The sequence below is a fragment of the Methyloversatilis sp. genome, assembly GCF_030696805.1.
Lineage (GTDB): Bacteria > Pseudomonadota > Gammaproteobacteria > Burkholderiales > Rhodocyclaceae > Methyloversatilis.
Window position 1 is genome coordinate 1 of record NZ_JAUYRO010000112.1, and the last position, 57,671, is coordinate 57,671.

49 protein-coding genes are annotated in these 57,671 nt (G+C 65.9%); 27 read left to right on the plus strand and 22 right to left on the minus strand.

Translation table 11 applies throughout. The annotated features are described in order from the left end of the window. On the minus strand, window positions 1-403 hold a 403-nt coding region (locus tag Q8R75_RS17795; protein WP_305663816.1), incomplete at its 3' end, for an alanine--tRNA ligase-related protein. Window positions 404-525: 122 nt separating this feature from the next. Between Q8R75_RS17795 and glpK the strand changes: the two genes are divergently transcribed. Further along, complete coding sequence (gene glpK, locus Q8R75_RS17800) at window positions 526-2,001, plus strand: glycerol kinase GlpK (protein ID WP_305627015.1); 1,476 nt, start codon at window positions 526-528, stop codon at window positions 1,999-2,001. A 169-nt stretch (window positions 2,002-2,170) separates the two neighbouring features. Then, window positions 2,171-2,731 (plus strand): hypothetical protein, encoded by a 561-nt coding sequence (locus Q8R75_RS17805; protein ID WP_305627017.1) that lies wholly within the window; start codon window positions 2,171-2,173, stop codon window positions 2,729-2,731. A 21-nt stretch (window positions 2,732-2,752) separates the two neighbouring features. On the opposite strand, the gene Q8R75_RS17810 is transcribed toward Q8R75_RS17805, so the two are convergent. Then, entirely contained in the window at window positions 2,753-3,400 is a 648-nt protein-coding gene (locus tag Q8R75_RS17810; protein WP_305627019.1) for a response regulator transcription factor, read from the minus strand. Then, entirely contained in the window at window positions 3,397-4,806 is a 1,410-nt protein-coding gene (locus Q8R75_RS17815) for a histidine kinase (RefSeq protein ID WP_305611303.1), read from the minus strand. The genes Q8R75_RS17810 and Q8R75_RS17815 overlap by 4 nt, the downstream gene beginning before the upstream one ends. Before the next feature lie 170 nt (window positions 4,807-4,976). Here Q8R75_RS17815 and Q8R75_RS17820 point away from each other — a divergent pair, with 170 nt between their 5' ends. Next, window positions 4,977-5,825: a transporter substrate-binding domain-containing protein gene (locus Q8R75_RS17820; protein ID WP_305611305.1), complete on the plus strand. Its 849-nt coding sequence runs from the start codon at window positions 4,977-4,979 to the stop codon at window positions 5,823-5,825. Between the two features lie 213 nt (window positions 5,826-6,038). Here the strand turns inward: Q8R75_RS17820 and ugpQ are convergent, their stop codons facing one another. The 4 genes from ugpQ to Q8R75_RS17840 are packed head-to-tail and all read right to left on the minus strand — an operon-like array spanning window position 6,039 to window position 9,505. After that, entirely contained in the window at window positions 6,039-6,785 is a 747-nt protein-coding gene (gene ugpQ, locus Q8R75_RS17825) for a glycerophosphodiester phosphodiesterase (RefSeq protein ID WP_305611306.1), read from the minus strand. A 10-nt stretch (window positions 6,786-6,795) separates the two neighbouring features. After that, window positions 6,796-7,032: a hypothetical protein gene (locus Q8R75_RS17830; RefSeq protein WP_305611308.1), complete on the minus strand. Its 237-nt coding sequence runs from the start codon at window positions 7,030-7,032 to the stop codon at window positions 6,796-6,798. Continuing rightward, a complete protein-coding gene (locus Q8R75_RS17835) occupies window positions 7,002-8,384 on the minus strand; it encodes an extracellular solute-binding protein (protein WP_305611310.1) in 1,383 nt (460 codons plus the stop codon). The genes Q8R75_RS17830 and Q8R75_RS17835 overlap by 31 nt, the downstream gene beginning before the upstream one ends. A 38-nt stretch (window positions 8,385-8,422) precedes the next feature. Beyond that, window positions 8,423-9,505 (minus strand): aldo/keto reductase, encoded by a 1,083-nt coding sequence (locus tag Q8R75_RS17840; RefSeq protein WP_305611312.1) that lies wholly within the window; start codon window positions 9,503-9,505, stop codon window positions 8,423-8,425. Between the two features lie 86 nt (window positions 9,506-9,591). On the opposite strand from Q8R75_RS17840, the gene rlmM reads away from it, so the two are divergent. The 4 genes from rlmM (at window position 9,592) to Q8R75_RS17860 (ending at window position 15,914) form a co-directional block, all read left to right on the plus strand. Further along, entirely contained in the window at window positions 9,592-10,692 is a 1,101-nt protein-coding gene (gene rlmM / locus Q8R75_RS17845) for a 23S rRNA (cytidine(2498)-2'-O)-methyltransferase RlmM (RefSeq protein WP_305611314.1), read from the plus strand. Between the two features lie 291 nt (window positions 10,693-10,983). Beyond that, window positions 10,984-12,468, plus strand: a complete 1,485-nt coding sequence (locus Q8R75_RS17850; protein ID WP_305611315.1) for a DEAD/DEAH box helicase — start codon at window positions 10,984-10,986, stop codon at window positions 12,466-12,468. A gap of 594 nt (window positions 12,469-13,062) precedes the next feature. Continuing rightward, window positions 13,063-14,820 carry a PQQ-dependent methanol/ethanol family dehydrogenase gene (locus tag Q8R75_RS17855; protein ID WP_305611316.1) on the plus strand — a complete coding sequence of 586 codons (1,758 nt, stop codon included), beginning with the start codon at window positions 13,063-13,065 and terminating at the stop codon, window positions 14,818-14,820. A 257-nt stretch (window positions 14,821-15,077) separates the two neighbouring features. Further along, window positions 15,078-15,914, plus strand: coding sequence for a transporter substrate-binding domain-containing protein (locus Q8R75_RS17860; RefSeq protein WP_305611318.1), 837 nt, complete (start codon window positions 15,078-15,080; stop codon window positions 15,912-15,914). 147 nt (window positions 15,915-16,061) lie between these two features. On the opposite strand, the gene Q8R75_RS17865 is transcribed toward Q8R75_RS17860, so the two are convergent. The 4 genes from Q8R75_RS17865 to Q8R75_RS17880 all read right to left on the minus strand — a co-directional run bounded on the left by Q8R75_RS17865 (window position 16,062) and on the right by Q8R75_RS17880 (window position 20,066). After that, window positions 16,062-16,337: a cupin domain-containing protein gene (locus Q8R75_RS17865; RefSeq protein ID WP_305611320.1), complete on the minus strand. Its 276-nt coding sequence runs from the start codon at window positions 16,335-16,337 to the stop codon at window positions 16,062-16,064. Between the two features lie 449 nt (window positions 16,338-16,786). Next, window positions 16,787-19,153 carry a penicillin-binding protein 1C gene (pbpC, locus tag Q8R75_RS17870; protein WP_305611322.1) on the minus strand — a complete coding sequence of 789 codons (2,367 nt, stop codon included), beginning with the start codon at window positions 19,151-19,153 and terminating at the stop codon, window positions 16,787-16,789. Window positions 19,154-19,159: 6 nt separating this feature from the next. Continuing rightward, entirely contained in the window at window positions 19,160-19,729 is a 570-nt protein-coding gene (locus Q8R75_RS17875; RefSeq protein ID WP_305611323.1) for a DUF2007 domain-containing protein, read from the minus strand. A 127-nt stretch (window positions 19,730-19,856) separates the two neighbouring features. Beyond that, the gene (locus tag Q8R75_RS17880; protein ID WP_305611325.1) at window positions 19,857-20,066 is read right to left on the minus strand and encodes a hypothetical protein; all 210 of its coding nucleotides are present in this window, start codon (window positions 20,064-20,066) and stop codon (window positions 19,857-19,859) included. A gap of 107 nt (window positions 20,067-20,173) precedes the next feature. Between Q8R75_RS17880 and Q8R75_RS17885 the strand changes: the two genes are divergently transcribed. Next, entirely contained in the window at window positions 20,174-20,776 is a 603-nt protein-coding gene (locus Q8R75_RS17885) for a hypothetical protein (protein ID WP_305611327.1), read from the plus strand. Between the two features lie 9 nt (window positions 20,777-20,785). Here Q8R75_RS17885 and cfa read toward each other — a convergent pair whose 3' ends face one another. Together cfa and Q8R75_RS17895 are read right to left on the minus strand one after the other, a co-directional pair. Further along, entirely contained in the window at window positions 20,786-21,943 is a 1,158-nt protein-coding gene (gene cfa / locus Q8R75_RS17890) for a cyclopropane fatty acyl phospholipid synthase (RefSeq protein ID WP_305611329.1), read from the minus strand. A 115-nt stretch (window positions 21,944-22,058) separates the two neighbouring features. Beyond that, entirely contained in the window at window positions 22,059-23,990 is a 1,932-nt protein-coding gene (locus Q8R75_RS17895) for an ATP-dependent DNA helicase (RefSeq protein ID WP_305611330.1), read from the minus strand. A gap of 210 nt (window positions 23,991-24,200) precedes the next feature. Here Q8R75_RS17895 and Q8R75_RS17900 point away from each other — a divergent pair, with 210 nt between their 5' ends. Next, window positions 24,201-24,473: a BrnT family toxin gene (locus Q8R75_RS17900; RefSeq protein ID WP_305611332.1), complete on the plus strand. Its 273-nt coding sequence runs from the start codon at window positions 24,201-24,203 to the stop codon at window positions 24,471-24,473. 6 nt (window positions 24,474-24,479) lie between these two features. Beyond that, entirely contained in the window at window positions 24,480-24,695 is a 216-nt protein-coding gene (locus Q8R75_RS17905) for a BrnA antitoxin family protein (RefSeq protein ID WP_305611333.1), read from the plus strand. 319 nt (window positions 24,696-25,014) lie between these two features. Here the strand turns inward: Q8R75_RS17905 and Q8R75_RS17910 are convergent, their stop codons facing one another. Next, entirely contained in the window at window positions 25,015-25,545 is a 531-nt protein-coding gene (locus Q8R75_RS17910; RefSeq protein WP_305611334.1) for a hypothetical protein, read from the minus strand. Between the two features lie 493 nt (window positions 25,546-26,038). Continuing rightward, window positions 26,039-28,216 (minus strand): EAL domain-containing protein, encoded by a 2,178-nt coding sequence (locus Q8R75_RS17915; RefSeq protein WP_305611336.1) that lies wholly within the window; start codon window positions 28,214-28,216, stop codon window positions 26,039-26,041. 562 nt (window positions 28,217-28,778) lie between these two features. Between Q8R75_RS17915 and Q8R75_RS17920 the strand changes: the two genes are divergently transcribed. From Q8R75_RS17920 to nth, 12 genes are all read left to right on the plus strand, one after another. Then, complete coding sequence (locus tag Q8R75_RS17920; RefSeq protein ID WP_305611337.1) at window positions 28,779-30,905, plus strand: transporter substrate-binding domain-containing protein; 2,127 nt, start codon at window positions 28,779-28,781, stop codon at window positions 30,903-30,905. A gap of 85 nt (window positions 30,906-30,990) precedes the next feature. Beyond that, window positions 30,991-31,830: an enoyl-CoA hydratase-related protein gene (locus Q8R75_RS17925; protein WP_305611339.1), complete on the plus strand. Its 840-nt coding sequence runs from the start codon at window positions 30,991-30,993 to the stop codon at window positions 31,828-31,830. A 7-nt stretch (window positions 31,831-31,837) separates the two neighbouring features. Then, the gene (locus tag Q8R75_RS17930; protein WP_305611340.1) at window positions 31,838-32,224 is read left to right on the plus strand and encodes a DUF488 family protein; all 387 of its coding nucleotides are present in this window, start codon (window positions 31,838-31,840) and stop codon (window positions 32,222-32,224) included. A 96-nt stretch (window positions 32,225-32,320) separates the two neighbouring features. Beyond that, a complete protein-coding gene (locus Q8R75_RS17935) occupies window positions 32,321-32,734 on the plus strand; it encodes a YidB family protein (protein ID WP_305611342.1) in 414 nt (137 codons plus the stop codon). Between the two features lie 14 nt (window positions 32,735-32,748). Further along, window positions 32,749-32,931, plus strand: coding sequence for a hypothetical protein (locus Q8R75_RS17940; protein ID WP_305611344.1), 183 nt, complete (start codon window positions 32,749-32,751; stop codon window positions 32,929-32,931). A gap of 150 nt (window positions 32,932-33,081) precedes the next feature. Further along, entirely contained in the window at window positions 33,082-33,660 is a 579-nt protein-coding gene (gene rsxA / locus Q8R75_RS17945; protein WP_069040029.1) for an electron transport complex subunit RsxA, read from the plus strand. Next, window positions 33,657-34,235, plus strand: a complete 579-nt coding sequence (rsxB, locus tag Q8R75_RS17950) for an electron transport complex subunit RsxB (protein ID WP_305611347.1) — start codon at window positions 33,657-33,659, stop codon at window positions 34,233-34,235. Before rsxA ends, rsxB begins: the two co-directional genes overlap by 4 nt. Window position 34,236: 1 nt before the next feature. After that, window positions 34,237-35,910 carry an electron transport complex subunit RsxC gene (gene rsxC, locus Q8R75_RS17955; protein ID WP_305611349.1) on the plus strand — a complete coding sequence of 558 codons (1,674 nt, stop codon included), beginning with the start codon at window positions 34,237-34,239 and terminating at the stop codon, window positions 35,908-35,910. A gap of 97 nt (window positions 35,911-36,007) precedes the next feature. Continuing rightward, complete coding sequence (locus tag Q8R75_RS17960; protein ID WP_305611350.1) at window positions 36,008-37,024, plus strand: RnfABCDGE type electron transport complex subunit D; 1,017 nt, start codon at window positions 36,008-36,010, stop codon at window positions 37,022-37,024. Continuing rightward, window positions 37,021-37,767 (plus strand): electron transport complex subunit RsxG, encoded by a 747-nt coding sequence (rsxG, locus tag Q8R75_RS17965; RefSeq protein ID WP_305611351.1) that lies wholly within the window; start codon window positions 37,021-37,023, stop codon window positions 37,765-37,767. Before Q8R75_RS17960 ends, rsxG begins: the two co-directional genes overlap by 4 nt. Before the next feature lie 261 nt (window positions 37,768-38,028). After that, window positions 38,029-38,721 carry an electron transport complex subunit E gene (locus tag Q8R75_RS17970; protein ID WP_305611352.1) on the plus strand — a complete coding sequence of 231 codons (693 nt, stop codon included), beginning with the start codon at window positions 38,029-38,031 and terminating at the stop codon, window positions 38,719-38,721. After that, entirely contained in the window at window positions 38,721-39,380 is a 660-nt protein-coding gene (nth, locus tag Q8R75_RS17975; RefSeq protein ID WP_305627029.1) for an endonuclease III, read from the plus strand. The genes Q8R75_RS17970 and nth overlap by 1 nt, the downstream gene beginning before the upstream one ends. 89 nt (window positions 39,381-39,469) lie before the next feature. On the opposite strand, the gene Q8R75_RS17980 is transcribed toward nth, so the two are convergent. The 6 genes from Q8R75_RS17980 to Q8R75_RS18005 form a co-directional block, all read right to left on the minus strand. Then, window positions 39,470-42,817, minus strand: a complete 3,348-nt coding sequence (locus Q8R75_RS17980; protein ID WP_305627031.1) for an EAL domain-containing protein — start codon at window positions 42,815-42,817, stop codon at window positions 39,470-39,472. After that, entirely contained in the window at window positions 42,817-43,260 is a 444-nt protein-coding gene (locus tag Q8R75_RS17985) for a response regulator (protein WP_305614138.1), read from the minus strand. The genes Q8R75_RS17980 and Q8R75_RS17985 overlap by 1 nt, the downstream gene beginning before the upstream one ends. After that, window positions 43,257-46,277, minus strand: coding sequence for a PAS domain S-box protein (locus tag Q8R75_RS17990; RefSeq protein WP_305614139.1), 3,021 nt, complete (start codon window positions 46,275-46,277; stop codon window positions 43,257-43,259). The genes Q8R75_RS17985 and Q8R75_RS17990 overlap by 4 nt, the downstream gene beginning before the upstream one ends. Next, window positions 46,274-47,209 carry an ABC transporter substrate-binding protein gene (locus Q8R75_RS17995; protein ID WP_305614140.1) on the minus strand — a complete coding sequence of 312 codons (936 nt, stop codon included), beginning with the start codon at window positions 47,207-47,209 and terminating at the stop codon, window positions 46,274-46,276. The genes Q8R75_RS17990 and Q8R75_RS17995 overlap by 4 nt, the downstream gene beginning before the upstream one ends. Window positions 47,210-47,357: 148 nt before the next feature. Further along, window positions 47,358-50,645: a PAS domain S-box protein gene (locus Q8R75_RS18000; protein WP_305663817.1), complete on the minus strand. Its 3,288-nt coding sequence runs from the start codon at window positions 50,643-50,645 to the stop codon at window positions 47,358-47,360. Beyond that, the gene (locus Q8R75_RS18005) at window positions 50,629-51,750 is read right to left on the minus strand and encodes a two-component system response regulator (RefSeq protein ID WP_305614142.1); all 1,122 of its coding nucleotides are present in this window, start codon (window positions 51,748-51,750) and stop codon (window positions 50,629-50,631) included. The genes Q8R75_RS18000 and Q8R75_RS18005 overlap by 17 nt, the downstream gene beginning before the upstream one ends. A gap of 361 nt (window positions 51,751-52,111) precedes the next feature. On the opposite strand from Q8R75_RS18005, the gene Q8R75_RS18010 reads away from it, so the two are divergent. Next, the gene (locus tag Q8R75_RS18010) at window positions 52,112-53,113 is read left to right on the plus strand and encodes a PEP-CTERM sorting domain-containing protein (protein WP_305614143.1); all 1,002 of its coding nucleotides are present in this window, start codon (window positions 52,112-52,114) and stop codon (window positions 53,111-53,113) included. 170 nt (window positions 53,114-53,283) lie between these two features. On the opposite strand, the gene Q8R75_RS18015 is transcribed toward Q8R75_RS18010, so the two are convergent. Then, window positions 53,284-54,066, minus strand: coding sequence for a 3-hydroxybutyrate dehydrogenase (locus tag Q8R75_RS18015; protein WP_305614144.1), 783 nt, complete (start codon window positions 54,064-54,066; stop codon window positions 53,284-53,286). Window positions 54,067-54,704: 638 nt separating this feature from the next. Here Q8R75_RS18015 and Q8R75_RS18020 point away from each other — a divergent pair. The 4 genes from Q8R75_RS18020 to Q8R75_RS18035 all read left to right on the plus strand — a co-directional run bounded on the left by Q8R75_RS18020 (window position 54,705) and on the right by Q8R75_RS18035 (window position 57,241). After that, window positions 54,705-55,118 (plus strand): hypothetical protein, encoded by a 414-nt coding sequence (locus tag Q8R75_RS18020; protein WP_305614145.1) that lies wholly within the window; start codon window positions 54,705-54,707, stop codon window positions 55,116-55,118. 223 nt (window positions 55,119-55,341) lie between these two features. After that, on the plus strand, window positions 55,342-56,421 hold the full coding sequence (locus tag Q8R75_RS18025; RefSeq protein ID WP_305663821.1) for a calcium/sodium antiporter: 1,080 nt from the start codon (window positions 55,342-55,344) through the stop codon (window positions 56,419-56,421). Between the two features lie 8 nt (window positions 56,422-56,429). Then, window positions 56,430-56,639, plus strand: coding sequence for a hypothetical protein (locus Q8R75_RS18030; RefSeq protein WP_305614147.1), 210 nt, complete (start codon window positions 56,430-56,432; stop codon window positions 56,637-56,639). Further along, complete coding sequence (locus Q8R75_RS18035) at window positions 56,636-57,241, plus strand: exopolysaccharide biosynthesis protein (protein WP_305614148.1); 606 nt, start codon at window positions 56,636-56,638, stop codon at window positions 57,239-57,241. The genes Q8R75_RS18030 and Q8R75_RS18035 overlap by 4 nt, the downstream gene beginning before the upstream one ends. The last annotated feature ends 430 nt before the right edge of the window (window positions 57,242-57,671 follow it).

The window sequence follows — 57,671 nt, forward strand, 5'->3', positions numbered from 1 at the left end:
CCTCGTCGTCTTCGGCGTAAACGGTAACGTAAAGCTTGTCCTTGGGCAGCTTGAACACCTCGGTGAGCAGTTCCCAGGCGTACTGGATGGCCTCGCGCTTGAAATAGTCGCCGAAACTGAAGTTGCCCAGCATCTCGAAGAAGGTGTGGTGGCGCGCGGTGTAGCCGACGTTTTCCAGATCGTTGTGCTTGCCGCCGGCACGCACGCACTTCTGCGACGTCGTCGCGCGGTTGTAGCTGCGCCTGTCGAAGCCGAGGAACACGTCCTTGAACTGGTTCATGCCGGCGTTGGTAAACAACAATGTCGGGTCTTCGTGCGGCACGAGCGAACTGGACGCCACGATCTGGTGGCCCTTGGACGCGAAAAAATTCAGGAAGGCGGAGCGGATGTCGGCGCTGGTCATGGTCGGCAATGGGGGATCAGGAGGGCGCTAAACTGCGCGAAACAGCCGCAGATTCTAGCATTCCGCCCGCAGCGCCCGATGACTGCGCTGCCGTGGAGACGACAGGCGGACAAGGAGAAGACATGCGCCACATCCTCGCACTCGACCAGGGCACAACCAGTTCGCGCGCGCTGCTGTTCGATACCGCGGGCCGCGTGGTCGCGATGGCACAGCGCGAGCTGCCGCAGCACTACCCGCAGCCGGGGTGGGTGGAGCACGACGCGCATCGCATCTGGACCGATACCGTCGACTGTGTGAAGGAGGCGCTGATGCGCGCCGCGCTTGCGCCGACCGACATCGCCGCGGTCGGCATCACCAATCAGCGGGAAACCGTCGTGCTGTGGGAACGCGCGACCGGCACGCCGCTGGCCCCGGCCATCGTCTGGCAGGACCGGCGCACCGCCGACTTCTGCGCCCGGCTCAAGGCCGACGGCCACGAGGACGCGGTGCGCGCGAAGACCGGCCTGGTGCTCGATCCCTACTTCTCGGCCAGCAAGATCGCCTGGCTGCTCGAACACGTGCCCGGCGCCCGCGAACGCGCGCTGCGCGGCGAACTCGCCTGCGGCACGATCGACAGCTGGCTGGTGTGGCAGCTCACCGGCGGGCGCGAGCACCTGACCGACCTGAGCAACGCCAGCCGCACCCAGTTGCTGGACATCCACACCGGGCAATGGGACGACGGCCTGCTCGAACTGTTTGACATTCCGCGCGCACTGCTGCCGCGCGTGGTGCCGTCCAGCGGTGTTCTCGCTGAAACTCGCAGCGCGCTGTTCGGCCGTGCGCTGCCGATCGCCGGTATCGCCGGCGACCAGCAGGCGGCGCTGTACGGCCAGGGTTGCACGGCGCCGGGGCTGGCCAAGAACACCTATGGCACCGGCTGTTTCATGCTGATGCATACCGGCGAACAGGCCATCGTGTCGCGCCACGGCCTGCTCACCACCTGTGCCGCGCAGGCTTCTGCGCGCATCGAGTACGCGCTGGAAGGCAGCGTGTTCGTGACCGGCGCGCTGGTGCAGTGGCTGCGCGACGGGCTGGGGCTGATCGCCCGCTCGGGCGACATCGAGGCGCTGGCGGCCAGCGTGCCGGACAGCGCCGGCGTCACCATTGTGCCGGCCTTCACCGGGCTGGGTGCGCCGCACTGGTCGGCCGAAGCGCGCGGCGCGATCTACGGCCTGACCCGCGGCACCACGCGTGCCCACATCGCCCGCGCCGCGCTCGAATCCATCGCGCTGCAGACGCTGGACGTGATGCGGGCGATGGAAGCCGACGCCGGCGTGCGCCTGCGCGAACTGCGCGTCGACGGCGGCGGTACCGCCAATGCGCTGCTGATGCAGATGCAGGCCGACCTGCTGGGCAGCACGGTGCGCGTGGCGCCCACCGCCGAAACCACCGCGCTCGGCGCCGCCCTGCTCGCCGCCCGCGGCGCCGGCGTCGCCATGCAGCCGGCGGACGAAGGCGCGCAGCGGCACGAACCGCGCCGCGATGCAGCGCCCGACGCGCTGATCCGCCAGTGGCAGGCGGCGCTGCGCTCGACCTTGCTGCACGCCGCATCGGCCTGAGGGGATGCGGCAAGGCCGCAATCGAAGCGCCGCGGCGGGCACTCGGGCGGGCACTCGGGCAGGCATTTTCCCCGACCGCACGCCGGGCACTGCCCGCGCCCGCTTCGCCGCGTGCCGGCCACGGTGGCTGCGCCTAGCATGCGTTCGTCCCTACAGTACGGAGCATTCCATGCGCATCCACACCTGCGGCGCCGGCAGCGCCCTGCGCGCCGCCACCCACACCGTACGCACCCTGGCCGGCGCGCTGTGCGCCGCCGCCCTGTTCGCTCTTCCGGCCCCGACCTCGGCGGAAGGATCGGGCAACGAACTGAGTTACGAGGCATGGATCGACAGCCCGCGGCGCTTCAAATGCCTGTACGGCTACGCCGCCGACAAGACCGGCGACCACGCCGCGGCGATCCGCATCTTCCAGGACTGCGTCGACCGCTGGAACGACGGTTTCTCGATCATCTGGCTGTCGCAGATACTCGAAACGGGCGTCGGCGTGCCGCAGGATCTGCCGCGCGCCACGGCGCTGCTGCGGCGCGGCGCCGAAAGCGACGATGGCGACGGCTACCACAGCCTGACGCGCTACCACTATGGCGTCGCGCTGTTCGAAGGGCGCGGCACCGCGACCGATCCGGCGGCCGGCGAATACTGGCTGCGCCGGGCGGCGAGCGAAGGCGTGCGCGAAGCCGACGACTACCTGTCGCGCGTCCGCGCCGGCGAAGTGACCGCCGCAAGGCGATGAAGCCCGGCCGCACGCCGCCGCTCAAGCTTCGGCGTTGTCGTCGCGCACCAGTTTCCACTTGATCGCCATGCGCATCAGGTCGATGTCGCTCTTCACGCCGAGCTTGGCCTTGATCTGGTAGTGCGTGTTCTGCGCGGTCTTCGGGCTGATGTGCAGCGACAGGCCGATCTCTTCGGCCGAACGGCCATCGAGCAACAGGCGCAGCACCTCGAATTCACGCGGCGACAGCGCCTCGAGCGGGTTGTCGATGTCGCGCAGCAGCGCCAGCGCGATGTCGGGCGCAATATCGGGGCTGAGCACGCGCTGGCGGGCGGCGACCTGGTACACCGCCTTGATCAGCACTTCGGGGGCGCAGCTCTTGGTCACGTAACCCAGGGCGCCGGCGCGCAATGCCTGGGTCGCGAACAGCGGGTCGCGATGCATGCTGAACACCAGGATGCGGGCGCGCGGCTCGCGCTGCAGCAGCCGGCGGATCAGTTCGACTCCGCCCATGTCGGGCAGCGAAAGATCGAGTACGACGACGTCCGGTCCGACATTGCGGAAAGCCACCAGCGCCTCGGCCGCGGTCGCCGCTTCGGCGTCGATGCGCAGGTCGCCGCGCTGCTCGAGCAGGCGGCGGTACCCTTCGCGCACCACTGCGTGGTCATCGACCAGCAGCAGGCGGATCATGCCGGCGCTCCACTGGCGGCCAACGGGAATGCCGGCCGCATCGATGGCCGGCGTACCGCCGCCCGCCCGTCCGGCACGCGCAGCCTGACTTCGACGCGCAGGCCGCGGCCATCGAGCGGCGCCAGTACCAGCGTGCCGCCGAGCGCGAGCACGCGCTCGCTCATGCCGAGCATGCCCAGCCCGCCGCTGAAGCCCGTGCCGGGGTCGGACAGACCGTCGTCATCGATGCGCAACAGCAGTTCCGGGCCGTCGCGGCGCAGCGATACCTCGACGTGGCGCGCGTCGCCGTGCCTGACCGCGTTGGTCAGGCTTTCCTGGACGATGCGGTACAGGCTCACGTTCAGGTTGTCGGCCAGCGAGTCGACCTCGCCGTCGATCACGAGCGCATGCAGGCAGCGGCCGTGGCTGCTGCGGTTGCGGCTGGCGACGAGTTGTTCGAGGCTGGCGGCGAGACCGAATTCCTCCAGCCCGACCGGGCGCAGTTCGCGCAGGATCAGCTGCAGCACTTCCATCATGTGCGCGGTGATGCGCGAAATCGCGTCGGCGCTGGGCAGCAGCACAGGCAGCCGGTCGCCTGCCACCTCATGCACATAGGCTGCCTCGGCCTGGATGGACGTCAGGCACTGCCCCAGTTCATCGTGCAGTTCGCGCGCCAGATGACGGCGTTCTTCCTCGCGGATGTCGAGCAATCGCAGGGCCAGTTGCCGTTGCTCGGCGACAGTCTGTTCCAGCCGCTCGGCCAGGTGATTGAACACCTCGCTGATGCGCTGCAGCTCGACCAGTTCGAAGGACGGCAAACGCACCGCCAGGTCGCCTCTTTCCATGCGCGCGAGCCGGTTCAGGATGTCGGCGGTAGGCAGCAGCGCGCGGCGCACCGGCAGATAGACCAGCACGTTGAGCAGCAGTACGCCACCGGTGATGAACAGCAGGTTGCGCACGTCGCGCCACACGGCGGCCCCTTCGCTGGCGAAATGGGGCGTGATCGTCAGTTCGCCCACCTTGATGCCAGGGAACTTGCCGACGTGGCCGATGAACACCGCGTTGTCGCCGACCAACCGTTGCATCAGCGAGGCCGGCAGCAACAGCGGTTCGGAAGCGTCGCCAAAACAGCGCCGCACAACCGTTCGTGAATACAGGTCGTCGACCCGCACGCAGAAATGAATGAGGCGGCCCAGGCCCGCGAGAGCGGACAGGTCAAGGCCGCGCAGATCGCGGTCAAAGGCCGGGGTGGCATTCGTCGCTTCATTCTGGATCAGTTGCTGGATGGTGCCGCCGGTGCGCTGCAGGTCTGCGCGGATACGGCTGCGCGCCTCGTGCAGCGTGGCGGCGATCGCGCTGAGCAGCAGCACGAATGCGAAAAGGGTTATGCGCAACAGCAGGCTGCGCTTGAGATCGACACGTTTCATGAGGGCGTATCCGGGCATTGCTGCCGGACAGTGTCGGCGTGGGCCGCCATGATAGGACGGACGCCACGGACGGGCGGCAGGCAAATTGACCGCCTGAAGATCGGCATATTGCCGGCGCCCGGCGTGGTTGCGGTCCGTAAGCTGCACCGGCGTATCCAAAGGAGAACTTCATGCGTCCGGTCTCGTTCACCTGCTTCGTCACGGCCGCGATCGCCGCCGTGTGCACCATTGCCTACAGCGGCGCCCAGGCGCGCGAACTGGCGCAGATCCGCAGCAGCGGTACGCTGCGCGTCGGCGTCTACAAGGACTTCCCGCCCTATTCCGATCAGGGCACGGGCATCGACGTCGAGCTCGGGCACGCGCTGGCCGAAAGGCTCGGCGTCGCGGTCGACGTACGCGCATACGACGCCGGCGAAAACATGGACGACGACCTGCGCAACATCGTGTGGAAAGGCAATTTCCTCGGTCTCGGGCCGGGCCCGTCCGACGTGATGGTGCATGTGCCGGTCGACCCGGGCATGAGCTTCCGCAACCCGCAGGTGAAGATTTTCGCGCCCTACCACCGCGAAACCATGGCGGTGATCCGCACCACGGAACTGCTGCCGAAGCTCGATGCCATCACCGACGTGACCGACCAGTCACTGGGGGTCGAAACGGAATCCATCATGTCGTTCGCGCTGCTGTCGTCGGACGCGGGCCGCCTGCGCGAGCAGATCCATCACTTCCATTCGCCGTACGAGGCGCAACGCGCGCTGGAAGAAGGCCGTATTGCCGGATTCTTCGGACTGCGCAGTCAGGTCGAGCCGATCAAGGCCGCGACCGGCGCAAAATTCGTCATCAGCACGCCACCGCCGCTGCCCGGCCTGCCGCAGGCCGGCTGGGCGCTCGGCCTCGCGGTCGAGGCGGATAACGCGGAACTGGCGCAGGCGCTGCAGGACGCCATCGCGGAGATGGCGCGCGACGGCACGCTGGACCGCATCTTCGGCAAATACGCGGTGACACGGATGGCGCCCCTGTAGCGCCCCGGCACTTCGCCCGCCTGCCCCGCGCGACAGCGAAATGGAGTGCGAATCCGCTGCCGCAGATGGGGCGGCGGGCGTACATGGGGTTGCGGCTGTCGTTGGGCATCGCTGCGCTCACCCCAACCTACTCCGGCAAGCCGCCGCCAAATCGCGTTCCGTAGGTTGGGGTGAGCGCAGCGATGCCCAACATCGTCCACATGCCGGTGCTGCTCAGCCCGGCCGGGCGAACGCCATGCAGTCGGTGAACAGCCCGCGCACACCGGCCGCGATCAGCGCGCGCGCGCGCGCCATGTCGTTGACCGTGTAGCAGAGCACTGGCACGCCCGCGTCGCACACCTGGCGCAAGACGTCATCGTCGAGGGCTGCCTCGTTGCAATGGATGGACACCGCAGCGTGCTCGCGCAAGCGGGCTGGCCAGTCATCGGGAATGTCTTCGAACAGCAGGCCGCGCGGCAGGTCGGGCGCCGCCTCGCGCGCCGCCTCAAGGGCGTCCATCGAGAACGAGGACAGCAGCGGCGGCGGCCGGTCGGCCGGCCAGCGCGCGGCGACCGCGAGCGCAACGACCTCGCCGGTGCGTCGCTCGAAGCCCGTGGCCGGCTTGATTTCGATATTGGCGGTGATGCCCAGCGCGAGCAGGCAGTCGAGCGCCTGATCCAGCGTCGGAATGCGCTCGCCGGCAAAAGCCGGGCCGTGCCAGCGCCCGGCGTCCAGACGCAGCAGCGCCCCGGCGTCGAGCGCGCTGACCGCGCCCGCGCCATCGGTCGTGCGTTCGACGGTTTCGTCGTGGATCAGCAGCGGCACGCCATCGCGGCTCAGCATGACGTCGAATTCGACCATGCCGAAGCCGGCTGCCGCGCCGTTGCGAATCGCGACGAGCGTGTTCTCCGGCGCCGCCGAGCCGCCACCGCGATGGGCAATCCACAGCGGATAGGGCCAGGGCGACCGCCTGGACGTCATCGGGTCGGCTTCAGGCCGGATCGAGCAACTCGCGCGCCTGACGCGCGACGTCGTCGTCGGTCAGCCACGCGATCGCGCTCAGCATTCCCACCGATGTGCCGGCGGCGACGCCTTCGCGCACCCACTTCTCGATCGCCTTGACGCGCGCCGCGTCGTCGAGCGCAAGCAGCCGGCGCAGCGGTTCGCCGACCGCGGCGTCCTCGCGCGCCGAGCGGATCAGCAGGACGAGTTGATCGACGTCAGACATGGGCCTGCCCTCAGGACTGCCGTGTCGAGCACGGCCTTGGCCGGTTTGCGGTCGGCCCACAATTCTTCCAGTTCTTCGTCGAGCACCGCACGCACACGCGGGTCGCTGGCCGCGTGGCTGGTCTGTTCGTCCTTCGCACCCGCGCGACCGGCCAGCTGGCGCAGTGCGACCCGGGCGACGCTGTCGGCGGTCGGTGCATCGACCGGGCTGATCGCCACCATGCCGGCGCGGTTCAGCGGAATGAAGCCGGTGGCCAGCGACCACTGGGCCTGGCGGTCCGGATCGAGCAGGAAGGTGACAAAGCGCGCGATGGTGCGCGTTTCCTCGGCGCCACGACCGGCGCTCACCCACAGGCTGGCGCCGTCGGCCAGCGTGTGGCGCGGCGCATTGCGGATGTCTTCATGGAAGGGCAGCGCTGCAACGCCGACATCGAACCTGGCATCGCGCTTGATCTGCGGCCAGGCGGACGAACGTGCCGTCAGCACCTGACACTGGCCACCGGCGAACATCGGCACCGCCTCGTCAGCGCGACCGAAAATGTGCAGGTAGCGGCTCTTGTACCAGGAGGACATCATCGCCAGATGCTTCACCTGCACCAGGCCGTTGATGGCGAGCGCTTCGCCGGTCTTGCCCTGCTTGCGCGCGAATGGCTCGTTGTGCCAGGCGCTGATGTTGTCCACGTGGATCTGCGTCGGACGCGCGCTGGTGTAAGGGCAGGCGTAGCCGCCGTCGCGCAGCGTGCCGAGCGCTTCCTGCAGCGAAAACCAGTGAGTGGGCGGCACGTTCGGGTCAAGCCCTACACGGGCGAAGGCGTCGCGGTTATAGAACATGACCGGTGTGGTCAGGCCGATCGGCAGCGCATTCAGACGGCCTTTCGCACCATTCAGGTAAGGGGGCATCGGCGCGGGAATCGCTGCCTGGGCGAACTTTTCCTTCGCGGTCGTCATCACCTGGTGCAGCGGAGTGAAGCGCGGCTTGCCATCGAGAAAGCGCTGACGCGCGCCGTCGTCGAGCACCAGCATGGCCGGGAGTGTGGGCACCGCAGCGTCCGCGTCTTCCCAGTTGCGCGCGCTGAGCACGATCTTCTGTCTGGCTTTGCCGCCGGCGTTGAAGTCGTCCACCAGCGCCTGCAGGGCCACTGCTGCTGCGTCGTCCAGACCGTGCGCCAGTTCGAGTTCGGCGGCTTCCTTCGGCGCGGCGGCCTTGGTGCCGGCTTTCGCGCTGGACTTTACGGCGGGTTTGCTTGCCTTGGCGCTGGCTGCTGGCTTGGCGGCTGCTGTATTGGCACCCGCCGACATCGGCGCGAGCATGACGCTGGCCGCGATCAACGCGGCTAACGGCTTGATGAACATCCGGAAATCTCCTCTGTACGACATGGCAGGGCGCCCGGTCACGGCGCCGGGTTGGTGTAGCGCAGGTGCAGCGCGTCGATGGCTTCGTTCAGCGCGTTCGACAGCGTTGCGGCCCAGGCGTCTATGTTTTCCCGCAACTGGGTGCGCGTGGTCACACCGATCAGGGTACTCGCCACGGCATGGCGCCGATAGCAGAATGCGAGCGCCAGCTGGGTCGGGGTGAGTCCGTGTTCGAGCGCCAGCTGAGCGTAGGCGCGCGAAGCCGGTGCCACGTTCTCCTTGAAGTAACGCTGCCCGAACTGCGGAAATTCTGTGATGCGACCGGCGGCATCAGCGCGTTCGGCGTACTTGCCGGTCAGGTGGCCGAAGCCCAGCGGCGAGTACGCCAGCAGCGACACCTGCTCGCGTGTGCACACTTCCGACAGGCCGACGTCGAATGTGCGGTTCATCAGGTGGTAGGCGTTCTGGATGCTCACCACGCGCGGCAGACCTTCATCGGCCAGCCGCAGGCAGGTCATCAGGCCCCACGGCGTTTCGTTCGACACACCGATGTGGCGGATCTTGCCCGCATCGATCAGCCCGCTCAGCGCTTCGAGCTGGCTGCGCAGCGACTCCGCCTCGCGCTCGCCCCCCGGGTCGTATTCGTACTGGCCGAACATCGGTACGTTGCGCGCCGGCCAGTGGATCTGGTACAGGTCGATGTAGTCGGTGCGCAGCCGCGCGAGCGATCCTTCGACTGCCTGCCGGATATTGCTTTCATCCAGCGCCAGCGGCCCGCCGCGTATCCATTCGATGCCGCGCGCCGGTCCGGCCACCTTGGTCGCCACGATGACCGATTCGCGCGGGCGACGCGCAAGCCAGCTGCCGACGATGCGTTCGGTGTCGCCGAAGGTTTCCGCGCGCGCCGGGACCGGGTACATTTCGGCGGCGTCGAGAAAGTCGATACCGGCCTCGAGGGCCTCGTCCATGATGGCGTGGGCCGTGCGCTCGTCGACCTGTTGACCGAAGGTCATCGTGCCCAGCCCGATGGCCGGGACCTCAAGCGTCGAGCGTCCGAGACGACGGCGCGCGATATCCTTCGTGCCGACAGCCTTCATTCCGGTAACTTTCGTAAGATTCATGCGGCAAACCGGATTGCGTTCCCAAGGACGCGACATGTATCACAGACCGGTCCGCCCGGCACGGATTCACCCTGAACGGATACACCTTGAAAACAAATCCCCTCGGCCTGCTGCTGTATTGCCGTGCCGGCTTCGAGCGCGAATGCGCGCAGGAGATCATGGACCGCTGCGGCGACGCCGGCCAGATGATCGAACCGCAGGCGCAAGCCGGCAGCGGCTACGTCGAAGCGTTTGCCGATGCACGCGCGTTGAGCGCACTGATGCGCAAGCTGAGCTGGCAGGACCTCACCTTCGCGCGCCAGCTGGTGTGGGCAGGCCGTACCGTTGAAGGCATGACGCCACGCGACCGCGTCACACCGGTGGTCGAAGCCGCACTTGAACTGGCGCCGGGCTTCAGCGATTTCCTGATCGAAACGCCGGACACCGACAAGGTGAAGGCGCTGTCCGGCCTTAGCCGCAAGCTGGAAAGTTTCGTCAGTCAGGCGCTCGAAGCGGCCAACGCCTTCAGCGACGACCGCGATGCACCGCGCCTGCACATCTTCTTCACCGCGGCCGACCGCGCCACGGTGGCGCTCTCCTGGCCGGGCCGTCGCAGCGAGTGGCCGGGCGGCATCCCGCGCCTGCGCATGCCGCGCGAAGCGCCGTCACGCTCGACGCTCAAGCTGGCCGAGGCCTTTCACAGCCTGTTGACCGAAGACGAACAGGAACGGCTGATCAAGCCCGGCATGAGTGCGGTCGACCTTGGCGCCGCACCGGGTGGCTGGACCTGGCACCTCGTGTCGCGCCATTTCGAAGTGACTGCGGTCGACAACGGGCCGATGAAGCCCGAATTGCTCGAAACCGGTCAGGTGCGCCACAAGAAGGAAGACGGCTTCCGCTTCGTGCCGCGCAAGCCGGTCGACTGGCTGGTGTGCGACATGGTCGAACAGCCGCGCCGCGTCGCCGCTCTGGTGGCGCGCTGGGTGGCGCAGGGCCTGTGCCAGCACGCCATCTTCAACCTGAAGCTGCCGATGAAGCGGCGCTATGAAGAACTGCAGCTGTGTTCCGACCTGATTGCCGAGGCGCTGGAGTCGGTCGACAAGAAGCACGAACTCCGCTTTCGCCAGCTCTACCACGACCGCGAAGAAGTCACCGGCTACCTGGGCGTACCCGGCAAGTCCGCATCCGCCCGCCGCCGACACGGCTGAGGGGAGCGCCGGTTCCTGTATTGCGAATCCGCGCCAAGCGGGGCGAAACCCCGCTCTGTGCGATAATGCGCGTGCAGTCGCCTCGCCGGTCATGGCGCGGCCCGGAGTTTCCGATCCGGCCGGATTGCCCGGCCCGATCCTCCACTTCCCCGCCCAGGCGCCTGCGCCCCGGGCTCGATACCCGCGCCAAGCTCACTTTGGCGCGCACTCGCGCCGGGTTTTCCGGAACCGATTTCCCCAGCCTGAACCGGCATGCCAGGCGGAAGTCCTTACACAAAGAGCTTCGCATACATGTCGTTTGAAGAACTCGGGCTCATCCCCGAATTGCTGCGCGCTGTCGCAGACACCGGCTATACCGTGCCGACCCCCATTCAGGCCCAGGCCATTCCCATCGTGCTGGCGGGCCGCGACGTCATGGGCGGTGCGCAGACCGGCACCGGCAAGACCGCCAGTTTCACGCTGCCACTGCTGCAGCGCCTCGCGCCGCACGCCAGCAGTTCGCCATCGCCGGCCCGCCATCCGGTACGCGCACTGATCGTCTGCCCGACGCGCGAACTGGCGATGCAGGTGCACGAAAGCGTGCGCACCTACTCCAAGCACCTGCCGCTGCGTTCGGTCTGCATCTACGGCGGCGTGGACATGAAGGCGCAGGTGAAGGAATTGCGCGAAGGCCGCGAAATCGTCGTCGCCACGCCAGGTCGCCTGCTCGATCACGTCGAAGGCAAGAGCATTGCGCTTGGCCAGGTGCAGATGCTGGTGCTGGACGAAGCCGACCGCATGCTGGACATGGGTTTCATCCCGGACATCAAGCGCATCCTCGCGCTGCTGCCGGCCCAGCGGCAGAGCCTGCTGTTTTCGGCCACCTTCTCGGAAGAAATCAAGAAGCTGGCGCAGGCCATGCTGCGCGACCCGCAGTTGATCGAGGTCGCCCGCCGCAACGCCACGGCCGAAACCGTGACGCACCGCGTGCACGCCTGCGCGACCGACGACAAGCGCGCCCTGCTGACGCACCTGCTGACGCAGCCCGACTACGTGTCGCGTCAGGCGCTGGTGTTCGTCAATACCAAATTCGGCGCCAGCCGGCTGGCCGTACACCTGATCCGTCAGGGCGTGGCGGCCGATGCCATCCACGGCGACAAGAGCCAGCAGCAGCGCACCGAGGCACTGGAAGCGTTCAAGAGCGGCGCCGTCCGCGTACTGGTCGCGACCGATGTCGCGGCGCGTGGCCTCGACATCGAAGACCTGCCCTTCGTCATCAATTTCGAGTTGCCGCACAACGCGGAAGATTATGTACACCGGATCGGCCGCACCGGCCGCGCCGGGCGCAGCGGTGAGGCAATTTCGCTGATGGCGCCGGAAGAGCGCGGCCGCGTGGCCGACATCGAAAAGCTGATCCGCAAGGAAATAGAGCCGGCAACGCCGGAAGGCTTCGACCCGGGCCGCGCCCGGCAGCGAGAAGCGCGCGAATCGAGTCCGCGCGAAGGGCGTGGTGGCGAGCGCCCGCGGGAACGCGCCGCCAGCAGCGGTGAGCGGGCGGAACGGCCCGAAAGCGCAGCCCGTCGAGGACGGTCGTCGCCGGGCGACGCAGTACGTCCGCCGCGCAGTCCGCGTTCATCGGCGAGCCAGGTTGCAGCGGACGGCTTCGACTTCAGCAAGCCGTACGAATCACTGCCCTCCGGCGATGACCCGGCCGTCGCGGCCGACGGCACCGCAGGCGGCACCCGGCGCGGCAAGCGACAGGTCGCCGCATTGCTGGGCGGCAACGGCAAGCGCTGATCCACGGGGCACCCTCGCCCCGCAGACGAACAAACACGCGAACCCGAAAACGCCCGACAACAGCACTCGACCACAATTCGACCACAATTCGACGGATACTCTGTCGGGATAATGTTCGCGCCGCGCATGGCCCGAACATGCTGACGCGCCAGTGGCGGCCGTGAAGGAATCCCCGATAGATCGGGGCGTCACCCCGCCCACTCCGGGACATACCCTCTGGCGAACGTTCGATATTTGTACGAACGATTTGTAAAAATCGGTTGAAATCCGGACGCATCAGCCGCTCGTGCAACGGCTCCCCCAAAGTCGTCCGGCGCGAACGTGACCGGCCGCCTCGCTGCGTTACCCACGCCGCATCTGCGCCCCGATAGAACACCTACCCGCCGCAGGGCCTTTATCCGCGCGGCTCAGGGAAGGTATCCCCGCGCCGGAGCCTTGCCACGCTTGCCGGCGCAGCCGCCCACCAGGTAAGGCCGAGCCGGATTTTTGGCGCAAATCCTGTAAATGGCATGCGTTTTGCAACACTCGGGCGTCGCTCGTTGCGACGAAAAATCCGACAGTCAGACGACTGATCCAAATTCGAGGAGACCATCCATGAAAAGAACTGCTATTGCCGCGCTCGTCCTCACCGCCTTCGCGCACAGCACCCTCGCGCATGCCGGTGTGACGGACGCCGACATCGTGAATGACGCCAAAACCACGGGTAACGTTCTTTCGTGGGGCATGGGAACCGAAGGCCAGCGTTTCAGCCCGCTCAAGCAGATCACCACCAAGAACATCAAGCGTCTGGTGCCGGCATGGTCTTATTCCTACGGTGGCGAAAAGCAGCGCGGCCAGGAAGCTCAGCCGCTGATCGTGAACGGCAAGATGTTCGTCACCGCCTCGTACTCGCGCCTGTTCGCACTCGATGCCAAGACCGGCAAGCGCCTGTGGATATACGAACACCGCCTGCCCGAGGGCATCATGCCCTGCTGCGACGTGATCAACCGCGGTGCAGCCGTATTCGACAATCTGGTCATTTTTGCCTCGCTTGATGCGCAGCTGATCGCGCTCGACCAGAACACCGGCAAGGTGGTGTGGAAGGAAAAGATCGACGACTACCAGGCCGGCTATTCGTCGTCCGCAGCCCCGATCATCGCGGGTGGTCTGCTGCTGACCGGCGTGTCCGGCGGTGAATTCGGCGTCATCGGCCGCGTCGAAGCGCGCGACCCGAAGACCGGCAAGATGGTGTGGGTGCGTCCGACGATCGAAGGACACATGGGCTATACGTTCGATGCCGACGGCAACAAGACCGAAAACGGCATCAGCGGCACGACCAACGCAACGTGGCCGGGCGACCTGTGGAAGGTGGGCGGCGCGGCCACCTGGCTGGGCGGCACGTATGACTCGAAGACGGGTCTGGCCTACTTCGGTACCGGTAACCCGGCACCGTGGAACAGCCACCTGCGTCCGGGCGACAATCTGTTCTCGTGCTCGACGGTCGCGATCGACATCAAGACCGGTCAGATCAAGTGGCACTTCCAGGGCACGCCGAACGACGGCTGGGATTACGACGGCACGAACGAATTCGTCACCTTCGACATGAACGGCAAGCGCATGGGCGGCAAGGCTGACCGCAACGGCTTCTTCTACGTGCTCGACGCCAACACAGGCAAGTTCGAGCGCGGCTTCCCGTTCGTGAAGGCACTGAACTGGGCCAAGGGACTCGACGAAAACGGCCGTCCGATATTCGACGAGGCAAATCGTCCGGGCGACCCGGCAAAGAGCGCCGATGGCAAGAAGGGGGAATCGGTATTCACCACGCCGTCCTTCCTGGGCGGCAAGAACCAGATGCCGATGGCCTACAGTCCGGACACCGGCCTGTTCTACGTGCCGTCCAACGAATGGGGCATGGAAATCTGGAACGAACCGATCTCCTACAAGAAGGGTGCTGCCTATCTGGGTGCCGGCTTCACGATCAAGACACTGGACGAGAAGGCCATCGGGGGCGACTACATCGGCGCGCTGCGTGCCGTCGATCCAAAGACCGGCAAGATCGTGTGGGAAGTGCGCAACAACGCCCCGTTGTGGGGTGGCGCGATGGTTACCCGCGGTGGCCTGGTGTTCTGGGGCACGCCGGAGGGCTACCTGAAGGCGGCTGACGCCAAGACCGGCAAGGAAGTGTGGTCCTTCCAGGTCGGCACCGGCATCGTGGCCCCCCCGATCACCTGGGACCAGGACGGCGAGCAGTACATCGCCGTGACGGCCGGCTGGGGCGGCGCAGTCCCGCTGTGGGGTGGTGACGTGGCCAAGAAGGTCGCCTACCTGAACCAGGGCGGCTCGATGTGGGTGTTCAAACTGCTGAAAGATTGATCCGGAAGATCTGAAGACTCCTCCTTGCGCCCCGCTGTTGGGGCGACCGTAACCGGCGCCTCCTGGCGCCGGTTTTTTTCTTCACGGTCCGGCTTGCCGGCGCGCGTGCCGAGCGATCCGCCAGCCAGAACACCTTGCAAGCCGCGCTGATGCTGCGGAGCGGATGCCGGTTATTGCAACCGATTCCCGTCTGCCGTGCAAAAATGCGGCCTCGCGGGAAACCATCCCCGCACACACAATACCTCTGGAGACCAGGAATGAAGAACAGATTCACCGCGCTCATGCTGTGTGCCGTCATGTGGCTAGGCGCCTTCGCCGGCAGCGCATGGGCGCAGGGCCGCGACCTCGACGAAGTGATCAAGAGCGGCCAGATCAAGGTCGCGCTGTACAAGGAATTCGCCCCGTTCTCCGACGTCGCCACGAGCGGCATCGACGTTGACCTCGCCAGACTGCTGGCCGAACGGCTCGGAGTAAAGCTCGAAATCCTGTGGTTCTCGGCTGACGAGAACATGGACGATGACCTGCGCAACATGGTGTGGCGCGGAACGGTACTCGGCTACGGCCCGGCCGATGTCATGCTGCACGTACCCATCGACGCGACCTACACGGCACGTAACGACAAGGCCATGTTCTTCGCACCGTATTACCGCGAGAAGTTCGCCATCGCCCGCAACGTCGAGAAGATCGACAAGCTCGAGTCGCTCGATGCCTTCCGCACCCAGCGCATCGGCGTCGAAGTGGAAACCTACCCCGCCACGGTGCTGCTGTCCGCAGATGGCGGCGCCTACCGCAACAACGTCGGCCATTACAAATCGGCCGCCGAGGCGCTGACCGCAATGAAGAACGGCGAAGTCAGTGCCGTCATGGCCATGCAGAGCGAGCTGGAAGCCGGTCTGGCAGGGTCCAGAGGCTACGTCATTTCCGACGTGCCGCTGCCGCTGGTCAATCGCCGCCAGTGGGTGATCGGCCTCGCGGTGAAGTCAGGCAACGAAAAACTCGCCCATTCGCTGCAGGCCGCGATGAACAGCATTGCGGAAAAGGGCGAGCTGAAGGACGTCTTCAAGCGCCACGGGGTCGAGTATCGCGCCCCCTGACGCACGGGAGAACGGCATTTTGGTGCGGTCAGCGTGCGCGGCCTGTGCGTTTGCCGGCTGAGGCGACCATGCGTCGAAGCAAAAACAAAAGCCCCGGATCGCCGGGGCTTTTGTTTTTTCAACCCGCTATCGGGTCATCCGTGTGGTTCAGCTGTGCTTGTAGTGCTTGCGCAAGGGCTTCACCACTTCCCACATCGACTTCATGCCCTTCGGGAACACCACGAAGTCGCCGGCCTTGATCACCACCTTGTCGCCGCCTTGCGGCGTGACATGGATCTCGCCCTCCAGCAGATAGGCGCTTTCTGTCATGCCGAAATCGAGCGGAAACTTCGACACTTCCTTCTCCCAGATTTCCCAGCTCGACACGCCCAGTTGCTTGAGCTTGTCTTCCGACGGATTGTGTTCAACGATGATTTGAGACATGGTCATTCCCGGGTTGGTGACTGAAATTGCTGAAAAAAACTGCCTGAGCAAAATTCAGGCAGCTTGAATATTCCGGACGATCGCGGCCTTCAATCAAGGATGCGACCGGATCTTGCGTCATCGGCACGCGCGACGCATCGTCACCATCGCTGCCGTACGTGTCAAGGCGGCCCCACGCCTGATCGCAGAAACGAACCACATCGCTCCGGCGCGGGCCAGCTTCCCGTGGGCGAATTCCCGCGAACGGAACAGGTCGGGACTTCATTCCGCCGATAGCGCAGCGCAACGACAATCGGCCTGGAGCTGTCCCCGTGGGAGCGGCGGGGACGCCGCTCCACAGCCGCTCCCACAACCTTTCCCAGAGCGCTTCCACCGCCCGTTCCACACGCAGCATCCACAGACTGCTCCAATAGCGCCCGCCGCCAGAACCGCTTGCAGCAGTCGGGGGCTTATCGCAGGACCCGGGTATCCGGTGCCGGATCGAGCACGAACCTAATGCTGTGGTGGCGCCCCTCCCCGTCCAGCGCGGTCAGCCGGTGTTCGCCGGGGTCGTCGAGCAGCAGTTTGCCGCCGGCATCCGGCGTCACCCGTCGGCCATCGAGCAGCCAGTACACCGTGCCCTGCGCGCCACGCGCCGCGAGCTGCAGCGACACATGGCGCTGATGCGGCGCGGGGCGCAGGCGCAGGCCGTCGGTGAGGCCGACGATGCGCAGCGTCGCGGCCGGGGCGGTATCAATCGGCGCGCAGCCGGGTTTCCAGTCGGGCATGCGCTGGTCAGACGGCAGCCAGCCGGCAAGCCAGGGATGCAACAACACCGGCCAACGCGCGAAATCCTGTGCTTGCCCATTACCGCAGCCGGACACGGTGCGCAGGCCGCTCGCCGCATCGATCCACACGGTCTGCCGCAGGCTGCTGCCGTCGATGCGGTCCGGACGGGTCGGCGGCACGGCGCCGGCGAGCGACCAGGCGCTGCGGCGGCGATGACACAGTGGTGCAGGTGTATCGGCCGTGGTCGTGCCAAGCGGCCAGCAGATGTCGACCGCCTGCACCGACCCCGGCCGGTCACGCGATGCACGCGCTGTCCGCGGTAGCGCCGCGGCGATGTCTTTCAACAGCGGCGCTGCCGCGTTGGCGCCGAAGAAGCCGGGATTGGGCGTACCGTCAGGCCGTCCTATCCAGACACCCAGCGCATGGCGGCCGGCCACACCGACCGCCCAGGCATCGCGAAAGCCGAAGCTGGTGCCGGTCTTCCAGGCCAGCGGCGCGCTGCCACCGCCTTCGATGAAGGGACGGTCCGGATGACCGCCGCCTTCCAGAATGTCGCGCACGATCCACGCCGCACCTTCGCTCATCAGCCGTGATTCCGCGCGCGGCGCGTCCGGCGCTAGGCGCGGCGTTCCAGCCAGGCCGCCGGCTGCCAGTGCGCGGTAGGCGCCGACCAGTTCTTCCAGCGTGACGCCGGCGCCGCCCAGGATGAGGCTGAGGTTGGGCTGTTCGCCGGTCGCAATGCGCAGTTTGAGCCCACCCTGAGCAAGCCGGGCGGCGAAGCGCGGCGGCGTGATCTGGTCGAGCAGATCGACGGCCGGCACGTTGAGCGAGCGCTGCAGCGCTTCGGCCGCGCTGACCGGCCCCGAAAAATCGGCCTGGAAATTACCCGGCTGGTAGCCGCCGAAGGCCTGCGGCGCGTCGATCAGCAGGCTTTCGGAATGGATGAGGCCGTCGTCGAGCGCCATCGCATACAGGAAGGGTTTCAGTGTGGAGCCGGGCGAGCGAACGCCGCGCACCATGTCGACGTGGGCGCTGCGTCCGGCGTCGGTGAAGTCAGCCGAACCGGCATAGGCGCGCACCTCCAGCGTGTCAACATCCATCACCAGCGCGGCGATCGAGACTTTCGGCGGCAGCACCGAGGCGCGGTCGGCCAGCAGGCGCTCGACCGTGCTCTGCAGTTCGCGGTCCAGCGTGCTGGCGACGCGAGTGAGGCCGCGGCGGTCCGATCGGCGCACCTGGCCGCGCAGACGTTCGGCCGCCAGCGGCGCCAGCCAGCCAGCCTGCAGGCGCTGTGCGATGACCGGTTCGATACGCGCGTCGGCCACCTCTTCGGGCGACCAGATGCCGAAGGTGGCCATACGTGTCAGCACGCGGTCGCGCGCGACCTGAGCGGCCTGGGGCGCGCGGTCCGGACGCAGGCGGCTGGGCGCGCGCGGCAAGGTCGCGAGCAGCGCCGCTTCGGCTTGACTCAGGTCGCGCGACGGCTTGCCCAGGTAGGCGCGACTGGCCATTTCGACGCCTTCAACGATGCCGCCCATCGGCGCGTGGTTCAGATACAGCGTGAGGATGTCGTCCTTCGACAGCCTCCATTCGAGCTGCAGCGCACGCGCCATCTGGCGCAGCTTGCCGCGCGGCGTGCGCGGCACCGGTTCGAGAATGCGTGCGACCTGCATGGTGAGCGTGGAGCCGCCGGACACGATGCGCCCGCTGCCCGCCCACTGCCATGCGGCGCGCGCCAAGGCGGCCGGATTGACGCCCGGATGCCAGCGGAACCAGCGATCCTCATAGCCCAGCAGTGCTTCGACATAGCGCGGCGACACATCGGCCAGCGTGACCGGATAGCGCCACGCGCCATCCGCACCCGGCCATGCGCGCAGCGGGCTGCCGTCTCGCGCCAGCACGATGAAACCATCGTCAGGGCCGGGCAAAGGCGGCGGAAACAGGCGATCGAGCAGCCACAAAGCGCCAACAAAAAGTAGTGAAGCGAGGAGGATGCGGCTGCCCAGGCGCCCGGCGCGCGGTGCCGCCGGACCGATTGCAGCCGGCACGGACACTCAGCGCAAGCGCTGTGCGGCGCCGTACCCGGGCGAGGACGGCGCCACCGGAAGCACGTCGGCGTTCGTCGCACGGCCGTCAATGCGACCGCCGACATCGGTGACTTCGACCACCTCGACGGCCTCGACCGCGCGCGCGTACAGCCAGCATGCCGTCGCGACCACGGCCACGGCAATCCACATGCCGAAGGGGTTGCGGCCATTGCGCCGGCGCTGCGGGGGCTGATGGGGCTGCCGCTGCACAGACTGCTCGCCAGCAGGAGCGGTGACATTGTCGGGCGACGCGTCGTCATGCACCGACTGCTGCGAAGCGTCAGCGATGTCGCAGACCGCGCTGGCTTCCCAGCGTTCGATGACCGCACGCCCCGCGCCATAGTGGTGATCATCCACCATCAGCCGGACCAGGCCGGCAGCCGGCAGTTCGCCCATGCCACCCTGCAGGAACTCACCGTGGATCACCGCCGGCACGCCTTCCTGTGCCAGCAGATCCTTCAGCAGATGGGCTTCGACGAGGCTGGCCGCTTCGTAGAGGGTTTTCATCGTGATCGGTGCACAGAGGATGAATGACATGAAGGGTACATCACCGCCGCGGGCAGATCATGTTGCAGCGCTCACACAGCAACCGCATCACGGTCCTTCAGGGGCGCGCTGGGGGCAACAGGCGAACGTGGCGACGCGGCGGTGAATGCGACGGCTTTCAGCGGACGCGGCGCACGTTCAACCCCGGCGAAGCGAGGTCCTGGAAGCACTTGGTCAGCGCCTCGGCCAGCCGGTCTTCAGCCAGCCCGCTCGGGAACGACACCTCATAGTCGCGATGACGCATGCCGGGGCCCAGCCGGTAGGCGACCCACGCCCCCGACTCCTCGCAAACTTCGATTTCGAACCGGCCGTAGACTTCGAAAACCATGGTGCGTAACCGGTAGATTGAGACCACAAAATCCGGATATCCCGCCTGAGGCGTACCGGATGCATGTCTGAAGACCAAAAACGGTTCTCGTGGCGCCATCATTCACGATGAACCGGGCCGCTACCGTGATGCCGCGCGGGCGGAGCGCCTCGCGCAAACAAATACTCGTTTCGCCGGACCAACCTGCTCAACCGCTGCTCAAGCCGGATCGAAGTGCAACCGTAAAATCGAACTGGAAGACGTTGGCTGAAAGCCCGCGTCACCGGCTGATTGCGACTGCGCACAAGGATAACGCCAACATGATGAGCGAAAAGGCCTCCGAACAAACCTATGTTGCGCTTCTGCAAAACTGGATCGCAAGTCTGCGCAAGCGCTTCAAACTCAGCCCGTCGTGGATGGCCGCAATCGACAAGCTGGAGCGCCGTCTGGCCGAGCGCCCGCAATCGGTCACGGCACTCGATGTGGGCCGCCTGTTCCAGCCGCTCGAAAAGCATCGCGCTGTGACCGAGCACACCCCCGGAGCGGACCGCGCGCTGCAATATCTGATCGAGTCGGGCCGCCTGGGCGAGATCGAGAATGCATCGGACGAGCTCTATGCATGGTTCCGCAAGCACTACCTGTGGGCCACCGGCAGCCTGTCGATCAATGTCAGCGAGCTGAACACCCACACCTCCGACGAGGCGATCCGCCAGTACTTCAATGTCGGTTGATGCGCCGCGTCAATTGATGCGCCGATAGCCGCCGGGCACACCGGCCGGCGACAACACCCACTGCCAGAGCTGGATGTCGCGCGCGCGGAAGGCGCCGGCACACGACAGCAGGTAATAACGCCACATGCGGCGAAAGCGCTCGCCAAGCCGGTCGGCAAACTGCGGCCAGGCAGCTTCGAAATTGCCATGCCAGGCCATCAGCGTGCGGTCGTAGTCGGCGCCGAAGTTGTGCAGGTCTTCGACCACGAACAGATCCTCAAGCGAGTGGCCGATCTGGTCGACCGCCGGCAGATCGCCGTTGGGGAAAATGTAGCGGTCTATCCAGGGGTCGGTCGCGCCGCGCCGCGTGTTCTTTCCTATCGTGTGCAGCAGCAGCAGGCCGTCCGGATGCAGGCAGCGCCGCGCCACCTGCATGAAGGTGCGGAAGTTCTTGCGTCCGACATGCTCGAACATGCCGATGCTGGCCACCCGGTCGAAGGCCTCGTCGACCTCGCGATAGTCCTGCAGCCGGAACGCCACCGGTAGCCCTGCGTAGCGCGCGCACGCCCACTCGACCTGCTCGCGCGACACAGTCACGCCGACGCATTCCACACCATAGTGTTCCGCCGCGTAGCCGATCAGGCTGCCCCAGCCGCAGCCGATGTCGAGCAGACGCATGCCAGGTTCGAGCTTGAGCTTGCGGCACACCAGATCGAGCTTGGCTTCCTGCGCGCATGCAAGGTCGCCGGCGTCCTTCCAGTAGGCGCAGGTATAGGTCATGCGCGGATCGAGCATGGCAGCGTAGAAATCGTTGCCCAGATCGTAGTGGCGCTCGCCGACCTGCCAGGCGCGGCGGCGTGTCTGGCGGTTGAAAATGTGCGCGCTGAGCGCATGCAGGACGATGCGCGCCGGCTGCACGCGCTCTCCCAGACGCGCACGCAACAGCCGGGCGAAGAATTCGTCGAGATGGTCGGCGTCCCATTCGCCATCCATATAGCTTCCGCCCAGACCGAGGCTGCCCTGCGCGAGCAGACGTGCCGGCAGATCGGATGAATGGATGCGCATGTCCCACGGCTCGGTTCCGTCCGTTTCAATGCCGGCCTGCGCAAGCAGCCCGGACAGCACGCGCAATTTCGACGAACGGGCGACGTCGTGCGCCGGCCCCCTGAAAAGTGCTTCGCGCAACATGGCGACACCTCCCGGACTTCGGATCAACGATTCCAGACTACGGCCAGAGTACCGCGCGGGTGCCGGCGCAGATCGGAAATTCGCGCAATCTCCGATCGGGAAAATCGCGAAGCGATCAGCCGCCCAGGCTTTCCAGAAACTGCACCGCCACGTCTTCGCTGCGCGTGCGGCGCATCGGCGGCAGGCTGCGCCAGATCGTCTTGCCGTAGTGCTTGTCGATCAGGCGCGGGTCGCACACCACAAGCACGCCGTGGTCGCGCTCGTCGCGGATCAGCCGGCCGGCGCCCTGCTTCATGCTGATCACCGCGTGCGGCAGCTGGTAATCCATGAAGGCGTTGCGGCCTTCGCGCTTCATGTGTTCGATGCGCGCCGACAGCACCGGGTCATCCGGCGGGGCAAACGGCAGCTTGTCGATGATGACCAGCTGCAGCGCGTCGCCCCGCACGTCCACCCCTTCCCAGAAGCTCTGGCTGGCGACCAGCACCGCGTTGCCGGCAGCGCGGTGGCGCTCGAGCAGTTCGCTGCGCGTGGCCTGGCCCTGCATCAGCAACGGGCGATCAGGGTCGTAAGCCGACAGCTTGTCTTCGATCAGCTCATGGATGCGCTTCATCGCGCGCAGCGAAGTGCACAGCACGAACACGCCGCCGCGGCAGGCCTTGATCAGCGGCCAGGCGGTGCGCGCCACCGCTTCGGCGTATGTGGGCGCCGACGGCTCGGGCATGTTTTCAGGCGCGTACAGCAGCGCCTGCTCGCCGTAGTTGAACGGACTGCCCCATTGCGCGGTCTGGGCACCGGCCAGGCCCAGCTCGCCGCAGTAATGGCCAAAATCGCCGCCGACCGCCAGCGTGGCTGACGTGAAGATCCATGCACGCGGGTTGTCTTCCATCTGGCGCCGGAAAATGTCGGCCACCGAAAGCGGCGTGGCATTCAGCGCCAGCGCTTGCGTGTAGACCTCGGCCCAGCGCACACGGTCGGGCTGGTCGGGCTTCTGCCAGCGTTCGATGCGCGCCACCAGATCGAGCGAGCGCTGCCAGCACTTTTCCAGCCCCTCGCTGCGTCCGGCCTGGGTTTCGAGCACGCCGGCCAGCTCACGCAGCGCGTCGAGCACGGTGGCCAGCGCCGGCGCGAAGGCGGCGCGCTCGTCGATCTGCACCGCCGACAGCCGCACGTTCTCTTCGCGGAACACCAGCCGAAGGTCGCGCGCCGTCTTGGCCATGCGCTCGGCGGCTTCGGGCAACTGCTTGAAATCCTTGGCGTTGATGACCGCCTCGGCGCGCGTGTCGCGCGCCAGTTCCAGCATCTGCGAGGTCGATACCGACTCGCCGAAAAACAGGCTGGCGGTCTCGGCAAGCTGATGCGCTTCGTCGAACACCACCGCATTGCAGGCCGGCAGCAGTTCGGCCACGCCCTCGTCACGCAGCATCAGGTCGGCAAAAAACAGGTGGTGATTCACCACCACCACGTCCGCTTCCATCGCCTCGCGCCGCGCCGCGGTCACAAAGCATTCCTTCGCGTTCGGGCAGTCCTGGCCCAGACAGTTGTCGCGCGTCGAGGTGGCGGACTGCCACGCGCCCGACTCTTCCGGCACCTCGGTGCACTGCGCCTTGTCGCCGCTGCTCGTCACCTTGGCCCAGCGCGCGATGGCCTGCAGATGACCGGCCTCTTCGCGCGACCCGAGCCGGCCGTCGTGCAAGGAACGTTCGAGATGGTAGTGGCACAGGTAATTGGCGCGCCCCTTCAAGAGCGCAATCGTCACCGGCACGCCGAGCGCGCCGCGCACTGTCGGCAGGTCGCGCTGGAACAACTGGTCCTGCAGCGTCTTGGTGCCGGTTGACACGATCACCTTGGTGCCGGACAGCAGCGCCGGCACGAGGTAGGCGTAGGTTTTGCCCGTCCCGGTGCCCGCCTCGACCACGAGCACCCCGCGCTGTTCGATCGCCGCCGCCACCCGCTCGGCCATTTCCGTCTGCTGCGCACGCGGCGTGAATCCTTCGATCGCCCGCGCAAGCGGTCCGTCGACGGCAAAGGTGGTGGGGATGTCTGGCACGAAGAGGCGATCGGAAGAAGGTTGGCGGAAGTGTACAGCACGCCTCGCCGCTGACCTGCACCGCGCCGCGGATTTCTTGCCCGAAGAATCCTTTTGGTATATTCGACCACACCCCTGTGCAACTGATCCGACGGTGACCACCGCTGCCCTCACACAGTCCATCACGTCCTTGAAATGTAACTACATCGTAGTTACATTGGGATCATCGTCGTGATCGTTTTCGAATGGGACGAACAAAAAGCCACCGCCAATCTCCGGAAGCACGGCGTCAGCTTCGAAGAGGCAAAAACCGCCTTCTCGGACGAGCACGCGCGATTGATCGTTGACCCGGATCACTCGGCAGACGAAGACAGATTTGTTCTGCTGGGTTACGGACACGGCCAGACGCTGCTTGTCGTGTGTCATTGCCACCGCGCTTCAGATCGCATCATTCGCATCATTTCGGCCAGATGTGCCACGCGCCGCGAAGCGACGTTTTACTGACAGGACATGACCTTGCGCCCCGAATACGACTTCTCGAAAGCAACAAAGAACCCTCACGCCGCACAACCAAAGAAGCAGATCACCATCCGGCTCGATGAAGAATCGATTCAGTACTTCAAGTCACTCGCAGCAGAGACCGGCATTCCCTACCAGAGCCTGATCAATCTCTATCTGCGCGACTGCGCCGCGTCGCGCCGGACGATTGATCTGAAATGGACGTGACTTCGCTGCAACGCTCGGCAGAATTGGCGTTGCGTAACCGCTACCCCATACGTACGAAGGGAACAGCCGCAGTCCCAAGCAGGACGCAGTTGATGCACAGAGGATCGCCGCACGCAGATCGGCTGCCATTTCCGGGTAGGTGACCGACTGGAGACCGCAGCGACCATGGCGACCAGATCGCAGCCAGGCGCCTGGCGGGCTGCGGCCCGGCGCCCGGCCGGCTGCTCGACCACGGCGTCGATCACGCGTGGTCTTCAGGCTGGATTGTCGTGATTGGCGACAATGCATGCGTCGCCAACCCGACAGGGCGGCTGCCTGTTCAGAGTCTTTTCAGTCCTTCTTCGTAGGTGATGACTTCGTACACCTGGGCGTACTTGAGCGCACCGTCGGCGATGGTGTCGACCTTTTCGGCCGTATCCATCTTCTTCATCTTCGTCTTGTCGAGGTACAGGAAGTCGATCAGTTCGTTGTACACCGAGGTGTCATCGATCGGCAGTACATAGACCGACACGCCGTCGAATTCGATCTGATAGCGCGATGCGCGATCGAGGTCCGACACGTAGATGAAGTACTTGCCGCCCGCCTTGATACTGGGGCCCAGGGCCGCGATCAATGCCGGCAGCGCTTTGAAGGACGGCAGCGAACCCGCGAGAAACGAAAGGGTCGCTTCGCCGTTGTCCGCAACGGCAATGGTCTCCTTGAGCAACACGGGGGGTTCGGTCGTCACGGTGATTTCACCGCGAAAGCCGAAGCGGCCGGGCAGGCGTGTCGGGCCTTTGAGCGCGGGCTTTTGCAGGCGACCTTCAGCTTCAAGGCGCTGAAACGCGGGGGATTCGGTGGTGGCAGTCATGTCGTGTCCTGTTGATCCCGTCAGCTGGCTGGAGCGCCAGGGCGGGGGAGTTCTTTCGGGGGCGAAAGCGGTGGAAGGACAAAAGAGCCTGCCGCGAAAATGCCGGTCGGGCCGGGTCGTTCGTGCAGGTCTTCAAGCAAAGGTGCGCGGCCGGCCTTGCGTTGCGCAAGACGCGATGGAATCAGCAGTTGATCGACGTGGTGCGGGCAAGATTGCCTGAACCTGCCGTCGCCATGTGCAGCACTCCCGTAGCACAGACCAAGCACTTATCGAGCCATGCAGCCAAGGCCGCCGGTTCGCAGTGCCGCCTGACCGGCACGGGCCACGACAATGAGCCTGCACCGGCGCTTGCAGTCGTGCAGATCGCGGAGCTTCATGCGGAGCAAGCACCGCCTGGTGGCCCCGTGGAAGCCGCTGGTCGACGACCTGCCCTAAGGGTTCCGGTAGGGCGTAATTGGTGAAGCGGCCGACGGGTCGGCCGGGGAGCCGATGGCTATTGCGCAGCGGCTGAGCCGCTGAGCGGCTGGCGCCGACCGCTGGCGAGCAGCGCGGTCGCTTCGGCGGCGGGCAGCGCGCGGCTGAACAGGTAGCCCTGCATGACCTGGCAGCGATGTTCCTGCAGGAAGGCAAGCTGGGGCGCCGTTTCGACGCCTTCGGCGACGACTTCCATGCGCAGCGCGTGGGCCATGGCGAGAATAGAGGCGCAGATCGCGGCGTCGTCCGGGTCGTCGGAAATGTCGCGTACGAAAGAACTGTCTATCTTGATCACGTCCAGCGGAAAGCGCTTCAGGTAGGCAAGGCTGGAATAGCCGGTGCCGAAGTCGTCCACCGCGATCGAAATTCCCATGTCCTTGATCTGGCGCAGCACGCGTACGGATTTCCCGGCGTCCTGCATGAGCAGCGATTCGGTGATCTCGACTTCCAGATTGCCGGCGTCGAGGCCGCTGTCGCGCAGCGCGCTGGTGACGGTTTCCACCAGATCACTGCCGGCGAACTGGCGCGCCGACAGATTCACCGCCATGCGCAGGTGCGGGCCGAATTCGTTCACCCAGATGTGCGCCTGGGTGCAGGCCTCGCGCAGTACCCAGGTGCCGATCGGCACGATCAGGCCGGTTTCTTCGGCCAGCGGTATGAATTCCAGCGGCGACAGCAGGCCGCGGCGCGGATGTCGCCAGCGCACCAGCGCCTCGAAGCCGGCGATGCGTCCGTCGCGCATCAGATCGACCTTGGGCTGATAGTGCAGCTCGAATTCGTCGTTGGCCAGCGCGGCGCGCAATTCACGCTCCAGTTCGAGCCGGTTGTTGGCCGCGCCTCCTTCTTCCGGGTTGTAGAAGCGCAGCGTGTTGCGCCCCTCCTTCTTCGCCCTGTACATCGCGAGGTCGGCGTGCTTGAGCAGCGTGCCGGCGTCCGCACCGTCGGTCGGGAACAGCGCCACGCCCATGCTGGCGGTGCAGTAGATCGGATGGCCGAGCAGTTCGACCGGCGGCTCGATGGCGCGCATCAGGTTGCGGCACACCGTTTCGGCGTCGGCCGCGCGCTGCAGGTCGGGCAGCACGATGACGAATTCGTCGCCGCCCTGGCGGGCCAGCGTGTCGCTCGCGCGCAGGGCGTGCGACAGGCGCTCGGTGATCTGGCGCAGCAGTTCGTCGCCGGCGTCGTGGCCCATGCTGTCGTTGATGACCTTGAAACGGTCGATATCAACGAACAACACGGCCAGCATGGATTTTCCGTCGGCCTGGCGGGCCAGCGCGCGATTGAGGCGGTCGCTCAGCATGGCGCGGTTGGGCAGGCCGGTCAGGGCGTCGAAATTTGCCGCCTGGTAAAGCTTGGCTTCGCTGAACTTGTGCTCGGTCACGTCGCGTGCAATGCCGTCGACGCGCACGCGCGCGCCCGATTCGTTGCACACCACGCGGGCGCGATCGTGTATCCAGCGCACTTCGCCATCGGGTCGCACGATGCGGTACTCGCTCGCCAGACTGCCGACCTTCGACACATCCTTGAGCGAATGGCGCATGCGCTCGCGGTCGTCCGGGTGGACCATGTCCAGCCAGTCGATGCGGCCGTCGAGGAACGCCTCCGCGGGTACGCCGTAGATATTGACCGCAGCCGGATTGAGATAGACCAGTCGCTGCGTCCTGAGATCGATCGACCAGATGATGTCTTCGAGGGTGGCGAGGATGCTCTGCAGGCGCAGTTCGCTCTCGCGCAGCAACGCATTCGCAGCCAGCCGCTCGCGATGCGCAGCCGCTTTCTTCATCTCGCGATCGATGACGGCCGGCAGGCGCTGCAGGTTTTTCTTCAACAGGTAGTCCTGCGCGCCCGCCCGCATCGCCGCGACCGCAGTGTCCTCGCCGATGCCACCCGACACGATGATCAGCGGCAGGTCCGGGTCAAAGCGCTTGACGATATTCAGAGCGTCCAGACCATTGAAGGTCGGCAGCAGGTAGTCGCTGATGACAATGTCCCAGCTCCCACGCACCAGCGCATCGCGCAACTCACCCGGTGTTTCGACACACACCGACGTGACGTCGTAGCCACCTGCCCTCAGGCGGACGAGCAGCACGCACAGGTCAACAGGATTGTCTTCGACGATCAGCGCGCGCAGGGCGACCGTGACCGCGGGAGAGGCCGATTGCTCGCGAACCGCCATGTCGCGGGGGGTGTCCTGCATTGGGTGTGATCTCCTCTATGTCCTCATATACCGATCGGGACGTGGGTGAGTATCGGCCACAACGCCGGCTCACTTGAGCCGTATGCGGCGCCAGGCCATTGCAGGGGTGTGCTGATCGGCGTGTCGTACCGAACGGTGCACTCGGCCGCGAAACGATTCCAATACGTTCGGGCGCTGATGCACTTGCTGGCACCTTACCATCGCCTTGATGCCGATCTGCTTCCAGCATAGGGCTTTGCGCTGGTCAGTGGCCAAGGATGCAGTGAGTGAGCGAAATCAACGCAACAGAACCGTCATGAAACACCCACACTGGCCGAACCCGCAGAATGCGGGATGACTGTCGTCTTGCCAGCGCACACCAACAACCCCCACAATTCATAAGTGATTCAGTAATGATCGCCCTTCAGACCCCGTAACGGACGCGCACAGCACGACGCTGCTGGGGAGATCTCTTGTAATCTTGCGCCCGGCAGGGCGTCCGGACCACAACGGGAATGAGTCCGCAACCGCCGCAGCCCACTTGATTCAAGCGATGACGCACCGGTTCCACCCGAAGCACTCGATGAGGATTTGCCTGCCGGCGTCAGGCCTGCGCAGCACCCGCCTTTTCCATTCTGCAATCCGTCCGCTGCTTGTCGTCATGCTCTGCGTCGGCGCGTGCGGCGCGACATTTGCCGATGCGCTGCGCTACGGCGGAGACCGCGACTTCCGGCCATTCGAGTTCATCGACGAGAGCGGCCAGCCGCAGGGTTTCCAGATCGAACTGATCGCCGAACTGGCGCGCGTGACGGGTTTCGACATCGTCCCGCGTCTGGACGACTGGTCAGCCATCGAGGCCGATTTCCGGGCCGGCAGGCTGGACCTGATTGCCATGTCGCACACGCGCAGCCGCGAGCAGTGGGCGGCGTTCGCAAGTGCGCACGCCACACCGGCCATGTCGATCTATCACCGTCGCGACACTGGCGCACCGGTATCGCTGGCCGACCTGGCGCGCGGCGTCATTGCCGTGCCCGACAGCGAACCGATGCGCGAAACCCGTGCGAATTTCTTCTCCGGCGAGCAGTACCGCTTTGTGACTGTTGCAGATCACGCCGCTGCGCTCGCAGCGCTGCGCGACGGCAGCGCCGTGTTTGCGCTGATGCCGCGTGCCTACGGCGACAAGCTGCTGGCCAGCGGCCGGTACGACGCGGTAGTGGCGAGCGACTTCATGCTCCGACTGCAGGATTACGGCTTTGCGGTGGCACCGGAGAACGAGGCGCTGCGCGAAGTGCTGAATGACGCGCTGAAGGAACTCGAACGCTCTGGCCAGCTCGATGCCCTGCGCATGAAGTGGCTGAGCAGTCATCGCGCCGCGGCGGAGCACAGCGCGCTCGAGGCGCGCGTAATCACGCAACGCATGGACCTGATGCTGCTCGGCGCGGGAGCGGCGGTCGCACTGGGCTGGCTGGCACTGCGGCTGCGTCGCCGTGCGGCGCAGACCGCGCGCGAACGCATCCTTCGCGCCGAAGCAGAACAGGCACTGCAGCGGGCCGAAGACCGGCTGGCATGTGCCTTCACCCATCACCCGGACGCCATGTTGATCAGCGAATACCACAGTGGCCGGGTGCTCGACGTCAACGACGCGCTGTGCCGGCTCACGGGTGCCGAGGCGGACGCACTGATCGGCGAGCCGATCGACGCACTGCGCGCCTTCGTCGACCCGGATGGCCTGAACACGCTGCTCGAACTGATGCACACCGACGGCGCTGTGAGCAGCACGCCGTTGCGCCTGCGCAGGAACGACGGCGACCTGCGCGAATGCCTGGTGTCGTCGGGGGAGTTCCGGTCGGACGGCGCGCGCGAGGTGTTTTCCATCATCCGCGACGTCACCGATCTGCTGCGCGACAGCGATGCGCTGCGTGCCGCCTACGACGCGCTCACCGAGTCGGCGCACCGGCAGGCCGAAGCGCTGGCCCAGGCACGAGCTGCGCTGGCGGGCACCCAAAGCGAGCTGCAGACGCTGACGGCCTCGATCTCGCACGACCTGCGCGGGCCGCTGCGCATCATCCGCGGCTTTTCCAGCATGCTGCGCGACGATCTGCAGGCGGGCAACGTCGACAAGGTGCTGCGGCATGCCGAACGCATCGACAGTGTCGCGCGCCGCATGGACGACATCATCGAGGCGCTGACCCGGCTCGCCTGTGCGGCACAGCAGGCGCTCGAACCGGTGCGCCTCGACATGGAGGCCAGCGCTGCCCAAGCCTGGGCGCTGCTGACCGAGATGGGCGAAACCGGCCGCACCACGCTGCGCATCGGCAATCTGCCATTCGCCACCGGCGACGAAGCGATGCTGGCCCAGGTGTGGCAGAACCTGCTGGGCAACGCCTGCAAATACTCGGCGAAGGTGGAGGATCCGCGCGTGGCCATCGACGCCTTCGTCGAGGACGGCCGGCAGTGGTACCGCGTAACCGACAACGGCGCCGGCTTCGACATGGCTTATGCCCGTCATCTGTTCGAGCCTTTCCGCCGCCTGCATCTGGCGAGCGAATACGCCGGTTCCGGCGTAGGGTTGAGCGTCGTGCACCGCATCGTCCGCCACCATGGCGGTGACATCCGGGCGCGCGGAAGCGTCGGTGTCGGCGCGGTGTTCGAATTCACGCTCGACAGGCCATCCCTTGGCACGGACGCCCTGGCCAAGCCGAACGAATGAATCGAACACGTCGGGGCGCCCGTATGAACGGCGTCTTCGGCGCGGCTGACATGGTTCGATCCAGACCGACCCGGGGAGGTTGATCATGACCGTACAGACAGATACCGACGGCGACGGCCGCATCCTGACGCGCTTCGACGGCGGTGTTGCCACGCTGACCATGTCGCGCCCGGCGCGGCGCAACGCCTACACATCGGCGATGATGCGTGCATTGCGGCTGGCGGTCGACGCGGTGCTGGCCGATCCGGCCTGCGAAACACTCGTGCTGCGCGGCGACGGCACCTGCTTCAGTGCCGGCGGCGACGTGCATGAATTCGCGCAGAGCCTCGCGCTCGACCCGGCAGCGCGGCAGGCGTTGTTCGAGGCGCTGATCGCCGAACAGGTCAATCCGGTCATCCTCGCGCTGCGCGCGGCGCACCAGCCGGTCATCGCGGCGGTGCGCGGCGACTGCGTCGGTTACGGCCTGTCGCTGATGCTGGCGTCCGACTTCGCCCTCGCGGCCGACGACGCGCTGTTCAGCACTGCCGGCATCGCGCTGGCCCAGCCGGGTGCCGGTGGTCAGTCGGCTTTCCTGAGCCGCGCACTGGGCGAGCGCCGGGCGCGCGAACTGATGTGGAGCGCGCGCCGCTTCGATGCGCACGAGGCGAAAGCGCTTGGTCTGGTCGAGCGTGTCGTGCCGGTGGCCGACTTCGAAGCAACACTTGCTGCCGAAGTGACCCGCGTGGCTCGCGGCCCGCGCCATGCGTTTTCCGAAATCAAGCGCCTGCTGAACAACGCCGGCAACGGCGCGGCCGGTCAGCCGCTGGCCGATCAGCTGTCAGCCGAGGCCGCAGCCTTCGGCCGCAGTGCCGCCGGTGACGACTTCGCCGAAGCCGTCCGGGCCTTCGTTGCACGCCGCAAGCCACAGTTCAGACAGGCCGGATGACCGCTGCGTGACAGTATTCATCGTGAAACTCGGCAGCCCGCGCCTGCCCGGCGAGGGACTGCGACTGGGCACCGTGCGGCGGCCGCCGCGCGGCGTGCCGAAGTCCGAACTCGCTGCGCGCGACTGGTACGACCTGTGGTTTCCGAATCTCGCACCTTCCGCGGACACGCTGAAGCAGTGGAAGGCCGATCCATCGCCTGCGCAGTGGCCGGCGTTTTCGAAACGCTATCTCGCTGAAATGGCAGCACCGGAAGCGCGGCACGCAATCGCGCTGCTGGCGGCGCTGTCGCACAGCACCGATTTTTCGGTTGGTTGCTACTGCGCTGACCAGGCGCACTGCCACCGCTGGCTGCTGCGCACGCTGCTGGCCGAAGCGGGCGCCCTGATGGGGTGAGGCGGCGGGAACGGTCGCCCGTATCGGCGGTCGGGACGCAGGGCGTTACACTGCGGCCCGCACCATCACTCAGCTCAATGACTTCGGAGATACACCATGGGTCTGTTCGATTCGATCGCAGGTCAGGTTGCCGGCGCGCTGTCCGGCCAGAGTGGCGCGCAGGGTTCGGGCCTGCTGCAAATCTTGATGAGCCTGATCAACAACCCGCAGACCGGCGGCTTGCAGGGGCTGATCGCCGCCTTTCAGGACAAGGGTCTGGGCGATCTGGTGTCGTCCTGGGTCGGCACCGGACAGAACCTGCCGATCACGCCCGAACAGCTGCAATCGGTGCTCGGCAGCGGTCAGATCGGCCAGATCGCGCAGCAACTCGGGCTGTCGTCGCAGGAAGTGTCGGGCCAGCTGAGCGCGCTGCTGCCGCAGGTGATCGATGGCATCACGCCGAATGGTCAGGTGCCGGAAGGCGACGCCATGCAGAACGCGCTCGGCATGCTGAGCGGCCTGCTCAAGTAGGGCGGGCGGCGCGCATGTTCAAGCTGGTCGGCGTCGCACTCGCGATCTACACCGTGTACGCCTTCGTGAAGGGCGAGGTGTATGCGCGCTCCTTCGTGATGGGTCGCAAGGTCACGCGGGCGGAAGACGAAAACTACTTTCTGACCGTGATCGCGATCTACGGCGTGCTGAGCGTCGGGCTGATGACCTTTCTGTGAAGCGGGTCGGGACCGGGTTTTGCCGCCATAACCGGCCACGCAGGGGGCCGGCAGCTTGAGTGCTGCGCTGCACTAACGGATAATTCAGCGGTTTCGCGGCGCACCGTGTGCCGCGACGTGCAGTAAACCCTGGCGAACCTTCGCCCTGTCATGACGAGTTACCTCTATCTGCTGCTGGGTGCCGCGCTGGTGAACAACGTGGTGTTCGTGCGCATCCTCGGCCTGTGCCCCTTCATGGGCGTGTCGAAGAAGCTTGAAACCGCGGTGGGCATGGGTCTGGCAACGATGTTCGTGCTGACGCTGGCGTGCGGCACCAGCTATTTGATCGACACCTTCCTGCTGAAGCCCTTCGACCTCGGCTATCTGTCGACGCTGAGCTTCATCGTGGTGATCGCCGCCATCGTGCAACTGACCGAACTGGTGATCCAGAAAACCAGCCCGCTGCTGCATCAGGTGCTGGGCATCTACCTGCCGCTGATCACGACCAACTGCGCCGTACTCGGCGTGCCGCTGCTGAATGCCTCGATGGCCCACGACCTGCTCGAATCGCTGCTGTTCGGCTTCGCGTCGGCCGCCGGTTTCGTGCTGGCGCTGGTGCTGTTCGCCAGCATCCGCGAGCGGCTCGACGGCGCCGACATTCCCGCGCCGTTCCGCGGCAACGCCATCGCCATGATCACCGCCGGCCTGATGAGCCTCGCCTTCATGGGTTTTGCAGGGCTGGATTCGTGATCACGGCGCTGCTTGTCATGGCCGGTCTGGCGCTGGTGCTCGGTGCGACGCTGGGCGCCGCATCGGTGCTGTTCAAGACACAGGGCGACCCGCTGGTCGACAAGATCGACGCCATCCTGCCGCAGACGCAGTGCGGCCAGTGCGGCTACCCCGGCTGCAAGCCCTACGCCACGGCGATCGCCGGCGGTGACGCCGACATCAACCAGTGCCCGCCGGGCGGCGACGAAGGCGTGCGCAAGCTGGCCGATCTGCTGGGGCGCGAGTACAAGCCGCTCAATGCCGAACACGGCGTCGAGAAGCCGAAGTCGGTTGCGGTCATCGACGAAGCCACCTGCATCGGCTGCACGCTGTGCATCCAGGCATGCCCGGTAGACGCCATTGTCGGCGCCGCCAAGCAGATGCACACCATCGTCGGCGACCTGTGCACCGGCTGCGAACTGTGCGTGCCGCCCTGCCCGGCCGACTGCATCGACATGGTGCCGGTGACCGAAACGGTCGAGAGCTGGAAATGGCGCTACCCGGTGTTCGAACTGAAGGTGCAACCGGCAACGCTACCGGCGAAGGAAGCGGCCTGACATGCTGAACAAGCTCTTTTCGTTCAACGGCGGCGTCAAGCCCGATCCGAACAAGTCGGCATCGACGCGCGAGCCGATCGCCCGCCTGGCGCTGCCGCCGCAGCTCGTCATTCCGCTGCACCAGCACATAGGCGGCACGCCGCGACCGCTGGTGACCGTGGGTAGCACGGTGCTGGGCGGCCAGCGCATCGGCGCGCCCGACGGCAATGTATCGAGCGCGGTGCATGCGCCCACGTCCGGCCGCGTGGTCGCCATCGAGCCGCGGCCGATGCCGCATGCGTCGGGCCTGTCGTCGCCGGCCGTGGTGATCGAACCGGACGGGCTGGACACTGCGATCGAGCGCGAGCCTTTCGACTGGCATGCCGCCGCGCCGGGCGAAATACGCGACTTCCTGCGCGATGCCGGCGTGGTCGGTCTCGGCGGCGCAGTGTTTCCGAGCCATCTGAAGCTCAACCCCGGCAAGTCGGGTCACACCGACACGCTGGTGATCAACGGCGCCGAGTGCGAGCCCTTCATCACCTGCGACGACATGCTGATGCGCACCGAGCCGGAAAACATCCTGCGCGGCGCGCTGATCATGCAGCGCATGCTGGCAGCGAAGCAGGTGCTCGTGGCGCTCGAAGACAACAAGCCGGAAGCCGCCACCGCGCTGAAAGCCGCCGCACGGGCGCTTGGCAACGCCTCGCTCGAAGTCGTCGTGGTGCCGACGCGCTACCCGGCTGGCGGTGCCAAGCAGTTGATCCGCGTGTTGACCGGCATCGAGGTACCGCACGGCAGCCGCTCGACCGACTTCGGCGTGCAGTGCTTCAACGTCGCCACCGCGCTGGCCGTGTGGCGTGCGCTGGAGCACGGCGAAGCCCTGACCCGGCGCATCGTCACCGTGGCCGGCAATGTCGAGCGCCCGCGCAATTTCGACGTCGCCATCGGCACGCCCATTTCGCATCTGTTCGCCGCCGCCGGTCTGAAGCCCGACACCGACAAGCTCATCATGGGCGGACCGATGATGGGCATTCCGCTGCCGAACATCGATGCCCCGGTGGTCAAGGCCACCAATTGCCTGCTGGCCTCGTCGCCGACACTGTTCGCGCCGCCGGAGCCGGAACTGCCGTGCATCCGCTGCGGCGAGTGCGCACGCGCCTGTCCGGCCGACCTGCAGCCGTTCGAGCTGTACTGGCATTCGCGCGCGCGCAACTTCGGCCGCGCGCAGGAATACAAGCTGTTCGACTGCATCGAATGCGGCTGCTGCGCCTACGTGTGCCCCTCGCACATTCCGCTGGTCGATTACTACCGCTACGCCAAGAGCGAAATCTGGGCGCGCGAGCGCGACAAGGACGCCGCCGATTCGGCGCGCGAGCGTTTCGAATTCCGCAACTGGCGCGCCGACCGCGAAAAGGAAGAAAAGGCCGCCAAGCTTGCCGCACGTAATGCCGCCAAGCCGGCGGTCAAGCCGGCCGACGGCCCGGCGCCCGCGGCCGATGTTGCGCCGGCCGCCGCCGAAGACCCGAAGAAAGCGCTGATCGAAGCGGCCATGGCGCGCGCCAGGGCGCAGAAGGAGGCGGTCGCGGCGAAGAACACCGATGCGCTGACGCCGGCCCAGAAGGCGCAGATCGACGCGGCAGAGGAACGCCGCAAGCGCGCATCGGAACTGAGCGGGAGCGACGCCCCGACCGAGTGAGCCCAAAATTTACCTGAGCCCATACAACCCCTGAGCTGACCCGCTACTGCCCCGGGCAGTAGCGACCCGGCTGCCCCGCCGACCACCACGGACTCCGATGTACAACTCGCCCTATCTCCGCCAGAACACCAGCGTGCGCCGCGTCATGGTGACCGTGCTCGTCGCCATGCTGCCGGCCATCGCGATGCAGGTGTGGCTGTTCGGCATCGGTCTGCTGCTGCAGATCGCGATCGCCAGCGCCACCGCGCTGGCCTGCGAGGCGGCCATGCTGTCACTGCGCCACCGCCCGGTGGCACGCGCGCTCGGCGACGGCAGCGCGCTGGTCACTGCCTGGCTGATCGCGGTGTGCCTGCCGCCGCTGCTGCCCTGGTGGATGATCGTCATCGGCACGTCGTTCGCGATCGTCATCGGCAAGCACCTGTATGGCGGCCTCGGCCAGAACCCGTTCAACCCGGCCATGCTGGCCTACTGCGTGCTGATCATCAGCTTTCCGGCGCTGATGTCGCAATGGCCCGGACTGCAGGGCAGCGACGCAGCCACACAGCTCGACTGGGTGCTCGGTGGGGAGCGCGCGCTCGACGCGGTGACCGGCGCCACGCCGCTGGACGCGCTGCGCACCGGACTGCTCGGCAACGCCGATGTCGCCGCAGTGATGCAGTCACCGGCTTTCGGTCACCTGGCCGGCGCCGGCTGGGAATGGGTCGCGCTGGCCTGGGGCGCGGGCGGCCTGCTGCTGCTCGCGCTGCGCATCATCACCTGGCACATTCCGGTCGCCTTCCTCGGCGCCATGGCGCTGGTGTCCGGCGTGGCCTGGCTGATCGACCCGTCGCACTACGCCAGCCCGGCCTTCCACCTGCTGGCCGGCGGCACCATGCTCGGCGCCTTCTTCATTGCGACCGATCCGGTGTCGGGCGCCACCACGCCGCGCGGAAAACTGATCTTCGCGGCATGCATCGCGCTCATCGCGTGGCTGATCCGCGCCTTCGGCGCCTACCCGGACGGCATCGCCTTCGCGGTGCTGCTGCTGAACATCTGTGTGCCGCTGATCGACATCAAGACCCAGCCGCCGGTGTTCGGCCACAAGGTCGAGCCGCCGGACGGAGGTGCACGATGAGCGACGCGGAGCGCGACACGCTGGCGGCGCCACCGGCGGCCGACCAGGCACCGGCCGAGGCGGTGCCGAACGAATTGACACCACCCGCCAGTGCGGCGGGAACCGCCGCTCGATCGGCCCTGCTGCTCGGCACCTTCACACTCATCTTCACCGCGCTGATGGCGCTCACCTTCGAAGCCACCCGCGAGCCGATCCGCGCATCGGTCGAAGCGCGCCGGCTGGAGCTGATCGCCCAGGTGCTGCCGCAGGGCGACTACGACAATGCGCTGCTGACCGACGTCGTGCAGCTGCCGGCGCTGCCGGCGCTGGGCATCGCCGGGCCGGTGATGCTGCACCGCGCGCGGCGCGGCGCCGAGCCGGTGGCACTGGTGTTCGAAGCGCAGGCGCCCGACGGCTACAGCGGTGCAATCCGCCTGCTGATCGCGCTGCGCGCCGACGGCACGCTGGGCGGCGTGCGCGTTGTCGCGCACAAGGAAACCCCCGGTCTGGGCGACTACATCGACCCGGCCAAGGACCGTGCCACACCGAAGTGGATCGCCCAGTTCGTCGGCCGTGACACCGCGCAGGCGGCCAACTGGACGGTACGCAAGGACGGTGGCGACTTCGCCTACATGACGGGCGCCACGATTTCACCACGCGCCGTGGTGCGCGCCACCGGCCGCGCCGTGGCGGCGATCACCCCGGCGCGCGAGGCGCTTTTCGGCCTGCCGACCGGCGCATCGGCTGGTGAGGTGTTCAAGTGATGCGTGCAGCGCCGCCCGCGTTGCCCTCACCCGGCGCTGCGCGCCACCCTCTCCCGCTGATGCGGGAGAGGGATCAGACCGCCACTCCACCTCTCTCGCTGATGCGGGATCAGGCCACCACTCCACCTCTCTCGCTGATGCGGGATCAGGCCACCAATCCCCTCTCCCGCATCAGCGGGAGAGGGGCCGGGGGTGAGGGCCGCGGCCGTCATCCGCTGTTCCCACGAAAATCCGCGCTGGACGAAACAGGACGGGCTCACGATGAATCTTGAAGAACGCACGGCCTACGGCGACATCGGACGCAAGGGCCTATGGGAGAACAACACCGCACTGGTACAGCTGCTCGGCCTGTGTCCGCTGCTGGCCGTCAGCAATACGCTGGTCAATGCGGTCAGCCTCGCGCTGGCGACTGTGCTGGTGATGGCCCTGGCCAGTGGCGCCGTGGCAGCGCTGCGCACGCTGATTCCGTACGAAATCCGCATCCCGGTATTCATCCTGATCATCGCGGCGCTGGTCACCTGCCTTGATCTGGCCTTCAACGCCTGGCTGCACGAGCTGTATCTGGTGCTGGGCATCTTCATTCCGCTGATCGTCACCAACTGCATCGTGCTGGCGCGGGTGGAAGCCTTTGCGGCAAAGAATTCGCCGCTGGCTGCGGCGTGGGATGGCGCCGCGATGGGCGTCGGCCTGCTGTGGGTGCTGGCGCTGCTGGGCGGCTCACGCGAACTGATTGGCGCGGGTACGCTTTTTTCGGGTATCGACATGATCATTCCGGGCGCGCAGGCGCTCATGCTGCTGGGTGACGACTACCACGGCCTGCTGATCGCCATCCTGCCGCCCGGCGCCTTCATCCTGCTCGGACTGCTGATCGCCGCGCGCAACGCCTGGGTGGCACGCGCCGCTGCGGCTCGTCCGGCGGCACCGCACGCTCCGGTGGACACGGCGTCGGCCTGATGGGGGGGCGGTTCAGCAAGCTCGCGCGCGCGGATATCCAGACGATGTTCGAGCGCTGGCGCGCCGCCAACCCGCACCCGAAAAGCGATCTCGAGTACGGCTCGCCGTTTCAGCTGCTGGTCGCCGTCGTACTGTCGGCGCAGGCGACCGACAAGGGCGTGAATGTCGCCACGCGCCGGCTTTTTCCCGCGGCGCCGACGCCAGAAGCCATGGTGAGCCTGGGTGTCGCGGGCGTTGAAGCGTTCATCAAGACCATCGGCCTGTTCCGCGCCAAGGCGAAGAACGTCGTGTCGCTATCGCACCAGCTGCTGGAAAAGCATGGCGGCGAAGTGCCGAACGACCGCGCCGCGCTCGAAGCGCTGCCCGGCGTCGGCCGCAAGACGGCCAATGTGGTGCTGAACATCGTGTTCGGCGAGCCGACCATGGCGGTCGATACGCACATCTTCCGCATTTCGAACCGCATCGGCCTGGCGCCCGGCAAGGACGTCATCGCGGTCGAACAGGCGTTGCTCAAGGTCGTGCCAAAGGAATTCATGGACCACGCCCACCACTGGCTCATCCTGCACGGTCGCTATACCTGCACCGCACGCAGGCCGCTGTGTGGCCAGTGCAACATCACCGATCTGTGCCGGTTCAGGGACAAGAACATCGCGGGGTAAACACTCGGCCGACCGGCCCGGTGGGCGCTTCCCTGTGGGAGCGGCGCTCTGGCTTACACAGGGGCTTCTCCCACTAGAGGTTCGCGCAATCAGCCCTGCAGGAAGCGCATGGCGAATTCTTCGCCGGGCAGCGGCTTGCTGTAAAGATAGCCCTGCCACGTATCGCAGTCGCGCTCTTTCAGGAATGCAAGCTGCTCGGGCGTTTCTACGCCTTCCGCCACGACGCGCATTTTCAGCGTGTGCGCCATGGCGATGATGGTCGCGGCGATTTCCATGTCATTGCGATCGTGCGGGATGTCGCGCACGAAGCTCTGGTCGATCTTCAGCACGTCGATCGGAAAGCGCTTCAGATAGGCCAGCGAAGAATAACCGGTGCCGAAGTCATCGATCGACAGTGCAACACCGAGCGCCTTGAGTTCGCGCAGCCGCATTTCGGTGGCGGCCTGTTCGCCGGCCAGCATCGATTCGGTCAGCTCGAATTCGAGCCAGTCCGGACCGATGCCGAACTCAGCCATCAATGCGGCGACGCGCTGAGCGAGATCGGCCTGCTGCAGCTGGCGCGCCGACAGGTTGACCGCCACTGTCAGGACATGGCCAGCATCGCGCCACGCGCGCGCCTGGGCGCAGGCGGTGCGCAGCACCCATTCGCCGATCGGCACGATCAAACCGGTTTCTTCCGCCACCGGAATGAAGCGCGCCGGTGAAATGAGGCCCTCTTCCGGATCGATCCATCGCACCAAGGCTTCGGCACCGGTGAGCCGGCCGCTGGCCATGTCGATCTGCGGCTGGTAATGCAGCGTGAATTCGCCGCGTTCCAGCGCACGGCGCAGCCGCGTGTCCAGATGCAGCCGGTCCTGCGCGGCGCGGCTCATCGCTTCGGTGTAGAAGCGAAACGCACCGCGCCCCGCTTCCTTCGCCTGGTACATCGCCACATCGGAATGCTGGATCAATTCGGTCACGTTGCGGCCGTCGTCCGGAAACACCGAAATGCCAACGCTCGCGCCGATATAGATTTCTCGCCCCTGCGAAAGGCTGAATGGCGCCGTCAGCAGATCGATCAGCATCTGCGCGACAATGGCGGCGTCTTCCGGCACCGTCATTTCCTCGATCAGCAGCACGAATTCGTCGCCGCCGAGCCGGGCCAGCGTATCGACCTCGCGCAACCGGCTGCGCAGCCGTTTCGCGATTGCGGCCAGCAGTTCGTCGCCGGCCGGATGCCCCAGACTGTCGTTCACGTTCTTGAAGCGGTCCAGATCGATGAACAGCAGCGCGAGATGGCAGCGGCTGCGTGCGGCGCGCTCGATGGCGTGCTGGATGCGTGACTGCATCAACAGGCGGTTCGGCAGATCGGTCAGCGGATCGTGGTGGGCCAGGTAGTCGAGCTTCGCTTCGGAGCGCTTGAGCTGGCTGATGTCGGTCATGACGGCAACGTAGTGGCTGGGCGCGCCGGCTTCATTGCGCACCGTGCTGATGGTGAGCAGTTGCTGGTAAAGCTCGCCATTCTTGCGCCGGTTCCACACTTCGCCCTGCCAGTTGCCGCTGCCCAGCACGGCCGACCACATGACCTGGTAGAACTGCGCGTCGTGGCGCCCCGACCGCAACATGCGCGGTGTCTGGCCGATGGCTTCGAATTCGCTGTAACCGCTGATGTGGGTGAACGCGCGATTGACGGCGACGATCTGCGCATTGAGATCGGTGATGAAAATGCCGTCACGCGTGCTTTCGAACACTGCCCCGGCCTGCCTGAGCGCAGTGGCCGCGCGCACTTTCTGCACAGCAAGGCCGGTGATGCGACTGAAGTCGTTGATCAGCTCAAGCTGCGCGGCGTCCGGCAGGCAGGGGGTGTCGTGATAAAGCGCAAAGGTGCCGAGCACGCGCCCGTCGTTGTCCTTGTAAGGCACTGACCAGCAAGCACTGAACCCGCCCAGGCGCGCCAGCTCGACATGGGACGCCCAGCTCGGGTGCTCGAACACATTCTCGACCAGCACGGTTTCGCCCGCCCAGGCCGACGTGCCGCACGAGCCCATGCCGGGACCAGGCAGCACGCCTTCGATCGCCTGCAGATAGCGCTCGGGCAGCGAGGGAGCGGCGCCATTCACAAGTCGGCCGCTCACTTCATGCAACAGCTGGATCGATACGCGCGTCCCCGGTTCGATCGCCTGCATGCGCAGCGCAATCGCTTCCAGAATGACCGACAGCGGTTCGGCCGCAACGATGCGGTCGAGCACTTCGGCACGCGCCTCGCCGATCAGTGCGGCGCGCTTGTCGGCGGTGATGTCTTTCCACGTGCCCACGAACTCGACGACCGAATGACCGCTCTGGCCGACCCGTCGCAATTCGTCGCGCACCCAGATCGAGATTCCGTCTCGTCGCTTGAAGCGGTAGTCAAGACTGATGTGTCCGTCCAGCAAGAGGCCTTCGGAACGCGCCAGCATGACATCGCGGTCCTGCGCATGCAGGCCGGCCTGCCACCAGCCGGGGGCCAGCACCTCGGCCACCGTATAGCCGAGGATGCGGGTCACGTTCTCGCTGACCCATGACGACTGGAACTCGCCGTCCTGCAGGCGCAGGCTGTAGACAACGGTCGGGCTGGCCGCCAGCAGTTGCGACATGCGCTGGTTGGTGGCGTTGAGACGTTCGCTCTCAAGCACCAGCTCGGCCCGGCGATGGACTTTTTCCAGCGTCGCGGGCAGTTCGAACAAATAGCCGGGATGCTTGACCAGATAGTCGTCAACACCCAGGTGCAACGCGCTGGATGCCAGTTGCTCGCTGTCCTGACCTGCCAGCATGACGATGGGCAGCGACAGCTGGCGCTCGCTGCGGATCAGCTTCACCAGGTCGAGCCCGGTCGTTTCATCGGGCAGCGCGTCGATCAGCAACACGTCGAACGTCGCTTCGACATCGGGGCCTGCCGGCAGCCGGTTGATGACTGCATCGACGCTGCCTGTGCTTTCCAGGCGGATCTGCGGCGCGTGCCTGAGCAGGTGACCGCGCATCAGCTCTACATCTGCAAGGCTCGATTCGGCGCACAGCACGCGGATCGGCCGGTCGCACCGGGCCGACATCGAACGGTGCCGCAGCAGGGCCGCGTCAAGCACGCGCGGCAGGCGTTCGAGGTAAAGGCCGGATTTGATGAGATAGTCATCGGCACCCGCCTTCAGCGCCGCAATCGCCGAACTGCCGTCGCCCGACCCGGTCAGCACTACCACCGCGACCGGCAGGGCGTGTTCCCTGATGTGAGCCAGCAATTCGAGCCCGCTGCCATCGGGCAGCTTCAGGTCGGTCAGCAGCAGGTCGACGCCGGCCCCGGCGAGACGCTGACGGGCGTCCTTCAGCGTGGGCACGATTTCGATCTCCAGCCCGCTGTCGCTGCGGCGCAGCGCACGCTGCGTCAGATCTGCGTCGAACTCCGAATCTTCTGCGTAGAGGATGCGCATCAGATCGGCGGCTGGTTGAGTTCGAACCAGTAACGTCCGATCTGGCCCGTTGCCTCGACGAAACGATCGAAATCCACCGGTTTGACGATGAAGGAATTGACGCCCAGCGAATAGGCATCGAGCAGGTCACGCTGTTCCGCCGATGAGCTCAGCATGACCACCGGAATGCTGCGATGCACCGGATGGCGCTTCAACTGGCGCAGTACCTCGAAGCCATTGACGCCTGGCAGATTGATGTCGAGCAGTATCAGCGCTGGCGGCGGCTCACCCTTGTCCCAACTGTGCATGAAGCCGAGCGCCGTTTCGCCATCACGCGCCACGCTTACCGGACCGGCCCGCGGGTCGCGGGCGAAGGCGCGGCAGGTCAGATCGATATCGACCGGGTTGTCTTCGACCAGCAGGATGGGCGGGGCACCGGACGGCAGAAGCGTGGCGAGATTCATGCCGGAAACTCCAGGTGGAAGGTGGCCCCCTCGCCCGGCACACTTTCGGCCCAGACGCGACCATCCATGCGCTGCATGGCCTTGCGCACCAGCGCAAGCCCCACCCCGGTGCCCGAGAAGTCTTCGTTTCGATGCAGCCGCTGGAAGATTTCGAATATCCGTTCGTGATACTTCATGTCGAAACCGATCCCGTTGTCGCGCACGCTCAGATGGGCGCGCCCATCCCGCACGGCCGCGTGCAGCGTGACGATGGCCGGATTGGCATCGCGACTGAACTTCAGCGCGTTGTCCAGCAGATTGCGAAGCACCATTTCGACTCCCTGATGATCGGCACGTACGATGATGGACGGTACTTCGCCCACAATCTGCACTGACGCCGCTGCGATTTCGTCGCTGCGACGGTGCAGCACATTGCGCATGACCTCGCCCAGGTCGACCCGGCTCGCTTCAAGCGAACGCCGCTCCATGCGCGAGTACGCCAGCAGATCCTCGATCAGGGCATGCATCTGGCGTGTGCCGTTGCGAATGTTGGCGAGAAAGCGCTGCCCCTGTTCGTCGAGGCGATCGCCGTAATCTTCCAGCAGAATCTTGCTGTAGCCGTCGATGCCGCGCAAGGGCGCCTTCAGGTCATGCGACACGGCGTACGAGAAGGACTCCAGCTCCTTCATCGCATCGGACAGCGCCTGCGTGCGGTCGGCGACGCGCTGTTCGAGGTCACGATTAAGCTCGCGCAGGCTGTCCTGCGTTTCACGGAATTCGGTGATGTCGCGTGCGATACCAAGCACGCCGACCAGCTTGCCGCCGGCATCGTGCATCGGTGTCTTGATGGTCTGCAGCCGCATCCGCTCGCCGGTTTCCCGCATGGTCACCCATTCTTCGTTGGCGCTGTTCTGGCCGACACGCATTGCAATTTCGTCATGGCTGCGGAACAGATCGGCTTCTTCCTTGCTGAACAGCTCGTAATCGGTCCGGCCCAGCAGTTCGGCTTCAGTCCTGCCGCACAGGCGTTCGAACTGCCTGTTGCACGACAGGTAGACACCTTCCGGAGATTTGAGCCACACCAGATCGGGCAGTGTGGCAAACAGCGTCCGCAGATGGGTACGCTCCTGCTCGACCGCATGCTCGGCGTTGTGGCGCGCGGTGATATCGACGTCCATGCAGACCATGATCGGGTCCTTGTCGAGCCCGGGGATGCTGAACAGTGTCGCTTCGATCCAGCGCGGTGAGCCGTCGCGATGCCTGACCAGATACTCCGAAGGACCGATGGACTGTCCGCTGCGCGCGATCTGCGCAAACGAATCACGGAATGCATCGGCCTCTTCACGCGTGTGCATCAGGGTATCGACACTGCGCCCGATCGCCTCGTCCGGGGTCCAGCCGTACAGCCGGGTGGACCCGCCGTTCCAGTACAGCACGCGGCCTTGCGCGTCGAACCATTGCACCGCCACGTTCGGCGCCTGTTCGAGCGTGGCGCGCAGCCGCTCCTCGGATGCGCGCAAGGCTTGTTCGGCTTCGAACTGATACGTCACGTCCAGCAGCGTTCCGACGTACTTGACCACGCCGCCAGCATCGTCGGTGACCATCTGCACGCTGGGTCGCAGGTGGCGCACGGGCCCGATATCCGGCGAGGTGCGATGGACGAAAATGGGTACTTCGGTCGCTCCCTGTGCGAGCAGACTCATCACACGCCCCACCAGATCACGGTCGTCCGGGTGCAGCAGATTCAGATACTGCTCGGGTGCGGGGACACCGTCGGCCGGATCAAGGCCGAAAAACGCGTGCATCTGTTCCGACCACCAGCCTCCGCCGGTGGCTCTGTGATACTCCCAGCTGCCCAGGCCGGCTATGCGCTCCGCTGCACTCAGGCGGTTCCGCTCGAGCTTGAGCGCCTGTTCCGCCTCGTGCCGCGCCGTGATGTCCTGAATCACCGCCAGGTGATAGTCGGGCTCGGCGCCGGGCGCCCACAGCGGCGACACGCTCAGTGCGACCCGGATGACGCGGCCGTCCTTGTGGAACACCCGATGTTCAATCGAAAACTCGCGGATCTCACCTCTTTTGAGCGAGTCGAGCAACGCCAGATTACCCGGGAGATCCTCCGGGTGCGTGACGCGCATGAAATCCAGGCGGCGCATGTCGGCATCATCGTAGCCTATGATTTCACTGTATTTCTTGTTGACGGACATGAAGTGGCCGAGGCGGCTGTCGATGCGTGCCACACCCACGCCCGCCTGCTCGAACATGGCGCGGAACTGTCGCTCGCTGTCCAGCACCGCCGCGTGCTGCGCCTGCAGCCGCACCGCCATGTCGTTGAATGCCGAACCGATTTCAGCGAGTTCGTCGCGCCCGCCAAGATCGACGCGGGTGTCGAGCCGGCCCTGTCCAAGCGCCCGTGCAGCGTTGGTCAATTGCGCGGCGCGACGGAACCAGATCAGGTGCAGGAACAGCGACAGCAGCAGGGACCAGCACAGGATCAGCGCGGCATGCCGCCACAGTTCGACGCGGCTGGCATGCAGTCGCTGACTGAACGGCTGGGTCAGGTCCGAACGCACCAGCAACTGGTGGCCGCCTTCGAGTGCCATCAGGCCGGTCAGCGCTGTGCGCGAGGCATCCACCTGCACCAGCAGCGAGTTGTCGGGTGCGCGCGGCGCATCCAGCAGTACCGCGCCGCCGCGTGTGTCGGCGGCGAGGATGTCGGGCAGCGTCTGCCCCAGATCGGCACGCGCCAGCGAGCCCACGATGCGGCCGCCGGGCGCGGTGAGGTAGGCGTGCGTCAGGTGGGGGCGCAACGCCAGCTCGGCCACGGCACGCCGCAACTGCACTGGCCGGTTCTGCAGGATGAGTTCATCGAGCGCCGACTGTTCGATGCCCAGCCGCTCGACCAACAGCTGCGTCTGTTCCTGCTCCACGCGCAGGCGGTAGTCGGCCCGCTGCAGCATGTGGTCGAAGCCGACCATCACCAGCGCGACCACCGTGATCAGAGCCGGCACCACAGTGCGGGCAGACAGGCGCAATGTCATGGCCGCTGCCTCGTGGCCATGACATCTGCCGCAACGCGGCCGTCAAATAACTGTGTCCAGTCCGGTTCGGCCATTACGCGCTGACTGGCCTTCAGGTCGGCCACCAGCTGTCCGAGTGCCAGCACGCGCGCCTCGGGCCCCGCATCGAACAGCACCACGCTGTCTTCCAGCGCCAGCAGGCGTACCTTGCCGAGTGCGCGAAGGTAGGCGACGGTATCCAGATCGGTGCCGGCGGCCAGCGTTCGTGCCGCTTCCTGCGGCTGCGCCAGAAGCGCCAGGCGGCCATCTTCGAAGGCGCGCAACAGGGCACGTACCTGGGCCGGCCGGGCGCTCAGCGCTTCGCTGCGGACCACCAGCACGTCGACCACCTCGCCCGGCATGTCGGCGCTGTCGAGCAGCACACGATAGCCGGCCGACACGAGGCTGGACAGGACGGGCTCGAAGGTGATTACCGCATCGACTCGACCACGCATCAGCGCATTCTCGTGCTCGAACACCGGCAGCCGCGACAGCGACAGCGCATCGCGCTGCAGCGCGCCGGCTTCGAGCAGGCGCTGCAGCATGACATCGGCCAACGCGCTGTTTTCCATGCCGATGCGCGCGCCTTTCAGTGCCGCAGCATTCGCGAAACCAGGCTGCGCGACCACCGCGTCGGCCCCTTTCGACAAGCTGAGGATGGCCACCACCTTGATATCCATGCCCGAACTTGCGAGCTCGATCGCTTCGGCCAGTGTCAGACCGGCCGCTTCAAGCAGCCCGTTGCGCAGCTGCCGCGCACTTTCGCCGCTTGATTCGAGTTCGACGACGCGCAGGTTTGCCGGATCGATCAGGCCGCGCTCACGCGCCAGAACGAGCGGATCGTAGCCCAGCCATGGATTGAGGCCGACCCGCAACGGCAACTCGGGCGGGCCGCTGCACGCAGAAAGCGCCATACAGGCAGCCAGCAGAATGATGGATCGACACACTACGCAAAGGCGCATTTCGGATCGGACAGTTCGCTGGCTGTGAGGAGGAAGGTGATTTTTACAAATTCTTACCTTGGACAGCTCACAGTGTGCCGCGTTTCCCCAAAGTTGCCACTCAGTGCAAATTGCGCTGGCTCAATTTCTTCGCGGTCAGCAATGCGGCGTCGTAGTCGAAGGCAGACAGCTCGCGCTGCAGGCGCCGTCCGGGCTCGCCCAGTGCATCAATCACCGGCGACGACTCACGCACCAGCACGCGGGCACGCGTGTCGCCCGCTTCAAGCAAGGGCAGCAGACTTTGAAGCAGGCAGTGCAGCGCGTGCGGGTCGGGGGCAGCGGCGCATTCGACCGGTGCGGCCGGCGCACTGCGTGGCCCGCGCGCATTGAGCCAGCGCAGCAACATGCTGTAGAAATCGACCGGTTCGACCGGCTTGGAAATGAAGTCGTCCATACCGGCATCGGCACAGGTACGCCGGTCTTCATCGAAGGCATTGGCGGTCATGGCGAGGATGGGCACAGCGCTCCAGCCGGGCAGCCGGCGCAGGCGGCGCGTGGCCTCGACGCCGTCCATGCGCGGCATCTGCATGTCCATCAGCACCAGGTCGTAGCGCGTTTCGCGCCCCCGCTCCACAGCCTGGACGCCATCCTCGGCAATGTCGGCGACCAGGCCGGCTTCTTCCAGCAGGGCGAGCGCCACCTCGCGATTGATGGGGTTGTCTTCGACCAGCAGGATGCGTGCGTCAGCATAACGGGTACGCAAGCGGCCCGCCGCGTCGTCCGGATTCTCACCGGCGGCGGTCACTGCCATCTGGCCGCCACGTACCGCCAGCCGGGCGGTGAACCAGAAACAGCTGCCCTGGCCCGGTTCGCTGGACGCTCCCGCGTCGCCGCCCATCAGTCGGGCGAGCTGGCGCGTGATCGCAAGACCGAGGCCGGTGCCGCCGTAGCGGCGGGTGGTGGATGCGTCGGCCTGCTCGAAGGTGCCGAACAGGCGCCCGAGCTCTGCCGGTTCAACGCCGACACCGGTGTCGCTGACCTCGAACCGGATCATCACCGTGCCGTCGACCTGTTCGGCGCCCTCGTCCACCGGCTGCGCGGTCAGCGTGATGCCGCCGCGCTCGGTGAACGTCACGGCATTGCTGAGGTAGTTGAGCAGGGCCTGACGCAGGCGGATCACATCGCCGACCAGAAGCGGCGGCACGCCTTCACTGCTGACGTGCAGGTACAGACCGCGTTCGAGCGCGCGTTCGAGCAGCATGGACCTGATCTGGTCGAGCAGCGAATCAATGCTGAACTCCACCGCTTCGAGCTTGAGCTTGTCGGCGTCGATCTTCGACAGGTCGAGCACGTCGTCGATGATGTGGCGCAGGTGGCTCGCCGCATCTTCGATCTTGGTCAGCCGCTCGCGCTGCACGGCATCGAGCGCGGTGCGCGACAGCAGATGGGCGAGGCCGACGATGGCGTTCATCGGCGTGCGGATTTCGTGGCTCATGTTTGCGAAGAACAGGCTCTTCGAGCGGTTGGCCGCTTCGGCGGCCTCTTTCGCGAGCGCCAGTTCCGACGTGCGGCTGAGCACCAGTTCTTCCAGCCGGTTGCGGTGGCGCTGCAGCTCTTGCTCCATGCGCTTGCGTTCGGAAATGTCCTGGGTGACCGCGACGTAGTGGCTGATGTGCCCGTCCGGCTGACGGATCGGCGTCATGCCCAGGTATCCGAGCGCTTCCCGTCCGTCGGCGCGGCGCACCGTGAATTCCCCTTGCCAGGCCCGCCCCTCGTCAAGCGCCAGCCGCATGGCGCGCGTCTGGTCAGCGTCGTTCTGGTCGGACGGCAGGTACAACATGCGCAGGTCGCACCCGATCAACGCGCTGCGCCCCAGCCCGGACAGTTTCAGGTAGGCGTCATTGACATAAGTGACACGCCCGGCCGAATCGGTGATGACAATACCGGCGGGATTCTGCTCGACCGCCTGCGACAGCATGTGGATCGACTGTTCCGCCTGCTTGCGGTCTGTCACGTCCTGCAGCGTGCCGCGCAGGCGCACCACCCTGCTGCCGTCGCTGACCGGGGCGCCGACCGCCCGCACCCACTTGCGGCGACCGGCCGCGCTGGTCATTTCCAGTTCCAGATCGTAGGGCTGCGCCGTGTCGATCGCCAACCGGATAGCCACTTCGAGGCGGCGGCGATGGTCGCCGTCGAATCGTTCAAGCCCGCTCGCCAGCGTGGCTTCATCGCCCGCGTCGATGTCATGGATGCGCATGACCTCTTCGGTCGAACTGACGCGCCCGCTGGCCACATCCAGCGACCAGGCGCCGATATGCGCTATTTCGCCCATTTCGCGCAGCAGCTCTTCCCTCTCCTTGAGCGCGCTGGCAACGGCCGCACGTTCCGTGATGTCAACCAGGATGCTGTGCGTGCAGACGAACTTCCCATCTGCATCCCGCTGGATGCGACCCATCGTCCACACGACAACCTCATGTCCATCGCGATGCTGCAACCTGACTTCGCGCTGTATCTGCCCCTTCTGAAGGAAATCGGCGAAGCATGTCCCATACATGGGCCGCGCCGCTGGCATCCACACGTCGCTGAAGGGGCGGCCGATCAGCTGCTCGCGCGCGTAGCCGATCAGTTCGCACAGCATCGGATTCACGTCGATGAAGCGGCCCTGCTCGTCGAGCGACTGATAGGCCACCGGCGACTGTTCGAAAAGCGAACGGAAACGCGCCTCGCTTTCGCGCAATGCGGCTTCGGCGCGGATGCGCTCGGTGATGTCGCGCGCGACGCCATAAAGCCCGATCACGCGGCCCGCAGCATCGTGCATCGGACCTTTGGTACTAAGGAAGACGCGTTCGCCGTCGGCGGTGACCAGCCTCTCCTCGAACCGTATGACCTGGTTTTCCTGCATCACCCGGCGGTCGTTTTCCATCACCTGAAGCGCTTCGGCCGCCGGATGCACCGAGCGGTCGTCACGGCCAAGCACAGCGGTTTCGGTCGTATTCATCAGGCGGCAGGATTCGGGATTGAACAGCAGATAGCATCCGTCGGTGTCCTTGGCGAACATCGGGTCGGACGAACTGCTGACAAAGGAATCGAGCAGCGCCGTGGCCTGCCGGCGCTCGGCCTGCAGCCGCATTTCGCGTTCGAGAACGTCCATCGTCCGGCTGACCAGGCGGCGCATCAGCAAATAAAGCGCCACCGCAGTGACCGTGACGAAGAACCATCCCTTGAGAATGCTAAGGCGGGTGCGTGCAGCACCCGCCGGCGTGATGAATTCAAGCGCCTGATCGGACAGCAGTATCCACAGTCCCGATATGATCAGATAGCCGAGCACGACGCTGAGCACGCCGCGATGGCCGCGCTGGCGCGCCATCGCCAGATCCTGCAGCACCTGCTGCTCAGCGGCTGTCGGCATGGCGCTGCGCGATGTCGATGAAATTGTCGTAACGGGTGATGAAGGCATCCACCACATCCGGATCGAAGTGGACGCCGCGACCGGCGATGATTTCGCGCTTCACCTGGTCGGCCGGGAAGGACGCCTTGTACACGCGACAGGTGCTCAGGGCATCGAACACGTCGGCGAGCGCCATCAGGCGGGCAGACACCGGAATGGCATCGCCGGCCAGCGCGTCCGGATAACCGCTGCCGTCCCAGTGTTCGTGATGCCAGCGCGCGATTTCCTTGGCCAGTGACAGGAAGCCGACCTGTTCGTCGCCACCTGACCCGGTGCTTTCACGCTCGGCCCGCTCTATTGCCTGCGCGCCCAGCAGGGCGTGGGTTTTCATCACCGTCCATTCGTCCGGATCCAGCTTGCCGCGCTTGTGCAGGATGTGGTCCGGAATGCCGACCTTGCCGATGTCATGCAGCGGCGCCGAACGCGCCAGCAGATTGATGTAGGCCGGGGTCAGCGTGGGGGCGAAGCGCGGATGCGTGGCGAGCTGTTCGGCCAGCACGCGCACGTAGATCTGCGTGCGCAGGATGTGCGCACCGGTTTCCTGGTCGCGTGTTTCCGCCAGTTCGGCCAGCGCACGGATGCTGACCGCCTGGATGCGGTCGTTTTCCGTCATGCGCCGCGCCACCTCCTGCTCCAGCCAGGTGTTCTGGTCACGCAGCACGTCGCGCGCCAGCTTCGCCTGGAGCTGGGTGCGCACACGCGCCAGCACGACCAGCGGCTTGAGCGGCTTGGCGATGTAGTCGACCGCCCCGCGCGCCAGCCCGGCTTCCTCGTCGCCCGCGCCGGCAAGCGCCGTGACGAAAATGACCGGGATATCACGCGTTGCCGGGTCGGCTCGCAGCGCATCGAGCACGGCATAGCCATCCATGCCCGGCATCATGACGTCGAGCAGGATCAGGGACGGCGCGTCAGCATCCTGCGCAAGACGCAGCGCCGAGCGACCGTTGTTCGCCGCCTTCACGCGATACCCCGCGGCACGCAGAAGGCCATCCAGCACTTCGAGGTTTTCCGGCATGTCGTCGACGATCAGGATAGTCGTCGCGCCCGGCGCACCTGTTTCGCTCATGTGACACGTAATGATTTGACAGGTTGCCTAGCTTGCACCGCGACTGTGCGGGTATGCAACTCGAAATCCGCGGGCAGCAGGCAGTTTTCGATTTTTACTGGGACCGGTTGCCGACCGGGCTCGCGTAGAAGCCCCCCGCTCTGACAGGGTCGATTGCGGCAAGGGTGTCGGCATGCTTTACAGCGGGTGGGCTGGCTGACCGCATTACAAATTTCCTTGCACGCAAAGCATTGAAAACCAAGGTAGGCCTTCGCGCCTGGCGCACATTTTGCTGCAGGGCAGCCAGCACCCGCTGACACCCGGCCGGAGCGCACAAGCCAGGTTTCGCCTCACGCATCGATCAAGCAAAAGGAGCTTTCCAATGGCATCCCGACGTCCATCCCTGCACATGACCGGCTTGTTGATCGCGCTGGCAGCCCTCCCGCTTTCGGCCGGCGCCGCAACGCTGGTTCAGCGTGGCCCCGACTCGGCGCCCGGCACGGTCCAGACGGTGCTCGGCACGGGTCTGCAGTCGCTCAATCTCGATGGCACACCATTCGTGTCTGCCCGCGGCGTCTCCATCGTGTCGAAGTCCCAGGCCAATGACGGCGACGGTGTCATCCGCGTATTCAGCGAAATCGATTCGCGCGGTGTGTCGGGCATTCCGGATGCCCTGATCGGCAATGCCTTCGGTCAGGTACAGGCCACCGCGGCCGTGGTCGGCGAGGGGGATGGCGGAGCGGTCGATGTGACCTTCGTGTTCAACTTCGATGGCGCCTTTCACACCTACAGCGGCAATGTGTTCCACCTGCTGGGGGCGACGCTGACCGTCGCCCTGCCCTCTTCGACGGTGGCATTCACCAATGTCGAATACGCCGCAGCGATGGATTTCCGCACCGACCTGCTCGATGCCGAGGCGGTCAACGTGTCCGGCAGCACCGTCAAGCGCTACTTCGAGCCGGGCTTCGTGCAGGTCGTCGAGGATTTCGACGGCGCAAGCTATACGGTCGACAGTCAGGAGATGGCGGACGTCGCCGGCGAACTGCGGCTCACGATGAGCCTCCTTCCGGGTCAGAGCTTCCAGCTGATCGCCAATCTGTTTACCCAGGTGTCACCCGAGCCGCTGATTCCGGTCAGCGGCGCGCTCGATTACAGCCAGTCGTGGGGCGCAGTGGATGGCTTCAATACCGGCACGCTGAGCATCCTGCTGCCGCAGGGGTATGCCCTGTCCGGCGATGCCGGACTGCTGACCAACCCTGCCGTCGCGGCGCCGATCCCGGAGCCGGGAACCTGGGCGATGCTGCTGGCGGGTCTGATGACGCTGTGGGGTACGGGTGCGTGGCGCACACGGTCACGGCGAGCTTCATGCCCGGACCCGCGCTGAACCGGGAGCGGCGCGCACAGGCCGTTTTTCACTTGCGCAGCGATCGACACCGGAATCTTTCGTAGGGCATCGCGGCATCCATCGCCGCAGCTGACAGGCCGTACGCGCTGCCCACGCCGAACCGGTCAGCCCGGCCCGGCGCTCCGCGGCTCACCGCCGCCGCCGCGCGCTCAGTGCGCCGTCCAGCCGCCATCCACCGGCAGGACAGCGCCGGTGATCGAGGCGGCATCGTCGCTGCACAGGAAGCACGTCAGCGCAGCCACCTGCTCGACCGTCACGAACTTCCTGGTCGGCTGTGCGGCCAGCAGCACGTCGCGAACGACGGCCTCGGCCGTGATGCCGCGTGCCCTGGCGGTGTCCGGGATCTGTGCATCGATCAGAGCGGTCCGCACGTAGCCCGGGGCGACTGCGTTGACGGTGATACCCGCTTCGGCCACTTCGAGCGCCACCGACTTGGTGAGCCCGGCCACGCCGTGCTTCGCAGCGACATAGGCCGACTTGAACGGACTGGCCACCAGCGCGTGGGCGGAGGCGATATTGACGATGCGGCCGAAGCCCCGACTCTTCATGGCCGGTAGCGCAAGCCGCGTGGTGTGGAAGACGGCCGTCAGGTTGATCGCGAGGATGGCATCCCACTGTTCGACCGGAAATTCGTCCACCGGCGCCACATGCTGGATGCCCGCATTGTTGATCAGCAGGTCGACGCAGCCGAACTCCGCCAGCGCCGCGGCCATCATGGCCTCGATCGCTTCGGGCCGGCGCATGTCGGCACCGTCGTAGCGCACCTGCACGCCGTAGCGTTCGGCGAATTCGTCCTTCAGACGGGCCATGGCGGCCGGATCGCCGAAGCCATGGAGGATCACGTTGGCGCCCTGCGCGGCGAGGCCGTGAGCGATGCCCAGGCCGATGCCCGAAGTGGAGCCGGTCACGAGTGCAGTCTTGTCCTTAAGCATGGTGCGATGTCCCGGTGGGGTGAAAGAAACGTGCGCCGGTCAGGCGGCACTTGAAGCTACGCTCGCGCGTGCTTTCGGGTTGTAGCAGCATCCTGGCGGTATGCCAGTGCCGTCATTTTGATGTGCGCTTACTTTTTCCTTGCATGCGATGGGTTCGCCGACGGCGGCGCAGCATCTCCGGGCGATCCGGCGCACGGTAAGGCGCCAGGCAAGCAGTCATCGTTACCCACGCTTCCCTTCCTGATCGGCAGGCAGCCATGCCGACGCCCCATCAGTGCCGATTCCTTTCAGCCCGAACTCAGCCACGATCTGCTCGGCAGGATGGTGAGAAACCGGGCCCTTGTTTCCGGCCTTCGGCATTGAGGCGGACTCCCCCCTGAATCGTCTTACTACTTTTCCGGATTTTCCTGCACGCCCCGGAGCATCACCGCCGATGGTCTGTACCGCCCCGCCTAGCCGCTCGGCTGCACCTGCGAAGCCCCTTCCTTGGCGGCGACCCAGAAGTCGCGCACATGTCGGTCGTTGAGCATGATCGCTTACATCGAAAAAAACGAAGTTTATATCCGCCTGAAGTTGATTTGTTCGAACTACACTTCTCGTGAGACTGCTACCTGATCAGTCATCGGGGTAATTTAATTATGCTCTACGCAATCAGCTGGTTTGTCATGTTCTGCCTGTTGGCATTTTGGTCACTGGGCGTCTGGGCGTTTCACGCCGCCACCGTCTGGGCGGTTTCCAGTGCCGGCGCGCTGACGGGCGCTGGATCGCGAGTCGAGGGCCTTCGTCAGCCGGATTGGTTGGCGCCCTGGGTGCCGCCGGATATCGTGCAGGCGATGACGTCGCTGCTTTCTGGCGTAGCGTCAGCCGTGCAAGGTCTGCTACAGGCGGCGCCATCGCTGGCTGATGGTCTGAGCGTAGCCGCCTGGGTGATCTGGGGCGTCGGCAGCGCACTGCTTGTCCTGCTGGGCGTGGGCCTTCACCTGCTCGTTGCGATGTGGCGCCGACGGAGTGGCGGCTCCGGTCCCCAGCCACGCCCGCCCGTGACTGCTTGATGGGTTTGGCTTTCTTCGACAGGCGCGACGCCATGCGTCCATGCAGATCGGAGCCTCTGACGGCTCGGGTCAGGGCAGCGCCAGGCCGTGCGACTGCGCCGAGCGCAACGTCTTCGGGGTCTGTACGGGGAACTGAAGCGCAGGCCTTGCGCTGTGCGGGCCATGTGACGTTACAGCCCGAGGTGGGCGAATTTTGTTTTGGCTACGGTGCTTAATCATGAACATGCTCATTTTTCTCGGCGGCCTGATGCTGCTGGTCATCGGCGCCAACGTGCTCGTGCGCGGCGCGTCCAAGTTGGCCCTGTCGTTCGGCATCAGTCCGCTCGTCGTCGGACTCACCATCGTGGCCTTCGGCACCAGCGCGCCCGAGGTCGCGGTGAGTGTCGGTGCCGTGCTCGATGGCAAAACCGACATTGCCATCGGCAACGTGGTGGGCAGCAATATCTTCAATGTACTGTTCATCCTCGGCATCAGTGCGCTGATCGCGCCACTGGTGGTCAACATCCAGCTGATCCGTCAGGAAGTGCCGATCATGATCGGCGCGAGCCTGCTGCTTCTTGCGCTCGGGTTGGACGGCCGACTGTCGTTTTTCGACGGTGGCGTTCTTTTCGTGCTGCTCGTGTCGTACACGCTGTTCCTTGTCGTGCAGTCAAGGCGCGAAACACAGGCCGCCCAGGATGAGTACGCCCAAGAGATCAAGCCGGCGGAAGCGGGGGCTTGGGACGACCGGCTACCTGCACAGCTGCTGCTGATCGGAGCCGGCCTGGCGGCGCTGGTGTTCGGATCCGAGTACCTCGTGCAGGCCTCGGTGAACTTCGCCAAGGCGATGGGGGTAAGCGACTTGGTCATTGGCCTGACCATCGTCGCCGCCGGAACCAGCATGCCCGAGGTGGCCACCAGCATCACCGCGGCCATCAAGGGCGAGCGTGACATTGCGGTGGGCAATGTGGTCGGCAGCAATACCTTCAATATCCTCGGCTGCCTGGGCCTGTCGGGCCTGGTGTCGGGTGACCTTGGCTTGGCCATGGCGTCGTCGCTGCTGGCCTTCGACATCTGGGTCATGCTGGCCGTGGCGCTCGCTTGCCTTCCGGTCTTCATCACCGGCCGCGAGATCGCTCGCTGGGAAGGCGGCGTCTTCCTGGGCTACTACGTCGCCTACGTGGCCTACCTGGTCCTCGCCGCGCAGCAGCATGCCGCGCTGCAGGCGTTTTCGGGCGTCATGCTCGGCTTCTTCATTCCTCTGACGGTGGTTACGCTGGTAGTGGTGATGATCCGCCGTCCGGCGGCATCCAGTGCGCCGTGAGTGAGTCGATGAGCACTCAGGACAATATGCTCGGTCCCCGCCGTGCCCTGCAGGTCGACGTTTTGGAGGGGCATCAATCGCGACGCGGCGTCTGCGCGACCCGGTGCGCGCGCAACCCGACGCTGACGGAGTGCTTCGGCCTTTTCGCCGAAGCCATTCGTGCGGTGGTGCCGCTGTGGAAGACGCGCTGGCGCCGTGCTGACGTGGAGGCAACATGACGGAATCTATCGTGCAACGATTGCGCGAAACAGCCGCGACCCTGCCTGCCGACAGGGTGTCGATGCAAACCCTGGCGCAAGCCCACGGGCCTTCCGCACACGGCACCTGGCTGCTGCTGATGGCGGTGCCGTGTCTGCTGCCCGTGCCGGGCGTCGGCACGGTGCTCGGCCTCGGGATGGTCGCGCTGGCGACCGCGATGTGGCAGGGTCAGTCGTCTTCATGCCTCCCTCAGCGGGTGGCCGAACTTGAGCTCTCACGCCACTGGGCGCAGCGGGTGCTGGGGATGCTTGCATCTGCCTACAGCGTGGCCGGACGCTTCGCAAAGGCCCGGCTGAGCCATCTTGCATCGGTGGAAAGACGGTCATCGACCGCCGCCGCCATTGGGCTGATGGCTCTCATCGTCGTGCTGCCAATCCCCTTCGGCAACGTACTCCCTGCGCTTACGCTGATGCTCATCGGGCTGGGGCTGGTGTTTCGCGATGGTGTGGCAGTTGTGCTGGGGCTGGCTATGGCGGGACTGGCGCTATGCGTCACCCTGGGCGCCATACTTTTGGGACTGTCATGGGGGAGTGAGCGACTGCCGGGCTGGCTTTTCGCTTGAACAGACCTTGCAAATCATCCAGTGACCCGCAAGATCTTTCGTATGCTGTCCATCGTCGCGCGGAACGGCTTCGTCGCTGGTTGCCCACCGCACAGACGATGGAACAAACGCGAAGCTCCGTCTCGCGCGGCCACTACCTGCGTGAAAACCCCTGCATGTGGGTGCTGCACCGGCGCAGTGTGGCCTCGGGGCGTAGCGTTGGGCGTCGGCATCGGCGTGTTTCCGCTGCCACAGCAAATACCAGCCATCATGCTGCGACTGTGGCGCTGCGGGCCAATGTGGTGGCAGCCGCTCTGTGCCACCGGACTGACCAACCCCTTCACCATGGCGCCGATCTGGGGCCTGTCCGCCCACGTGGGCGCCTATGTCGTGCAGCAAAAGGTTACGACGACGCCTTCGCCGGCCATGGCCCGCTGCCTTTTGGAGGCAG

Coding starts and splice junctions, on each gene's coding strand:
- Q8R75_RS18035 (WP_305614148.1), top strand. CDS start 56,636: ATGACGGAATCTATCGTGCAACGATTGCGCGAAACAGCCGCGACCCTG.
- Q8R75_RS17920 (WP_305611337.1), top strand. CDS start 28,779: ATGAGGATTTGCCTGCCGGCGTCAGGCCTGCGCAGCACCCGCCTTTTC.
- Q8R75_RS17805 (WP_305627017.1), top strand. CDS start 2,171: ATGCGCATCCACACCTGCGGCGCCGGCAGCGCCCTGCGCGCCGCCACC.
- ugpQ (WP_305611306.1), bottom strand. CDS start 6,785: ATGACGTCCAGGCGGTCGCCCTGGCCCTATCCGCTGTGGATTGCCCAT.
- Q8R75_RS17925 (WP_305611339.1), top strand. CDS start 30,991: ATGACCGTACAGACAGATACCGACGGCGACGGCCGCATCCTGACGCGC.
- nth (WP_305627029.1), top strand. CDS start 38,721: ATGGGGGGGCGGTTCAGCAAGCTCGCGCGCGCGGATATCCAGACGATG.
- Q8R75_RS17855 (WP_305611316.1), top strand. CDS start 13,063: ATGAAAAGAACTGCTATTGCCGCGCTCGTCCTCACCGCCTTCGCGCAC.
- rsxA (WP_069040029.1), top strand. CDS start 33,082: ATGACGAGTTACCTCTATCTGCTGCTGGGTGCCGCGCTGGTGAACAAC.
- Q8R75_RS18020 (WP_305614145.1), top strand. CDS start 54,705: ATGCTCTACGCAATCAGCTGGTTTGTCATGTTCTGCCTGTTGGCATTT.
- Q8R75_RS17970 (WP_305611352.1), top strand. CDS start 38,029: ATGAATCTTGAAGAACGCACGGCCTACGGCGACATCGGACGCAAGGGC.
- Q8R75_RS17810 (WP_305627019.1), bottom strand. CDS start 3,400: ATGATCCGCCTGCTGCTGGTCGATGACCACGCAGTGGTGCGCGAAGGG.
- Q8R75_RS17820 (WP_305611305.1), top strand. CDS start 4,977: ATGCGTCCGGTCTCGTTCACCTGCTTCGTCACGGCCGCGATCGCCGCC.
- Q8R75_RS17885 (WP_305611327.1), top strand. CDS start 20,174: ATGAACCGGGCCGCTACCGTGATGCCGCGCGGGCGGAGCGCCTCGCGC.
- Q8R75_RS17860 (WP_305611318.1), top strand. CDS start 15,078: ATGAAGAACAGATTCACCGCGCTCATGCTGTGTGCCGTCATGTGGCTA.
- Q8R75_RS18015 (WP_305614144.1), bottom strand. CDS start 54,066: ATGCTTAAGGACAAGACTGCACTCGTGACCGGCTCCACTTCGGGCATC.
- Q8R75_RS17910 (WP_305611334.1), bottom strand. CDS start 25,545: ATGACTGCCACCACCGAATCCCCCGCGTTTCAGCGCCTTGAAGCTGAA.
- rsxC (WP_305611349.1), top strand. CDS start 34,237: ATGCTGAACAAGCTCTTTTCGTTCAACGGCGGCGTCAAGCCCGATCCG.
- Q8R75_RS18005 (WP_305614142.1), bottom strand. CDS start 51,750: ATGAGCGAAACAGGTGCGCCGGGCGCGACGACTATCCTGATCGTCGAC.
- Q8R75_RS18000 (WP_305663817.1), bottom strand. CDS start 50,645: ATGCCGACAGCCGCTGAGCAGCAGGTGCTGCAGGATCTGGCGATGGCG.
- glpK (WP_305627015.1), top strand. CDS start 526: ATGCGCCACATCCTCGCACTCGACCAGGGCACAACCAGTTCGCGCGCG.
- cfa (WP_305611329.1), bottom strand. CDS start 21,943: ATGTTGCGCGAAGCACTTTTCAGGGGGCCGGCGCACGACGTCGCCCGT.
- Q8R75_RS17815 (WP_305611303.1), bottom strand. CDS start 4,806: ATGAAACGTGTCGATCTCAAGCGCAGCCTGCTGTTGCGCATAACCCTT.
- Q8R75_RS17905 (WP_305611333.1), top strand. CDS start 24,480: ATGACCTTGCGCCCCGAATACGACTTCTCGAAAGCAACAAAGAACCCT.
- Q8R75_RS17940 (WP_305611344.1), top strand. CDS start 32,749: ATGTTCAAGCTGGTCGGCGTCGCACTCGCGATCTACACCGTGTACGCC.
- Q8R75_RS18025 (WP_305663821.1), top strand. CDS start 55,342: ATGCTCATTTTTCTCGGCGGCCTGATGCTGCTGGTCATCGGCGCCAAC.
- Q8R75_RS17880 (WP_305611325.1), bottom strand. CDS start 20,066: ATGGTTTTCGAAGTCTACGGCCGGTTCGAAATCGAAGTTTGCGAGGAG.
- Q8R75_RS17840 (WP_305611312.1), bottom strand. CDS start 9,505: ATGAATCTTACGAAAGTTACCGGAATGAAGGCTGTCGGCACGAAGGAT.
- Q8R75_RS17830 (WP_305611308.1), bottom strand. CDS start 7,032: ATGTCTGACGTCGATCAACTCGTCCTGCTGATCCGCTCGGCGCGCGAG.
- Q8R75_RS17865 (WP_305611320.1), bottom strand. CDS start 16,337: ATGTCTCAAATCATCGTTGAACACAATCCGTCGGAAGACAAGCTCAAG.
- Q8R75_RS17995 (WP_305614140.1), bottom strand. CDS start 47,209: ATGGCGCTTTCTGCGTGCAGCGGCCCGCCCGAGTTGCCGTTGCGGGTC.
- Q8R75_RS17875 (WP_305611323.1), bottom strand. CDS start 19,729: ATGTCATTCATCCTCTGTGCACCGATCACGATGAAAACCCTCTACGAA.
- Q8R75_RS17990 (WP_305614139.1), bottom strand. CDS start 46,277: ATGACATTGCGCCTGTCTGCCCGCACTGTGGTGCCGGCTCTGATCACG.
- Q8R75_RS17850 (WP_305611315.1), top strand. CDS start 10,984: ATGTCGTTTGAAGAACTCGGGCTCATCCCCGAATTGCTGCGCGCTGTC.
- Q8R75_RS17935 (WP_305611342.1), top strand. CDS start 32,321: ATGGGTCTGTTCGATTCGATCGCAGGTCAGGTTGCCGGCGCGCTGTCC.
- rsxG (WP_305611351.1), top strand. CDS start 37,021: ATGAGCGACGCGGAGCGCGACACGCTGGCGGCGCCACCGGCGGCCGAC.
- Q8R75_RS18030 (WP_305614147.1), top strand. CDS start 56,430: ATGAGCACTCAGGACAATATGCTCGGTCCCCGCCGTGCCCTGCAGGTC.
- Q8R75_RS17960 (WP_305611350.1), top strand. CDS start 36,008: ATGTACAACTCGCCCTATCTCCGCCAGAACACCAGCGTGCGCCGCGTC.
- Q8R75_RS17835 (WP_305611310.1), bottom strand. CDS start 8,384: ATGTTCATCAAGCCGTTAGCCGCGTTGATCGCGGCCAGCGTCATGCTC.
- Q8R75_RS17915 (WP_305611336.1), bottom strand. CDS start 28,216: ATGCAGGACACCCCCCGCGACATGGCGGTTCGCGAGCAATCGGCCTCT.
- Q8R75_RS17980 (WP_305627031.1), bottom strand. CDS start 42,817: ATGCGCATCCTCTACGCAGAAGATTCGGAGTTCGACGCAGATCTGACG.
- Q8R75_RS18010 (WP_305614143.1), top strand. CDS start 52,112: ATGGCATCCCGACGTCCATCCCTGCACATGACCGGCTTGTTGATCGCG.
- Q8R75_RS17985 (WP_305614138.1), bottom strand. CDS start 43,260: ATGAATCTCGCCACGCTTCTGCCGTCCGGTGCCCCGCCCATCCTGCTG.